The following is a 57,671-nucleotide window of genomic DNA, read 5'->3' as shown; positions in this document are numbered from 1 at the left end:
TCAACACCACGCTGATATAACATTTGTTCCTTAATATTGGCAGGTTTAAATACTACAGTAGAAGTATCTTTACTACTGTTTTCAGTATCATTTACAGTTGTTTTTTGAGTACAGGCCAACATTAATAAAGCAGGCAAAAATAAAAAGAAGAGCTTTTTCATAAGATCAGTTTTTTAATATAATATCTTGTTTTTTTAATAAGCAGAATTTATTTATTAAATGTAATGATAGATACAATTAATGCTGATTATAAGAATAGTAAAGTCGTTTCATTTTATAAAATGGAACGAAAATAGGCAAAGGCTATAAACAAAAATGCCAGATCATAGGATCTGGCATTTCTTATATCTGTTGAAAATACTTAAAATATAAATTCTAGTCTGTTTTTTCGATTATCATTTTACAATCAGCTTTTTAGAAACATTAAAGTCATTAGAACTAATTGTAACAACATAAATTCCTGAAGCTAAATTATGATTGATTTTTGCAGATGTATTAAGTTGGTTTACTATAACTTTTCTCCCATTTATATCCGTAACCGTTATTGTTGCTACATCACCAGCTTTTAACTCCGGAAGCACAATATTAAATTCTTTGTTTACAGAAGGATTTGGATAAATACTTACCAGATTATTTTCGACTGCTATTTCTGTATCATTGATTTTTTTCGCTGTAGAAGTACTCTGAAATTGCCATTGTGCGCTTTCCCAATTGTTTTGACCTCCTGCATATTGCGCAGCACCATTCAGGTTTTCGATATGGATCATGCTTCCGGTTTGCCATCTGTTTTTAATTCGAACAAAAGTACCATCCACATTTTCGCTTAACCATTGTGCGCTCATCCAGTCAGATCCTGCAGTACTACATTGTACGGCTCCCGTTAGGTTTTCAATGTGCATTATATCACCCGTTCCTACATTTTTTAATCTAAAATAAGTGCCGTCAACAGCTATTTTTTCCCATTTGTAATTGTTATTAGCAACAGTTGCGCCGTAACCTACATTGGCACCGGCATCATACAAATAATTATTTGTCCACTTGTTTTTAATAGTAAAGTAGTTTCCTGTGGCTGTACTGACAGTAATTGTCGCCGTGCTTGTTTTATTTCCGCTTGCAGTGGTTACCGTAATTATTGCTGTTCCGTTTGAAATTGCCGTTACCAAACCAGAAGCATTAACCGTTGCAACGCCCGTATTGTTTGAAGCATAGCTAACAGATTTATTAGTTGCGTTTGACGGAAGAATTGTTGGTGTTAATTGCTGCGTCGCTCCAACAGATAATGATGCCGATGCCAGACTAAGACTCACACTTGTCACAGCCACATTTGATGATGTTACTGTTATTGCAGAAGTGGCAATTTTTGCACCATCCTGAGTGGTCACCGTAATCGTTGCCGTTCCGGAAGCAATTGCAGTAACCAAACCTGAACCATTTACGGTTGCTACTCCAGTATTATTAGAACTGTAAATCACTGTTTTGTTTGTTGCATTTGCCGGAGCAACTGTTGGGGTTAATTGTTGTGTCGTGCCAACGCTTAAAGTCGCCGTTGTTGGCGAAACCGTAACGCCCGTTACTGCAACAGTCGAAGTCGAACAGCTTGTACTTTGTGTCCACGAAAATGTACCAATAGCACTAAGTTCCTGATCAGTTGTTGCATTACCGCCTCTATTAGAATAATTCATATTACAATAAGTTCCGTTTCCAGCCGGAGAACCGGCTATAAGTACAAAATAACCTCTGCCCCAATTTCTGTTTAGGGCATTATTGTTTGGAAATTCTTTTCCGGTTCCGTTAACCGTAATATCTTTAAAACTAAGATTATAAATACCATCGCCAGATCTTTTACTGATCGAAATAGCATCATTTCTGGAATCTAAAATATCAATATTGTACAACTGAACATTTTTTACCTGAGTTCCCGCATTCGTAGCACTAAAAATATCTACCGCTGCTACAGGATTGTTGTACGTATCATTAAAAGTTCCGCAGGTTGATACCGTGATATCGTGTATTTCATGCATTCCGTCGTTGTTAAATGGCGCTCCGGGAAAATTATTACTCACTCTGATTCCTGCTTCGAGATTGTCTTTTATAATCAAATTGTAAGCTTTGTTGTTTTTTCCGCCGTAAATTGCTAAACCGCAGGCACGCCAACAATTTTCGGAAGTATTGTATCTAAAAGTATTATTGATACATTCCAGTCCGTCAGCAGACCAGATTGCCTGATCGTCATCGCCATTGTTTCTAAAACTACAATGTTCTACGATTGAGTTTGCAGTTCCTTTGCAAAGATTAATTCCATCGGCATAATTATTTCTAAAACGACAATGAGATACTGTAAATCCATCTGCAATTGCCGGACCTCCAGTATTGTATTGCGCAATCCAGGCACCGCACTCAAAATGTTCTGCCCAAATATTTTTGACTATGGATGAAGAGGTAAAAACGCCGTTTATCGCTTTGTAAGAATTACTTCTGGAAGCTGAATTTGTCGTTAAATAAAGATCTGTAAACGAAATTCCTGCTGCATTGGCGCGCAATCCTCCATTTAAACTGCTGGTATTGGTAAAATTAATTTGCGTATACCACATTCCGGCGCCAACTAGTGAAGTATTGGCAATACCAAAATACAATTCGCGGTTTACATTATAAACTCCGCCAGGAATAAAGATTTTTTTACCGCCGTTTGCATCAATAAAGGTTTGAAGATCGCTTCCGTTTCCGGTATACGTTACTGAACCTGTTGGTGCTGTAATAGCGGTAGGAACCGGCTCCATTTCAGCAAAATCAAGATGAACATTCCCAGATTCTCTAACCAGTTTTAAAGTTCCCGATGCCGTAATTTTAGCCGGAAGTTTATAACGCACTTCGTCAAATCGCATTCTTGGGTTTTGATTCGTGATTCCGTTATTGTTAGGATTTCCGTTGCTCCACAAATATTCCCACGACCAGGTTGAAGTTAAGGTTAGCGTGGTAATTTTTGTATTTCCGTTGTAAACGCCCAAAGTAGCCGATTGTCCGTCGGGAACGCTGTAGCGAATGACAAGTCCATCAGCAGCTTCTGTAAGTGTCCATTGCACGGTAGAGTTAGTCGCAGACATATTCACACATTGCTGGTCTGTAGCTTCAGATTGAAGATCTGCCTGAATATATGACTTTGAAGTAGTTGCAGCGCCATTAGACAATTGCCCCGCGTTTGCTTCGTACCTTTTATACGGCGCATCATAATAACCGCGCTGTGCATATAAATTTGAAGTTAAGAGAATGAAAAAAATCCATACGATATGGAAATATTTTTCTCTTTTAAAAGAAATAAAATGTAATTGATTGTTCATAATTTGTGGTTTTAAATTAGTAAGGTAGTTCCTAAAAAAAGAACATAACGAAACTAGATTTAAAAAAGAGATTATAAAAAATATATGTTAAAAATCAAGACTCTTAGTCTATTTAAAACCAATCAAAACACTAGAAATCAATATATTAAATTTTAAAGTGAAATAAAAAATCAAGAATATGTATAGACGAGAAGTTTGTAATTAATATGATAAAATAAGAAAGAGCAAATTTTTAAAATTATTGGCACTGTCAAAAACAAAATTTTACTACTACTATTTTTATATCTTTGGTTCTGATTTCAATCTGGAAATACAGATTATTTAGGCGCTATTATAATCCTAAATTGGAATTATTTCCATAAAAAAAACAAAGATTTTTTCTTCAAATAATACCACCAACCGATCTGAAATTATGACTAAAAGCCTTCAGAACATTTTCTATATAAGCCTGTTCATTTTCTTTGTTACCCATATTTCTCATGCACAAAAATCCAAACAAGAACTGCTTAAATTAATTGAGCAGGCAGATTTATCTCCTGAACAAAAGGGCGATTACTTATGCCAGCTTAGTTCATGTTATAAAAAAACTGATACCATAAAAGCGTATCACTATGCCAATCAAGCATTAAAACTGGCCCGTGAAGAAAACGACATAAAAAGCCAGGCCATTGCTTATGAAGCACTTTCTGACGTTGCCCGATATCTGGATAATGTTTCGCTGCAAATTAAATATGCCGATTCCAGTTCTACTTTAGCCACAGCATCAAAAGACGCAAAGGCCATCGCATACGCCAATTATGCCATTGCCTATAAAAATGAATTTATTGGAAATAAGGAAAAATATATTGAGTACATGCTAAAGTCATTGGCGTATTTTGAAAAAAACAAAATACGATACGACAAACTGGTTAACGGATATGAAAATCTGGGCGCTTATTATATCGATCACAACGATCTTGTATTCTCTAAGAAATACAATAAAAAGGCTTTAGATTTGGCTTACGAAAGTAAAAACCAGATTAATATTGCCAATGGTTTAACCAGTTGGGCGCTATTTTTGGTAAGAGATGCAGAGCAAAAAACACCTGCCGATCCGGATTTACTCAAAACTGCAGAAAACAATTACCTAAAAGCGATTGCCATATTCGAAAATGAAAAAAGAAAAGGAAATATTATTGGCTCTTACGGCAGAACCTGCTTAAATCTTACGAGCCTTTACTTATATCATTTTTTTGAAACCGAACCCGAAAAAACTTTAGCACATTTACAAAAAACAGAAGCCGTTTGTCTCGAATTAAACGAGCCCATGCAGCTTATGGTTATGTACGGCCAGCAAGCGCAATTTTATACGAACTTAAATGATATACCTAATATTGAAAAGGTATTGAAAAAAGTATCCGATATTATTGAAAAACATCCCAAGATAAACCCACGATATTTTGCCCTGCTTTATAAAAACTATATGGATCTGGCAGAGATCAAAAATGATTTTGCTTCTTATAAAAAATACTTCAATCTGTATGATAAAGCGGTTGCAGTTATGATGGAAAAAGAAAACAGAGCCAGAGATTACAACGCTTCCGTTCGTTTTGAAACAGAGAAAAAATCACAGCAAATTCAATTGCTTACAGACAATCTTGAATCCAGGAAAAAGATAAACTATTTGTATACGGCACTTGTTGTTCTGGTGTTTTTTATGCTTCTTTTTATGTTGCGTTCGTATCATTTTAGACAAAGATCTTATATAAAAACCAATCTTTTACTTCAAAAAGCGAATGAAGAAGCTACTCTTTTATCCAAAATAAAAGAAGAAGAAGCGATGATTGCTTTACTGGAATCTGAATTGACGGAGAAAGAACTTCAAATTGCCATTCAGGAAAAGAAATTAAATGAACAGGAAAAAATAAAACTTCAGCAGGAATTAATGACGAATAACCTGCAGTTGGAAAAGAAAAATGAGATTTTAAAAGACATTCAGAATAAATTATCAACGATGAAATCTGAGAAATCATCAGATATAAAAACAATCTCAAAAACGATTGACAAAAGCATGGAGGTTGATGATGAATTTGAGTTATTAAAAACAAGTCTGGCGAATACGAATCCTGTCTTTTTTTCGACTTTACAGGAAAAAGCTTCAGGCACGCTAACAAAACTGGATTTTAAATATTGCGGTTACATAAAGTTAGGAATGAGTACCAAAGAAATTGCCAATCACATGAATATTGAAACGCAAAGCATGCGAATGGCCCGATACCGAATTAAACAAAAACTAAATCTGGACCGCGAAACTGATTTAGATACTTATATTACTTCTGTCCAGTAAAATCAGCACTTACAGCGTTTTTTCATCTGTAAAATAATCTTCTTGTAGATACAAAATAGATACTCTATTGACAGTTGTAGATGGTTAGTATATACAAGATTTTATTTTTTTCATCGGTACATGATTAGTTTTGAACTTGAATTTAAAACTAAAAATCATGAACAAAAAGACGCTTTCAATTATTTCGTACATTACTATTATCGGCTGGGTTATTGCTTACGTAAACTACAATAAATTAACGGTTAAAGATTCTCTAACAAGATTTCACCTTAAACAAGGTTTAGGAATTGCTATTGTAGGAATTATAATTTCTGTTGCTTTAACAATTATTGCCACTGTAGTACCAACGTTGGCAAGCATTTTAAGTCTGGTAAATCTTGTAGTTTTAGTATTATGGATTATGGGAATCATCAATGCTAATAATGAGCAGGAAATTCCGGTTCCTGTAGTGGGAAAATTATTTACTGATAAATTTGATTTCATTAAATAATAATTCAGGCTGCGAGCTAATAAGTGTAGTCCCTACGGGACAAAAATGGCACGAATAATTGATTCTACCAATATATAATCTCTCCGAGATATTTTTTATTACTCCGTTAGGAGTTAATAATAGTAGAATTAACGAAAACTAGCAAGTTGAATTAAGTACTAAAATGCCAGTATGAAACCTACGTCTAATACTGGCTTTTATTGAATTAAAATTGCATCAAAAAATCAAATCATGAAAAAATTCTATTATTTACTGCTCCTGATTTCACTTTCAAATTTGGCAGGTGGTCAGGTTATTGATAATAATATTCAGGGATATTATCAGGCAAAATCGGATTCTAATATGTATTCTTTTTTTGAATTTGATGGCAACGGAAAAGTAAATATTACCGGAATTGGAACTGGTGATTATTTTACCAAAGGCGATTCGCTGATTGTATATCCTGATAAAAGCATTTTTAAATTTAAAATAAAAAATAAAACCCTTGTTGGTGCTTCAAACTGGGTCGAAAATGAAACATGGATTCGAAAAGATACCATTGTCGCAAATAATCGAAAAAACGAAGCTTTGTCTAAAAAGAAAGCCGCTTTATTGCATGAATATTATAAGATATCAAGTGAAAAAATGGCAATCGAAATGATGATGGACGACACGGCAGCCAAAGCAAAAAAAGAAAAAATCAGCCAACTATGCAATGAGGGATTAAGTAAGGCCTGTATGGATTATTTCGGAATCCTGCTTATTGAAGATCAGGGTATGGATGCTTTGCTAAATCCTGAAAAAAACACAAAACCAAAAAAGCTGAATCCTGAAATTGTTTCCCTTGGAAATAAAATAATTTCGCAGGAGGAACCTGAGGGTTACACTCTTCTGGGAACTTATTATTATATCTTAGGTCAAAAGGAAAAAGCTGTAGAACAATGGAATAAAGGCGCTGATAAAGGAAGCCAAAAGTCTGCAATGGCTTTAATTCAAATTGAAATGGAATAAATACAGAATTAACATGATAAGTTTTATTACCGCTTTATTGCTTGTATTAACTCGTTGGGTATGATACCTTAAAAATTTAATTAAACACATAGAAACATAGATTTTATGAGTTTGAAAAAAGTAAATCAAAAATAATTACTGCCATATTGCTATCAGTAATAAATTTATTGTGAATCATTATTAAGTATACGCCATATAAAAGAGAAATAATTATAAAAAAGAAAATCAAAATGAAAACAAAAAATATACTGATAGCATTTTTACTTTTAATCGTTTTGCAGTCGTGCAAAATGGAAAATACGCCAGAAGAATATTTCGATATATCTGCCTTAAACACCAATTTATTTATGGAATTTGGTTCTAAGGATTTTGAAAGAATGGAAGAAAATAAAAACGCCAATCAGCTTATTGCTTTTGACGAAAAAGGAACGTTTCCGGCAAAATCCTATGAAGATCATATTTTGAGATTTAAGGTTGCTTATCTCAATCAATCTATAAAAAAGATAGAAGACCTAAAACCTACAGACGAAACCAAACCCATGATTGATGCTTCGCTTGATCTTTTTAATTTCGTGAAGAAAAAATATGAAAATGATTATGTAAAAATTGCCCGTTTAATGGACAAAAAAGCGCCAAAAGAAACGGTAGACAAAGCGATTGCCGATATGGAGGCTAACACATTTCCTGTTTTTGAGGCAAAATATAAAAAACTGTGGGATCTTGCTTTGCCTTATGCAAAAGAACACGGAATTGATGTGAAGACGTTTTAATTTTTTTGAATTTGTTTTTTAGACAGCCCGTTTCTCTCGAAATGGGCTTTTTTTTATTCTGTTATTTTTTTAAAATACTTTTTCGACGCTAATTAAAAGTCTTTCAGGTATTTATAAAATATTTAAAATGATTATATTTATTTCTTAATCTACATTAATCGACGCCCCGCTCCTGTCTCAATAAATTTGTATCAGAAATCAAAACAAACAAATAAATAATCATTAATCTAAAACGAAAAAAAGATGAGCACATTTACAGTAAAAGACGGAACAGAGATTTATTACAAAGATTGGGGAAACGGACAACCAATTGTTTTTCACCATGGCTGGCCTTTATCAAGCGATGACTGGGATGCCCAAATGATGTTTTTCCTTAAACAGGGATATCGCGTAATTGCACACGATCGCCGCGGACATGGCCGTTCTGGTCAAAGTTCTGAAGGAAACAATATGGAAACATACGCATCTGATATCGCTGAATTGACCGCAGCCCTTGATTTAAAAAATGCTATTCACGTGGGTCACTCAACCGGCGGTGGCGAAGTAATACGATATGCTGCAAAATACGGAAAAGAACGTGTTGCAAAAGCAGTAATAATTAGCGCTGTTACACCAATAATGATACAATCTGAAACAAATCCGGAAGGTGTTCCATTGTCTGTTTTTGACGAGATAAGACAAGGCACGGGATTCAACAGAGCACAATATTTTTATGATTTTCCGATACCTTTTTACGGCTGGAACCGCGAAGGAAAACAGGTTCAGGAAGGTATTAAACACAATTGGTGGCGTCAGGGAATGATGGGGTCTGTATTGGCACATTACGAAGGTATAAAAGCTTTCTCTGAATCAGATTTTACAGAAGATCTTAAAAGCCTGGATATTCCGGTTTTGGTTTTGCACGGAGAAGACGATCAGATCGTACCTTATGAGCAGGCACCAAGAGCTGCTAAACTTTTGAAAAACGGGAAACTAATTTCATATCCGGGATTTCCTCACGGTATGCCAACAACAGAAGCAGAAACCATTAATAAAGACATTCTTGAATTTATCAAATTATAAGAAATCAATAATATAAAACTGAGTATAAAAGCCTTCGAAATCGCCTGATTTGAAGGTTTTTATTTTTTTTGCCTGAATTAATAAAAAATGCGTTTTACGAAAAAATTTTCGAATCAAATTCATATAGAACACATTAAGAAATTGTAAACTTTCTAATTTTATTCTGCTTCTTTTTATTCTTTTATTCTATATTTGTTGTTTAACTTTACAACCACTTCCTTAAACAAAATTATAATTTAGGGTTTTTGCCCGTTTTTTTTCTAAATTTATTTTTAGTTACATGCCCTTTTAATACATATAAATGAAGAAAGATTTAAGGATATTATTGGTCGATGATCATAGCGTCGTTCGACATGGAGTTTCGGTATTATTGAAAAAAAACTTTGATGGTGTAACTATAACACATGCTGAAAGTGTTGAAGATTTACGCACTAAATTGAGCGAAAAACAGGATTTACTTTTTCTGGATATCAACCTTCCGGGAGGAAACAGCACCAAAATGGTAGAAGAAATCAGATCCAGCCATCCTGATCTGTTAATTATGATGTTTTCGGCTTATGATGAGTCCCGTTATGCTTTACGTTACATACACGCGGGAGCAAATGGTTTTTTAAATAAATACAGCAAAGACGAAGAAATTATTAAAGCTGTAAAATCAATTCTTGAAACCGGAAAATACATCAGTGATGTTGTGAAGGAAATCATCTTAGAGAATGCTTTATTAAAAAAACCAATCAATCCTTTAGAAAAACTATCCGACAGAGAAATTGAAGTGGCTGAACTTTTGGTAAACGGAGATGGAAATCTCGAAATTTCGAATAAATTAAACATTCAAATGTCGACCGTAAGTACTTTTAAAACGCGAATTTTTGATAAACTCGGCATCAACAATATCGTAAAACTAATTGAAATTTTAAATGTGTATAAAAATTAATTTTCCTTTTAATTTTAAAACATAATTACTTCCCAATTTTCTTTTTTCAAAATCTGAAAATTTATTCTTTTCAGTTCCATATCTCATTTTTTTTTCGAAAAAATCTTACTTCTGCCTTCAATTTAATTTTTGAAGTTTCTTTTGTTTGTCCTGCATTTACGCTGTTTTCTTACCAAATATTTTGAAATTTTTCTCACTTGAAAAGAAATTATTACTACTTAACTTATAGAATAAAATCAGAAAGAGAATGTAGAATTAATTCTACAAGCCATTTAAAATTTTGCTACAAATTTTTAAGTATTTAAAGATGACTTTTGCACGCTCTTTTATTCTAAAATATTACTACACTATTTTATTAAAAAGTAAAATAGAAAGAGCAGTATAGTTGCTACATATTATATAATTAGGGCAGTTACAAAACCAAACCAAAAACTATTTATATATAATTATCGAATTAATAAACCGTAATTAAAAAAATTACGTATTTGATTGAAATACAAAAGCGCTTAAATATAAATACTAAGAATCGTATGCAAAATAAATACTTTTTGAAAACTTACTTTTTACTTTTTATTCTTTTCATTTCTCTTGGGGCATTTTCTCAGGACAGTCGTTATGCAGGAATTGAAATTGGAAGTAAGGGAATCAAAATTTCGGTTATAGATGTAAATAATATCAAAAAAGGAGATTATGATATACTGGGCTACTGGACAGAAAATGTTGGTATAGCCAGAAGTATCGCAATTGATGGTAATCTTGCTGTAGAGGATGTAGAAAAGGCCGGATCTGTGGTTTTAGAAAATCTTCTGAAAATTAAAAGCAAATATGGTGTTACTGATGAAAATATTTATGTTGTAGCTTCTTCCGGAGTTGCACTCGCTGCCAATAAGCAAACCTTAATTGATAAAATAAAAGCAGTAACCAATAAAGATCTTGATTTTATTACTGCCGAAACAGAAGGCAAAATGCTTTTAAAAGGTTCTATTCCGCCATCTGATTATCAGGATGCTATTGTTTTGGATATAGGCGGTGGTAATACGAAAGGCGGATATGTTGATGTACTTAACGGCAACAAATTCGAATTTTTTCCTTTAAAATTAGATTACGGGACTATCACTCTTACAGAAGCAATTAATAAAACAATTGTAATTCCGAGAGAAACAAATGATATGCAGGTATACAAAGAAAAATCTTTTGAATACTCGCCTGTTTTGAGAGAAAAAATCAAGGAAATGCTTAAAACTAAACCGCTATCACTTCAAAAAAAGAAGATATATCTGTCCGGTGGGGCTGTTTGGGCATTTGTAACTTTATACTACAATAATAATAGCGACGATCATTTTCTGCCATTAAAAATGGAAGATATTATAAATTATGATGCCATTTTAAAAAACAATTTTGTGAAGTACGAAAATTTAGCCAAAACCAGCAAAGAAGCAGATAAAGTCATAAACACTTATAGCCAGAAACATTTAATTTCAGGAAACAATATTTTAATTGCCTGCCTGGAAAGTATTCCGGATTTGAAATCAAAGAAAATCTATTTTGCCAAAGAAGGACAAATTGCATGGCTGGTTTCATATGTTGTTGACCGCTCCAAGAAAATAAAAAATAATTTTTAGTCTCATAAAAAACGGCTTCAAAAAATAAATTTAATCTCTGTTTAATTGTCATCAAACTATTAGACGCTATTAACAAATACAAACAATAATTTAAAACAATTTAATATGTCAGATTTTTTACAACAATTTGGGGATGAAGTTAAAAAAAACATTCCAGGTTATATTGCAGTTGCAGTAACCGAAATTAAAAGTGGTATTTCTTATTTTAGTGACTCTGCTGTTGCGAGTTTCGATCCTGAGTTGGCTTCGGCTTTTAACTTAGAAGTAGTAAAAGCAAAATTAAATGCCATAAGTGCTTTAGGATTAGACCAGGGAATTGATGATATCATGATTACCTTAACCAATCAAATTCACATTATTGATATTTCAGAAAACAATGAATATTTTATTTATTTGGCTGTAGATTCTAATAAAGCAAATTTAGGAATGACAAAAGCTCTTTTGAACAAATTTAAAAAAGATATTACTGAAAAAATGTAATCGATTTTAAATCAGAAATCTTCATAAAATCGTTTTCTGTTAGATCTGATTTTTATTATGATGTGAAAAATCCGGATATAAATCAAAATAAAAAAGCTCGTTGAAAGATAATTTCAACGAGCTTTTTTTTTATAATGACTGTATAAAAATTTAACCGCAAAGTTCGCAAGGTTCTTTTATTTTGGGAGTTGCAAAACAAAAGTTCGCAAAGCATTATGTTGACTTAGCTTTGCGAACTTTATATTCCGAAGGATATCTAAATAAAAATCTTTTTGAACTTTGCGTAAATCTTTGCTAACTCTGCGTTTAAAAAAACAGTCCGAATAAAAATTTAACCACAGAGGTCACGACGTTTTTTACTTTGCGAACTTAGTAAAAACGCAAAGTTCACAAAGCTGTGTGAATCAGCTTTGTGAACTTTGCGTAAATCTTTGCGAACTCTGCGGTTAAAAAACAGTCATTATAAAAAAACTACTTAGCAGTAGTTGTAAAAATCGAGTTGACAATTTTCTTCTTGATAGTTTCACTTTCTTTTGTTACAATAAAAACCAAACGATAAGCCAAAAGAAAACCTACAAATCCTAAACCCGTTAAAAATACCCAATTGGTTTCATAACCATAATCGGTTACAATTGTCATACCTGTTTTGGTACTCAAAATGTGGGCAACACTATAACTCATGGTAAAAGCCGCCATAAATTTACCTTCCTGTTTTTTAAGAGATCTGTTTTTTACAAACGAATTTGCAAAAGGAAAAGTAAGCATAATCCCGATAGTCATAAAAACCATCATGGCTACAAGGGCAAAAATGCTGTGTTCTATTAATAAAAATAAGTAACTCACCGACATAGCCAGTACGCCATAGGCCACCATTAAAAGTTTATTGATGTTTTTAGATTCTACATAACTCACAATCGAAAGTTCAAAAAGCAATATTAGTACTCCGTTTAGTGCCAAAAACAAACCGCTTTCTACACTTGAAAAATTAAATACTTCCTTGTAATAAAGGGAAAGTGTTGTAAACATTTGAAAAAACAGAATACCCGTTATTAACGTAACAACCAAATGAATTAAAAATGGTTTGTCCTGTAAAATCGAATTTCCTTCTTTTAAATATTTAAAACTATTAAGTTTAAAAGGCAACTTTTTTTCTTTTACATAAATAGCAAATAATAAAATACTCAAAATACAGGTTAAGCCATCAATGTAAAATAAAAACGTGTAGTCTAAAACAGTGATAATGATTCCGCCAATCAGCGGGCCAAACATAAAACCGAGATTTACAGAAGATCGAATTAACGATAAGGCTTTTGTTCTTTCACTTTTGGTAGCATAAGTATCTAGTGAAACCAACATTGCCGGTCGATACATGTCTGAAACTGTGGTTAGTAACAAAACTCCAAAGCAAAAACTATAAAATGTGGTTAAAAACTGCAGCAAAATAAAGATAAGTCCGCTGGTGAATAAGCTAAAAACCATGACTTTATAAAAGCCAATTTTATCAGATAATTTTCCGCTAATCCAGGTTCCGATAAAAGAACCTACACCAAAAAACACCATCACCCACCCGATCTGACTATAGGTAAAATGAAGTTGTTCCATCATGTATTTAGAAAGAAACGGCACAACCATCGCACCTATTCTGTTAATAAAAGTTGTAATGGCTAAAACTTTAACCTCTACAGAAAACTGACTGAAATTTTTTAAATAATTTTTAAGTAATGTTGTAATCATAAAATATAGATTTGGGTAATAAGTAATAATAGATTTTATAGGCAGGTGATTTCAAAAACTCTTTTATTCGTCGTATGTTAATTTCATTTCGTAATAATAATAGTTGGAGATAAAATTTTTCCGTACAAAACCAAAACTCTCATAAAGCTGGTGGGCTGCAAAATTTTCGGTATCTGTATTTAAGGAAATATGATCGACTTTTGTTTTTTTAGCAAAATCAATACATTTCATTATAATTTCTTTGCCAATATATTTTCTTCTAAAATTTGGTTTGACATATAAATAAGAAATATGCCAATTGTATTTTATTTTTGAAAGAGGATTTACTTTGTAATAAAGCAGTATAAATGCAACAGGAATTCCATCTTCTTTTTTGACAAAAACTTTAGCTTTATTTCGGTCTAATTTGTACTTAATAAACAACACCGCATTTTCTAAATTTAATAGTTTTTCATCTATTAATTTTGACTCAAAAATGATGTCTTTTACCGACTCAAAATTATTGGAATCTATTTCTGAAATATCATGCAAATTCATCATAATAAAAGTTTAAGAAAAATCCAGCAAAAACCCTCATTTACAATGAATTATTAAGTAATTTATCTTGTTTTTTTAACGTTGTAAATGTACTTTTTTTTAATGAAAAAAGCATCATTTTTCAGCCTTAAAATTGGATTTTTTTCGGGCAAAATATTCGCTTTTTTCCTGTCAGATTTTACACCAGAATGTGTAAATAAAAAAAGCCAAAAACAGCACACTTTTGGTGTTACTGTTTTTGGCAAAAAAACTAAGTAAATCACAAAATTATAGTCAATTTTATCTTTACCGTTTATAAAAAAATAAGAGTTTAAACCGTTTTTGCAATTCCCCTAATATTATTTTTTGCTTTGATTTCATCACGTGCCGCGTTGAAATTTGTGGCATTAAAAGCTGCTTTTGTCAATTGTACATCGGCCTCTTTTTCTTCTTCTAATGATTGTTTCAGCAGAACATTTAAATTATCTTCTCCCAAGGTTTTGGCAAATGCAGCCAGAGTTCCGTATGCTGCAATTTCATAATGTTTGATTTTTTGCAGTGATGCAATAATTCCCGCATCACGAACAGGGCCCTCTTCGGTTTCATTTATTACTCTTTTGCCTTCTCTAATCAGGTTTTCTATCGCATCAGATTTTACGTCTGATACTTCTTCTTCCATAATTTCAAACCGTCCTTCAAGTCTTGCCAGCTGATTTTTTGTAATCTCAAGATGCTCTTTAATCATTGTTTGAAGATATTCTGACGTCGTATTCTCTATTATTTTCGGCAATTCTTCAGTCAGTTTTTTCTCTGCCAGATAAATTTCCTTAATAGATTCTGTAAATAAATCCCTAAGGTCTTTCGCACAATAATTCGCATTTAGAATTTCAGCCAAATCATCTTTTGAAACTGCTGGCTCACTATTTTTTCTGACAAATTCATTTTTGTCATTTATCGCTTTTGTATTTTTTCCTGTATTTTTCATAATTCAAAATTTTATGAATAATTCCAAATTTAGGGAGTCAACAAAACATAATTTTACAAAAATTCCCTTAATGTTTACACTATTTAAACACAAGAAAATGAGATTATTACAAAATCTACAAGGAGTTAGAATTTATTTTGAAGCAAGAACAGCAATCTTCAATGCTTCAACAGCATTTTCAACAGTAATAGTAAGTTTATGGTCTTTATTTTCTATCTTTTTAATAATATCCGAAAGAATTAATTGTACACATTTTCCGTATACATCTCCTTTATTTTGATTGATTTCAAAAGTACCCGAAATCATTTCCTCGACTTCATAACCGATTCCGCCACAGTAAATTAAATCTTTATTATCTGCAGATAAATCTTCAGAATCTCCCCAGCCTTCAGGTCTTGAAACATCTCCGAGATTATTTATCGACTCGGATTTTTCAATTTTCCAGCCCGGAATACTTTCCAGCTGCTGCTTACTTTGCTGATTGACCATTGCCTTTATTTTTCCTTTTAATGGTATCCAGCCTTCAATTTCTATGCGTGCCAAATCGTACACCAAATTTATGGTCGTTTGTTCAAAAAATCCGGGACCGGAAAAGGCGTGATAATAATTTGCAATAAGCCCATCATTATACAATACAAGAGCAGCCACTCTATCCCGCTGCGATTCATTACGAGGATGAGAACAGCCATAAACTTCACTATAATGCTCATCGCTTAAAGCATTAATAATATCAAAAAAATGTACGCCGTGTTCTACAAAAATACCACCCGAAGCTGCTTCGTCCCAAAACCAATGATCGATAGGCAAAGCGGCATCCTGAGCATAATTATTGACAACCGCATGTCTCAGTTTGCCCAATGCACCACTTTTTCCTATTTTCATAAAGCTTTGAATGATAGAATTATAGCGAATCATATGATCCACTGTAATGACCATACCGGTTTCTTTTTGAACTTTTAAAATTTCTTCTGCACCTTCTTCACTTAGGGCTACCGGTTTTTCCAGCAAAACATGTTTTCCCGCTTTCATGGCTTCACAAGCCATTTCAACATGCAGGTTGGGCGGCGTAACAATACTTACAATCTCTATATCCGGATCGTTAATCAGGAGTTTCCAATTGTGATAAACTTTGCAGTTTTCCACATGCTGCGAGTGATGACCGGAATCGGCAACAGCCACAACTTCAATATTTTCTAATTTGCTCCACCAATGATGAAGGAATTTCCCAAATCCTCCATAACCAATTATTCCAACTTTATATTTTTTCATATCATCTTAATAAACAATTACTTATTTAAATTAAAAACGTCTCAAAATAGAATTTGAGACGTTTGTTTAATTTATTTTTTTTCTTCGTTATTTAATTTATCATCTAATTCCGGCTCTTCTTTACCTTTAAATTTTTTAGTGTCGGCATCATAATTTTCATCGTTTGTCAGAACTTCATCATGTTCTTTATATTGATGTTTTCTAGTGTCACTTCGATTATCAAATCCACTTTTATCAGAGTGATTTGAATTTTGATTGTTCGTTTTCATATCTAGTAAATTTTAATTTTTCTAAAATTACTTGATATAGAAGCTTTTATCCTTATACAATCCTTGCTAAAACTTATAAAAATATCACTAAGAATAAAAAGGAAATCAATCTGTTAATTACCTAAATTTGAATCGGAAGTAAATCGAACCTTCTATTCTTACAATTTTTTACAAAAAAATATCTTCATATAAATGGTTACTGATTATAAAAAAATTGATTTGTTTGGAAAAACGCTAATGCAAAAAGTAGCCATAAAAACACCATTTCAATTTGATTTTCCTGTTTCAGATTACGCTTGTTTTTTATTTTCGCTTGAAGGTGATATTCAATTTCATGTAGACGACAAACAAATTGATATTCCCAGAAATTATTCGGTACTTTTAAATTGTTTAAATACAGGAAAAAAGATAACCAACTCAAATTCAAACAGTTCAAATGAAATAGTTGTCATTAGTTTTCATACTGATATTTTAAAAAAAATCTATGATCGCGAACTTCCTTTCGTGCTTCAAAAACCAAAAAATAATGTTACCAATCAGTCAAACGAAAAAATAAATAATGACTTTTTGATTCGGAAATATATTGAAGGGCTTTTGTTTTATTTCGAAAATCCATCTTTGGTAAATGATGAAATTTTGATTTTAAAATTAAAAGAAATCATACTTTTATTATCGCAGACACAAAATGCAGAAACGATTCAGGTTATATTGTCCCAACTTTTTTCGCCAACTATTTATACTTTTAAACAAATTATAGAAGCCAATTTGTTTTTGCAGGTTAGCATTGAAGATTTGGCACAGAAAACCAATCTTAGTATTTCTTCTTTTAAAAGAGAGTTTACAAAATTGTACAACGCGTCTCCGGCAAATTATATCAAAACAAAAAGGCTTGAAAATGCAGCAGAATTGCTCTCGTTTTCTGATAAACGCATAACCGATATTGCTTTTGATTGTGGTTTTAATAATCTGGCCAATTTCACCAAAAGTTTTCACGACAAATACAAAATGTCCCCTACAAATTATCGATTGAATTTAAATAAAAATCAATAGAAAAAAGTTTATTTCAGTTGAACTGAATTGCCAAATAATTGAGCTTTTTTACAAAATAATTCCACTTTTTGTATTGCAAATTTGCATTGTCAATAATGACATAGAATTTTAAATATAATTAAGATGGGACTATCAAATTTAGGGATTTTTCATACCCTTATTGGTGTTGCTGCAATTGTGGCCGCACTTATATCATTCATAAAATATGGTAAAATAGATTTAAGCAAACTTACCGGAAAAATCTATTTTTATACCACTTTGATTACTTCATTAACTGCTTTGGGCTTATCAAAACATGGCGGTTTTAACCCGGGACATGTGTTATCGTTACTTGTTGTAATTTTAATTTTGGCGGCCTATTTTCTTTATTCCCGAAAAAAAGAAAGTGGCAGGGCACGCTATTTTGAAAACTTCGCTCTTTCTTTTAGTTTTTTACTGTCTATGCTTCCTACTGTAAATGAAACGTTTACCCGAATTCCGGTTGGGCATCCTTTGGCAAAAGACATCAATGATCCTTTGATTGGGAAAACATTACTCCTTCTTTTAGTCTTATTTATTGCAGGATCTGTCTATCAATTTATAACTCAAAAGAAAACGAATAAAGTTACAACCAACTTATAATCATCTTATAAACTGTAAATTATATAATTACATAGTATAATAACTGTAAAATACAGCGGGGCATCTTTTCTAATTTTATAAAAAAGGAAAAGAGGTTCTTATCCGTAAACTGTAACTACAATAATTAAAAAATTATATTATGAATTTAGATGAATTAGAAAACAACCGTCAGGACGACCAGAATTTTCAAGATGATAAAATAAATAAGGGAATGGAAATTGAATCTCCTTCAACAGATCACTCGATAACAGAGTATGCAGAGCCGGATTACGGGAATGATTTAAGTACCGAAGAAATAAACCAGCAAAATCCTCAGGAATTGGATAACGAAGAATTCGACAACGGCGGAAATACCGAATTTGATAATGAAGAGGAATTTGATGATGAAACGCCGGATGATTTGGATGAAGACGATGAAGAGTTCACCGATCCTAATCGAAACAAATAATATGAAACCGTCTGTAAATCAGGCGGTTTTTTTGTGACTTTTTTGTGTTTTCTTCGAAAATTCCCCAGCACTTTTGTACCGATAATCTTTTGCTTAAATTTGCCAATTGCCAACATCAGGAAAAAAAATAAACTTATAGGTTTTTTTCTACTAAAAGGCTGTAAAAATCAAGTGAAAAAAGAGGACGTGAATACAATCGAAAATGAAGAAAGAAGCTGGACTATTTGTCCGGAATGTCAGGGACGAGGCAAAAAAAGTCAAAGGCTTAGCAAAAAAGTACGACTGCTTTACCAAACAGCACTTGATGAATTTGAAAAAACAAACGGCGAAGGAACTCCTCCTATTCGCCCTAAAGCACACTTATATACCTGTTTAAATTGTTCCGGATCCGGATTACTTCCTGCTGTTAATCCTCCGGCGGCAGATCAGGCAAATTATCCTCATGTTGCTATTATTGGCGGCGGAATTGGCGGCGTTGCTCTGGCTGTCGCCTGCCTGCACCGGGGAATTCCTTTTACTCTTTATGAGCGTGACAGCAACTTCAATGCGCGATCTCAGGGTTACGGACTTACACTGCAACAAGCCAGTAAAGCGATTGAAGGATTGGGTATTTTCTCGTTGAAAGATGGCGTGATTTCTACAAAACATTTGGTTCATACTACTGAAGGAAAAGTGATTGGCGAATGGGGAATCAGAAAATGGATAGATACAGATAAAAAAATGCCTCCCAAACGTACCAATATTCATATTGCGCGACAAGCTTTGCGTTTAGCGCTATTGGAGCAATTAGGCGGAGATAAGGCTGTACATTGGGGACATCAATTGATAAATTTTAAAGAATCTGGTGATAAACGCGTTGCGCTTAATTTTCAGGTAGATGGTGAAATAAAGACTACCAAAGCAGATCTTGTAGTTGGAGCTGATGGAATTCGAAGTTCGGTTCGCAAATTGTTGATTGGTGAAGAAAGTGCGCCTTTGCGTTATCTTGATTGTATTGTAATATTGGGAATTTGTCCTTTAAGTTCTCTCCAAGGTATAAATAGTTCTTTATTAGATTCTGCTACAGTATTTCAAACTGCTAATGGAAATGAACGAATTTATATCATGCCTTATACAGCAGATTCTGTAATGTGGCAGCTTAGTTTTCCGATGACAGAAGATGAGGCTAAGGCTTTAAGTGCCAAAGGACCTCAGGCACTTAAGGAAGAAGCTTGCCGACGAACGCAATGGCACGATCCTATTCCGCAAATTATGGCGGCAACACTTCCAGCGCAGATTTCCGGTTATCCTGTGTATGACAGGGAATTACTCACAAAGGAATTGTTGGAAAATGGCGAACAGGTCACGCTAATTGGAGATGCGGCTCACCCCATGAGTCCTTTTAAAGGGCAAGGTGCAAATCAGGCGTTGCTAGATGCGCTTACACTCGCTCGTGGAATCACAAAAGGATGCAACCCCAGATCACAATGGCGAAAAGTGGGAATAAGAAAAAGTGTTTTAAATGAATTTGAATCTGCCATGTTAGAACGCAGTGCTACGAAAGTAAAAGATTCTGCCGAAGCCGCTCAATTTCTTCATTCTGAAATTGTACTTTTTGAAGGGGATGAACCAAGAGGACGCTGTTTAAAGAAAAAAAATAGCGAAGACTAGTTACTATTTCTGATCTTTGTAATTGATTATTAAATGTTTGAATAAACGAAACGCAACAAATAATAAAAAATGCAATGAAATTTAATTATGCCGATTTTGAAGTAGTAAAGACTATTGCGCTGACATTTCCTAATACCGAAGAAAGTGTTTCGCATGAAGGAACTCCCTCTGTAAAAGTGCGGGGAAAATTAATGTGCCGACTTCATGACAGCGGAGAATTTATTCCGATAAGGCTTGATTTTGACATTCGGGATAAGTATTTAGACAGTCATCCTGAAATTTTTCACTTGCCGGACCATTTTAAAGCTTATCCTTACATCTGCATGTGGATACACAACTACAACCAAAAATTACTGACTGAAATACTTGAATTGAGCTGGAAAGGACTTTCTACAAAAAAACAAGTGAAAGAATACGAGGAAAAGAATAAGTTATGAAAATAAAAAAATCCCATTTCATAAGAAACAGGATTTTGATTTTATGTTCGATTTCTTTTTTAAATAAGAAACTGAAAACTAGATATATCGGTTAATAATATTCTCGAAAAGTTCTTGTTTTCCGCTTTGCAATTCGAATTCACCATTTTCGAGGGCAATATCGTACAAATCTTTAAAATTTAATTTTCCTTCTTCAAATTCTTTTCCTTTTCCGCTGTCAAATGAGCTGTAACGCTGTTGTCGTAGATTCTCATAAGGCGAAGATGTTATAATTTTATCTGCCGCAAGCAAAGCTCTGGCAAAAACATCGGCTCCGCCAATATGTGCCAGAAAAATATCTTCTACATCTGTTGAATTCCTTCTTATTTTAGCATCAAAATTTACTCCGCCACCTTGTAAACCACCTGCTTTTAAGAAAACCAGCATAGCTTCTGTAACCTCTTGTATATTATTTGGAAATTGTGCCGTGTCCCAGCCATTTTGGTAGTCTCCTCTATTGGCATCGATACTGCCTAACATGCCCGACATTGCTGCTACCTCCAACTCATGCTGAAAAGTATGTTGTGCCAATGTTGCATGGTTGACTTCGACATTTATTTTGAAGTCCTTATCCAGACCATATTCTTTTAAAAAACCAATTGCAGTTGCACAATCAAAATCATATTGATGCTTAGAGGGTTCCATTGGTTTTGGCTCGATTAAAAAGTTTCCTTTAAACCCTTGCTGTCTGGCATAATCTCTTGCTTTGGATAAAAATTCTCCCATATGATCCAGTTCGCGTTTCATATCGGTATTAAGCAAACTTAGATATCCTTCACGCGCTCCCCAAAAAACATAATTTTCGCCATCTAAAGCAATTGTAGCATCCAAAGCTAATTTTACCTGAGCGGCTGCTCTCGCAACAACTTTAAAATCAGGATTTGTTGCGGCTCCGTTCATGTATCGCGGATTAGAAGAGCAATTGGCTGTTCCCCATAAAACTTTGATTCCAGAAACTGCCTTTTTTTCTTTCAGATATTCAGTCATTGTCAATAATCGCAACTCTGATTGTGTAAAATTTTGTCCTTCCTGTACCAAATCGTAATCGTGAAAACAGAAATAATCAAAACCCATTTTACTTATAAATTCAAATGCTGCATCGGCCCTGTTCTTTGCCGCCTGAATAGGTTCTCTGAATTCATTCCACGAAAAATTGTGAGTGGCCTGACCAAAAAGGTCTGCGCCGTTTCCGCCAAAGCTATGCCAATAAGCAACTGCAAACTTAAAATGCTCTCGCATTGTTTTGCCCGCCACAATTTGCTCGGGATTATAATATCTAAATGCCAAAGGATTGTCTGAATCCTTTCCTTCAAAATTAATTTGACCAATTCCTTTGTAATATTCTTTGTCTCCTAAAACTATCATCTCCCCTTCTCTTTTTATAATTTCAAACAATTTATCGTACTAATAGGGCAAATATATAGTCAAAAAGACTATTAGATAAGCCAAAATTCTTTCAAAAAACCTAACTTTAACACTTATCTGCTATTATTCCGCTTAAATAATTCAATCGGGAAATCAAACTTGCATCACTTTCTTATCTGTTTATAACCGAAAAACCCCTTTACCAAATTGATAAAAGGGGTTCTTTTTAAGCTAAAAAACTAAATATGTCGATTAATTCTTAATGAATTTCTGTGTGTATTTTGCTTTGTCTGTTATGATATTGATGATATACATTCCTTTTACAAAACCACTTACGTCAATTTGGTTGTTGCTCACTTTTGTATTGATGGATTTTCCCGAAATATCATAAACCATTATACTCAAAACTTCATCTTCTGTTATAATATTCAAAATATCTGAAACAGGATTAGGATAAATGCCTAATTCGAGTTTTTTAAAGTCGCCAACTCCTAAATTAATTGTCGAATTAACCGTAATCGTTTTTTCCACTATTTTACCATTAGAATTGAAACTTATTACAACTGTTGTTTCTCCGGAAATTTTAGGTGTCAGGAGTAACTCATCGTTTGTATTTATTTCTGCTGAAACAACAGCTGTGTTACTATTTGATTTTAGTGTTTTTACAATAGCTTCAGACAAATTATCTGCATCTGAAACAACTGTTTTTAAATTAATTACTGTAGGATCACTTATTGAAATTTCAGATGGTAAAGCAGTACTGACGATTGGTGCAGCATTATCAGGAAAAACCGCTACGGCAGGAAACCAGTAATAATCATCCAAAGTTTTGGTATTAATTAAAGTCCCTCTATTATCAAATGTGTGAATCCAGTTTTTTTGAAAATGTGCTCCGAATCCGTTTTCTGTTGTATTTAAAATTAACTGCCCAGAAACCGGATCAATACGCAATGCCGCACCATAAGGAATTTGCTTGTAAGTTGTTGTTTGACCCGGAATTGACGCGAAATTTTCATTGAATGTTTTTTCTGTCACATCAAACTTCACGATTTGTGTTCCCGAAGTAAAACCGTTAATAGAATTAATCCAATACAAAGCATTTTGCTGGTTGCTGTAAGTAAAACTTCCTGCATTCCAAACGCCCCACGCTCCTATGTATTTAGTCGTTGGAATTGCATATTGTGTTGTTGCAAAAGTCAGCTCATCAATATTAATTAATTTTTGATCCTGAATTCCCCAAATGCTTCCGTCTTTTGCCTGAGCAATAGAATGAAAAACACCAGCAATTGTTTTAATTACCGTATTGTTTTTTGGATCGATCACTAAAATTCCTGTATTTTGCTTTACGGCAAAAGTATACTGAGAGGTACGAATCATAATTCCTATCTGTCCACCGCCTGTACCTGCTATCAAACTTCCTACTTTCATGTTGGCAATATCAAACAGATAAATTCCATTTGATGCGCCAATATATCCAGTGGTTTCATTAACCCCAACAAACGAACGTCCGTCACCGCCAATAACATCAAAACCGGCAATTTTTTGCATCGTTTTTGCATCGGCCACAACTAATCTTCCTCCCGGAGTATAATTAGTATCTCCGCCATCTTTGGCTTGTTTTGAAATGAAATAAAATTTATCTCCGTAAATTGTTCCATATTGGGTTGTTGCACCAAAAGCCTGATTATTATTAGCCGTACTATAAACCCTGTAATTGATAGTACCATCATTATTTATAAAATTTACAGATCCGTTGGTATGACCAAACCACTCCTCGTTGACCATAAAAAATCCGTTGGTAAAATCTGTTACTTGTGCGTTTGTAAAAAAGGCAAAAAACAACAGTAGTAAAAAGTAATTTTTCTTCATTATATTTAATTTAAAATTCTATTAGTTAAGGTATAAATCATAAGCTCCGGCAACTTCTGTAGAAACTTCTCCCAGCCAGCCTGCTTCCTGATTGACTGCTGTATAAACTTTGATGAAATCGATACCGGGAAGTTTTACATAGTTTCCGTTTTTATCTACAGCCCAGGAAATGTCGATATTAGAGGCTTCATCGTTATTTGGGGCATTGTCTGCATAGCCGAAATCAAGAGATTTGCCTAGCCACTCATTTTCCGCACCGCTTTGATTGTAAAAATTGTTTTCGATTTTTGTTCCTTTAAGACTATATGATGCGTCAGAAATCCATAATGGATAATAACTTTGATTGTGAAATGAATTTTGTGTTTTGTGTCCGGAGTTACCTAAATTATCCTGCCATTTGATATATTCTACATCAGCTTGCCAAAATTCATCTCCTGCAACAGGAGCTTTATTAACTTCTGGTTTAAAGTAGGTTATGCTATAATTTTTTATAGTAGTGTTTTTAAAATATTCGCTTCCTGCTATTTCGTACCATTCGTCTTCATCGGGTTTTCCGTTTTTATTTTTGTCGTAGGCCACTAAAATAATTCCCGGTTCGCAAGATCCTGAACGGGCTTCGCTGGCTTCATTTCCCCAAAAAGCATTTCCTAAAATCTTAAAATCACGACCGTTCCTATTCGGAATCGTATGATCAAAACCAAATACAACATAACCGCCAAAACCACCTAGCGAAACCATGGTGGAATTTGACCCAACAAGCGATTTTTTTGCTGTGCTGATCAGATTGGTTTCTGTATTTCCGCTTACATATTCCGGAATTTCGTTTGTAAACTGACCTATCGCAGGGCGAAAATCAAATACATTGGATATGTATTTGCTATAATTTCCGGTTTCTTTGGTGACATTAATAATAGATTGATAAGTTTTTATAACTCCATTTGTTTCAACTTTTAAAGTCAGCGGATAATTTTTTAAATACGGACTGATAAAATCCAGCTGTGAACTCTGAGAAATTACAGAGTCATTGATACTCCAGATAAATTGTGAATTTTCGGGCAGATCTGTAATGATATTCAGAACTTTAAAACGGTTTATTGTGTAGGATTCTTTAAGTATTTCGGTTGGATTTTCATCTCCTAAATCTTCTTCTTTATCGGTTCCACACGCTATAAATTCAAGTAAGAGAATCAACAGCAGTGCGATTTTTAAAATTTTAAAATGAATTTTTCCATTTTCATAAAAGTTAGAATTACTATTCTCCTTCATAATTTTGATGCATTAGTTTTAATGGATGTAAGGGGCAATTATTTATTTTTGATGTGTTGCATTATAAAAAAAGTCTCCATTTCAAAATTTGAAATGGGACTTTTTATTTATTCCTGATGCTTAAAAATTTAGACCGATCATAAAAAGAATCTGTTAAAACAACTGCTTAAATTAATCTACACGTTTTACAGAAAGCTTGTCTAAACAGAAATAAGCCGCCGTATTCATTCCGTAAAGAGGATCTGAATCTGTTGAAGCCATTTGAAAAACAAGGTATTGAACGTCGCCCAAAGCCTGAAGTTTGCTGGTAGCAACAGTAATCCAGCCAGTTGGCATAACCAAAGATGATCCTGTATAATCTGCCAGACTCTGAGTTACGGGATTTGTAATTACTCCGTTTTCATCAACACCATAAATCAATAATTCAAAATGATCTCCGGAAGCAAAAGGCTGAGCAAATCCATCGCCATACAAACAGCCGTAATAAGGCCATGGATGCATATTGATTTTTAAACCTTCAACCGTATATATTCCTGTATTTCCAATTTTAATCCAGTTAGAAAAACCGCTTTCGCTAAAGGTGCTTCCCTCAGGATTTTGAGGATCTAAATAGCTTGACCAATAAGCCACAATATAAGGATCTCCGGATGTTCCCGGAGTTCCCGGCGTAGTTGTAGAAGAAGTTCCAAAACCGCTTCCGGCCATAGTTCCCCATTGGTGAGGCACCCAGCCATCAGATCCGCCAGAACCTGAACCAGAGCCATAATTTGTAATATCATTTACATTTGATACAATAAAACCATCCCAATAATTATAACCTGAAGATGTCGCTGTGTGCGAAAATGTAAAAATATCCACACTCAGGTTGGTGTTAGAAACATAAGTGTTTTGCCAGTACTTTCCTCCGGTTGTCGTAATACCGCTGCTTAATAAAGCACTTGTCAGATTAAGAGTTGTCGTGGTTCCTATTGAAGGATCTGTAACTGCTATTTTTGCTGTTTTTGATGACGTTTTTACTGCCGAATTACTTTCGCTGCCTAAAACATCATCGTCGCTACTACAGGACGAAAATCCCAACATCAAACCGAATGTCAAAAAATAAACTACTTTTTTCATGATTTATAAAATTTATGGATTAATATTCACTCTTAATTATCTCAATTTCAACAGTATTATAAATTACTGCTTTGGAAAATTCAAATCCGATACCTCCTGAAAAACGCTCGTTAATAAATCTGCAGCTCCCAATGCTGTAAATGTTGGCACATAAACTTTTACAAAATCAACTCCCGGTAAATGCACTTTTTTTCCGTCCTTATCTACTGCCCAGCTAATATCTATCGACGGGTCTTTAATACCGCCGTAACCCCATTCAAAAGTTCCAACATTATAGGTTGTTCCGGCACCGTCGCTTACATCTTTAACCGGTATTGCTATTTTTGTTCCTTTTAAGGTATAAGTATCTGCTGCCCAAGCCGGATAATAATTAACTCGCCTGCGATTATTGGTTTTTGTAATTGTACCGGATCCGTTTAGGTTGTCTGTCCACGGAAGATAAGCTGTATCGTATTGCCACGCTGCCGTTCCCGTTACCGGAGTCGCCGTGGCATTAGGTTTATGATACGTTAGTTCGTAATTTTTAACTGTTGTAGCTTTATAATATTCGCTTCCTGCTATTTCGTACCATTCGTTTTCATCGGCAATTCCGTTTTTATTGGCATCATAAGCCACGGCTATACTTACGGGAGAATATTTAAGGGTAGCAGTTCCTGTTGCCATCTGAACAGTAAAATCACGTTTACCATAAGCGTTTACAACTGTGTGATCAAACGAGGTGATAATATATCCTCCAAATGTTCCCAAATAAACAGAACCGCCTTCTTTTATCGTTGCCTGTGTTTTCTCCAAAGCCTCCTCTTTTGTAGTATAAGTGGCTACACTAAAGCTTGGTGCAGGTAAAAAATCTACAAGCGTTAATGCTTTTGCAGTATAGGCTTTTCCGGTTTCTGAAACCGTAATTTTAGTCGAAGCCTGTTTTACAATTTTGTCTACTGTTACCTTAAGATCTATCGCATAATCACCTGCTTTTGGTGTAATAAATAGCAAATTTTTGCTGTCGCCGATGATGGAATCTTTTGCGACGCCCTCTTTATCCGAAACTTTAACTGACCATTGGTAATTGACTGTTTTTCCGTCACCATTTACTATTGCTAGTTCCGGACTTATTTCTGTAACATTGTATTGTTCTCCTGTAAAACCTGAAGCCAGTTTTAGCACAATTTCCGGGTCTTTAACAGGTACTTCTACAACCTCTTCCGGCTTAGGATCGTCGTTACTGCAGGCGTAAAAAGAAACAAAAACAATTAGCAGTAAACTATATTTTAAATACTTTTTCATGGTCTTACTTATTTGCTTTTTTTAGATTGTATTTTTTTAATAAATGAAGATCTCCCGCTCCCGCAAATACAGTTGCCATTGACGATTGCTGCTGGCAAAGTCCCATTGGCTCGCTCACACAGTTAACCACTTTAATAAAATTAATTCCCGGCAAATTGGCTTTATTTCCGTCTTTATCTACTGCCCAATCAATATCTATATTCGGGTTTATTGCATTTGCATATCCCCATTCCGGAGGAGTAGAATTCCACAGCGTTGTCTGGCCAGCGCGCGCGGTTTCAAAATCTACATCGAGTTTCATGCCTTCATAAGTAACGGTAGTCTGCGTTGCCCATAAAGGATAAAATTCCTTTTTTGCTTTGGGTCTTGCCAGATAATAAGTTTCGTTTTGATTGTTTTCGCAGAACAAATGCTCATAATCTAAGAAAAGAGCACTTGATGTAACCAAAGGTTCTCCTGCAGCTTTTTTATGGTAGGTAACTTTAAAATTCTTAATTGTATTGGCTTTTGAGTGCTGACTTCCAATAATTTCATACCATTCGTCTGCATCGGGTTTTCCGTTTTTATTTTTATCATAAGCCACATAAATCAATCCCGGTGCCGGCGGATTTGCTTTAGATGATGTTGGATTCGATACATCTCCTCCATATATTCTAAAATCTTCGGTTCCCGCAACATTAACAACAGTATGGTCAAAACCAACAATTATGGAACCTCCAAAACCGCCCAAATCTATTGGATAACCTACACTGGTTTCGTTGATTCTTCCCAAAGCTGTTTTCATTACATCTTCTTTAGAATTGCCCTCTTTATACAAATCGTTGGCGAACATGCCCGGCGCCGGGTCAAAATCAAAAATGCTTGTTATGTAAGGATTATAATTTGAAGTTTCGTTTGTAACTTGTACAGTTGTAGTTTTGCTTCCTTTTTTTTCGGCGGCTGTAACATTCACCGTAAATTCATAAGCACCGGCATAAATCGCTGTAAATCTTAAATCTTTTGTATTTCCAACAATAGAATCTGTTACCTGATTAACAGGATTTTTTGTCATGATCCACTCGTATTTAGCCGTATTTCCGGCATCAGAAGCTGGAATATCTAAAACCGTAAATGTTGGAATTTCATATTTTTCCTGAAGCGTAATTTCAATTACATTGGCATTTTCATCCGGTTTATCGTTATCACTGCTGCATCCGATAAACGAGAACGCGAAGACAAGCAATAAAAAATGGGTAACATTTTTTTTCATAATTTCTGATATAATAATTTTGGTTTGATACTGTTTGATTTATCGTGTAGGGATACTTTCTCCTAAAAGATGAAGGTCTGTTGCGCCCATGATTTCTGTTGAAGTTTCTCCCAGCCATCCCGCCTGTTGATTCAGACCATTGTACACTTTTACAAAGTCAATTCCGGGAAGTTCTGTTTTGTTTCCGTTTTTATCGATGGCCCAGTTAATGTCTATTCCGGAATCGTCATCGACATTGGGTGCATTATCCGCGTATCCGTATAAAAAAGCATATTGCACAAAGTAACTTCCGGTTCCGCTTTCATCTACGGCGTTATCAGGTAATCTCGTTCCTTTAAAAGTGATTGTTTCCTGATCTTTTAGCCATTTCGGCCAATAATCTAATGAATGATTGTAAGCGTTGTTTTGCGCCAAATAACCGCTTTTACCCTGATTGTCTGTCCAATAGATGTATTCCATATCTGTAAAAAGCACGGTTCCGGTTCCACCGCCCGGAACTGGTGTTTTGTTTGGATCCGGTCTGTGATAGGTTAATTGATAATTATGAATTGTTTTAGCCATTTTGTGGCCTCCACCTTCAATTTCAAACCATTCATCATCCGGAAGTCCGTTTTTATTTTTATCATATGCAACCATAATAACGCCGGCTTCACTGCTTCCGCCACGCAATTCTGCATTCGCATTCGGATTGGCATCTGCCCAAAAAGCATTGCCTAAAACTCTAAAATCACGCTTTCCTTTTACGTTTACAATTGTGTGATCAAACCCGAAAACGACATAACCGCCAAATGCGCCAAGCGAAACAAGATCTCCGTTTTTCTTTGCGAGATACGAATTGGCCCTTGTTAATATTCTCTCGGCGTTGTCGCCATCATTTGCCACAGGAAGATCATTGACAAATTGCCCCGGAGCCGGTTTAAATTCGAATACTTTTGCGATGTAGCTTTTTAATTCTTTAGTTTCTGCGCTTACAAAAACCTTTACTGTTTCGGTTTTTGTATTTCCTTTGTCATTGATGGTCACTTTAAATTCATAAGTTCCAACCTCTGTGGCAGCAAATAAGGCTTCTTTTGAAGTACTATTGGCCAAAGAATAATTTTCTGAAGAAACATTTACCGCCGTCCAACTGTAAGTGGCATCTGCGCCAACAGTTACTTTTGAGCTTAATGAAACTATCGCAAAACGGGTGGCATTATATTCATTGTTTTCAACTTGTTCTTCATCTGGCTGTGTGTTATCGCTGTCAGAACAATTGGTTAACATTACTGTTGCAAAGAAGAAAAGCAGTAATAACTTTAAATGTTTTAAAGAGCTGTAATACATATTTCTGGTTTTATTTTTTGGTTATAAAAGCAATATGTGCGGGAATATTTCCTGCTGTTGTTTTCCATTTTAATTTTCCCTCTGGGGTAAAACAATAGATATATCCGGTTACTACATAATTTTGGGCATCGGTGATGTAGATTTCTTTGGTTTCAGGATTTACCTGAAGTCCATACGGAATCATGATTTGCTTATCTGTACCGTCAGTAATAATTTTATCGCTTATAATTTTCTTGGTTTTGGTGTCTAATATCCCATAAGTAATTTTGTTGCTATTGGTGAGATAACTCCACTGAACGCTGTAGAAATAAAGTAAATCGTCGACAAGGCACATTCCTAAAACCGGAAGATCCAACTGCATTTTTTTCTCATCGCTCTGGGTATCAATTACAAAAAGATTAGATGGTGTATTGTAATAATCCCCTCTTGAACTCACATAAATATCTCCCCTGCTGTCTATTTGCATGCCGTAGAGATTAATACCCACGTCAATTTTCTTTATTTCGGTAAAAGTTTCAAGATCAATTACAGAAACTGTTCTGTCGTAATTAGGAACTCGGTAACCTCCGGAATTGGCAACATAAAGTTTACCATTATGCACCACCATTTGTTCGGGCTGGTATCCTACTGTAACTTTTCTTTTTATTTCTAATGATGTAGTATCAATTTCGGCAACAAAACCAATTTCGGCATTAGGGTCAATAGCTACGGGACCTGAATAAGAGCTTACATACGCTTTGTCTTTATAAAAAGTTACGTAACGGCAATTTGGAATATCAATTTTTTTGATGCGTTTTGCCGTCCATTTGTCTATGACTTCTACTTTATTAGAAACATTTATTACCGCATAAACCTTGTTGCCGTAGATTTGAATATCGTTTCCAACATCGCCTAATTCTTTTACAACTGTCGGGTTTCGTTCTGAATAAATATCGGTTGTATAGTTTCCTGTTCTATAATTAAAAACATCTATACTTGCCCTGTTCATTCCCATATTTCCCTCGTTTAAAAGATAGAAACCTTCTATATTTCCATCGCTTCTTGGTGCGGCAACACTTACATCCGAAGATGGAAAAATGGTTTCTTCTTCCCTACAGGAAACAAAAGCAAGGGCTATAAATAAAGGAAGTACTAATTTTGCGGTTATCTTTTTCATAGCTCAATACTGATTATAAATTTTAGTGTACGACCCGGCATTGGATAATTGTAAATCACTTCATATTGTTGATTGAGTGCATTATTGAGTTCTAGCGTTCCTTTTAATTTGTAATTATGAATTGCAAATGCTTTTTGTACCGATAAATCATGTGTGTACCAAGGCTGTACTTCGTTGATTCTAATATTGTTTACATTACCATTATATCTTTTTCCAACATAGATAAAACTATAGTTGAAATTCCACGATTCATAATTGGCATTTAGTATTCCCGAACCGCTATGCCAGGGTGTGTACGGAATCTGATCGCCGTAAGAAGACAATTCCAAACCTCCAAATTTGGTATAATCGCGACTTTCAGAATACGTATAAGTTAGATTTGCAGCAAGGTTCAATTTGTTAATATGCATGCCCATATTAATAACAGATTCTATTCCGTGGCCTTTTACCTGCCCCATATTGGTCATCATCCATCGGAACAAATTTCCGGTTGGAGCGGCAATTATTTTGTCTTTGGTATTGGTGTAATATCCATCGACCTGAATAGAAAATTTGTCGAAAAAACTTTCTCTAAGAGGTAAATTATAAGTAAACCCAACATCATACTGGTTCATATATTCAGGCCTTAAAGTGCTTGAACCAACCATTGTATAATATAAATCATTGAAAGTGGGCATTCTGAAAATACGTTTTGCAAATGCTCTTAAATTGAAATCATAATCTTTGAATGGCGTATATCCAAGAAATAATGCAGGAGTAAATTCTGTTTTATCGGGCGCTTTTGCATTGTAGCGTACTTCCTCGTGTACGTGCGTACCAACAACGCTTCCTAAAACTTTAAACCCGCCGACTCTGTAAGAACTTGCGAGAGAAAATAATGCTGTATAACGTTCCGGATACGAAAACAAGGTTTTAATTCCTTTTCTGGTGGCATTTAATCTGTTGTATTGAAAATCTGTAGAAAGCGAAATATCCCAGGTTGGCAAAATGCTGTACATATTTACCGCCGAGAAATAATATTCCTGCTGGTAATAACTATCGTCTGACTGTGCTCCTTCGGTTACGGTTTCACCAAGCACATTTGTGGTATCTCTGGCTACATAATGGGTATAATCGTAGGCGTATTTTGCCTTTGCCTGAAATTTATATTTATCGGTAAAGTCTTTTATAAAAGTTCCCTGAGAGAAAAAATTCTTATCGTATTGCCTGAAACCGTCTGAGAACTTATTTTCGACAATGGCGCCGGGAGCACCTCTTTCAGAATCATAATAATACACTTTTGCATCCCAGGAACCGTTTTTTATTTTTCCGTAAAGACCGGATTCAAATCTTAGTGCTTCTATATCACTGTTATGTCGGGTTGTGGTTGTATCGTAGGCTAAAGTTCCGTCGAGATTATTTCTTTTATATCTGAATTTATATTGCCCATTCGATTTTATGTATTCAGAACTTACGCTCATGCTTACTTTGTCGCTCAATTTTTGTTCCCATCTAAAAGACGGATCAAAATAATTGATAGACATTGTTTTGAAACGTACTAATACATTTGTTTTTTTTGCATCTGAAAAAACAGGTCGTTTCGTTCTTAAATAAATAGTTGAAGCTGCCGCAAAGTCTTTTGCCGACTGAAATATTTCACTTTTTTGACCATTGTACATGGTTAGGGATTCCATGTCGTCCAGAGAGTATTTTCCCAGATCTGTAACTCCGTTTTGGGCATTGCCTAATTGAATTCCATCGTAAAAAACACCCACATGATGTGTGCCCATGTTGCGAACGTCAACGGTTTTTAGACCGCCAAGACCGCCATAATCTTTAATTTGGGTTCCGGCAAAATAACGAAGTGCATCGGCAACATTATGACTGGCGAGATTTTCAAGCAATATTCCCGAAAGGCTTTGTACAGGAATAACTTCCTGATAAGGTTTTCCTTTTAATATTACTTCTTTTAAAACGCGCAAGCTATCGTTTGATACTTGAGAATGAAGTACAACAGGAGATAACAGAACAAGGAATAAAAGTATTTTTTTTGTATTATACATCACTTATTTAATTAAATAAACTTCTGGATGTAATAATCAAAAAAGCAATAACAAGGAATCCCGCCATACAAATGACAGGTTTGTTTATTGTTCTTCAACTTTATTCCACGAAAGTCTTAAACTATGTGATTGTGGCAGGTCTCCTGACTTGTTCCATCTTTAAAACAGCCTTCTCATTCGCCGCGGCGAACAATGGCATTGGTGTCGTTTAAAGACTTATATAGAACTTACAGTAGCGGGTCTGTTCAGGATTTACACCTGATTCCCTTTTAACTATTTTTTTTAAGAAAAATAGACCAAAATCTGGCGCAAAGATATAATTATCTTTATAAAAATAAGTATGAATGTATTAATTTACATTTTGTCCTACATATTGGCAAAACTGAATATTTTATCAAGTTCGATAATTGAAGTGCCTTTAGGCAGCACTTTTGGTGATTTTGCTAATTTTTTTGCCAGCAAATCAGTTGGCAGGGGTTTGAACTTTTTAAATAAGCCAATTGCATTAACTGCTTTTAATATTTTTGCCATGGCATATTCTCCAAAACGATCTGAATTTGCTCTTAAAAGCAGTCCCGGCCTAAAAATAATATATTGTTCAAAATTGAGTTCTGCAATGCTGTCTTCAAGTTCTCCTTTTATTTTAGAATAAAAAACTTTACTCTTCGAAGTAGCTCCGTAAGCAGATAACAAAACAAAAGAGGAAACGTTATTTTCTCTGGCTGATTTTGCAAATGTGGCAGGAATATCAAAATCGATTTTCTTTTGATTTTCCTTCGATCCTGCTGCTTTGAGTGTTGTTCCTAAACAAGAAAAAATGACATCGCCCACAATCAAATCCTTGTAATTGTCTATGTTGGAGAAGTCAATAATTTGTTCAACGAGTTTTGGATGTTTTTTTCCTGTTGCTCTTCTTACAAAAATGGTAACCAATTCGTAATTTTTATCTGCCAAAAGTTCATCAACCAGAAATTCTCCTGTTGAACCTGTTGCGCCAATAACCAATGCTTTCATAATTTTAATTTTTAAATGATAATTTGTAATAAAATACTAAGGCAGACTAATTTTCGTCAATATTAAAATCAACAGTGTAAAGTTTCATTGGTTGCGCTTTCCCTCTTAAAAGTATTTCTCCCTGATGCGCATAAGTTACAGGTAAATCTTTTGGCAACACTTCTTTTATGGCTTCAGAAATAACAAAATCATGATTAAAATCATTGCATTTACATTGAATTCTTGACGTTGTATTAAGAAGATCTCCATGATAAACAATTTCTTTTTTTACTTTTCCTACCCAGGTTGTTACGGCATTTCCGATGTGCATTCCAGCCTTAAACTTCGGAATCCTATTATAGGTTTTTAAATAATATTCATTCTTCTTTTCAATAGATTGTTTAAGAAGATAAAAACAATACAAACACCGCTGATCTTTTATACCTGTTGCCGTTTTCCAGGTTAAAATAATTTCGTCTCCGGCGTATTGATAAACCTCTGCACGCGAAGCGAGAATGGCATCAGTAAAATCATTGAACAAATCCTGCAGTAATTTGCTGTACAGAATATCTCCCAACTCTTCTGCCATTGTGGTGGATGATTTGACATCGACAAACATAAAAATTCGTTCTTCCTGCATCGGGCGATGATAACGTCCGGTAAAATAATTATAAAAAAACCGACTGCTAAGCAAACTGCTTATTTCTAAAAACAAAATCAGTAATATGGAAGCTGCCAATGAAAAAAGAAAATCTCCAACCAAACGTTCTTCTACATATTTATTTATCGCTTTCTGATAAGAGAAATGACCAAACATTTCTTCGAATATAACAACAATAAAAAGTAAAAACACTACTATTATCACGCTATAAATAAGCGCTTTTAAAACCATCGATACAATAAAAGAATATTTATTGAGATTGATAAAAGACTTTTCGAAAGTGATGATGAAAAACCCAATCAGACAACCAATAATGGTGCCCGGCAACAATTGTAAATATCCATAATCTAAACCTGCATCAGTAAATTGGGCGTATAACAAACCTAACGCTCCGCCAACAGCAATTGCCTTAAAAATCAGACTGTATTTTTTATAGAAAGGTATCTTTGGTAATTCCATACACTTAAAGATTCAGAAAAAGCATGATGCCTTAATCAAAAGTAATACAGAATGTTAAGTTTAAAAAATTAAATTGAAATAAAACGATAACAGAGATATTTCTGTTACCGCTTATAACATTGAATTTAAATCGTTACCGGATGTTTGTAGACTTCCCAGTCGGTATAACCATGGTTGCCTAATCCGTAATGCAAATCACGAATGGGCTGCGTTAATTCCCAATTGTTGTGCAAACGTTCTACTAAATCCGGATTAGAGATAAACGGTTCGCCAAATCCGGCAATATCAATTGTTCCCGCATTGATGAGTTCTTCAGATAAGGCTCTGGTCATGTTTCCCGCAAGAATAATTACGCCATCATACCAGGAACGAAAACGTTCTATAAAACCTTCAGGTAAAGCATGGCTTCCTTTTGATAATTGGTCCATTAAATGAATATACACTATATTTCTTTTCTTTAGTTCTTTCGCTAAATAGTGATACGTCGCTTCAATTTCATCGTAATGTGGCAAATCTCCCAAACCTCCGTAAGGCGTTTAATCTGATGCCTGTTTTTTGGCTGCCAACGGCTTCAATAACAGCATCAGCAATTTCGAGTAAAAATCTCGAACGGTTTTCTATGCTTCCGCCATATTCATCGGTACGATTGTTTACAAAAGGATTTAAAAATTGCTCTACTAAATAGCCGTTTGCGCCGTGAATTTCTACTCCGTCAAAACCGGCTTCTATTGCATTTTTGGCTGCAGCCGAAAAATCTTTAACCACATTTTTTACTTCTGCAGCAGAAAGTGCTTTTGGTTTTGATGCCGGAACAAATCCTTCTACTCCATTTTCATTATAACCCCAGGCCGAAGTATTTTGTGCCTGAATATCTGACGGACCAACGGGAGCGATTCCATTTGGTTGATTTGAAGTGTGGGAAACCCTGCCCACGTGCCACAATTGAGAAAAAATGGTACTTCCCTTTTCATGCACGGCTTTTGTTACTTTTTTCCAGCCTTCAACCTGCTCTTTTGTATATAATCCGGGAATGTAAAGCACTCCTTTTGCGGTATCAGAAATCGCAGTTCCTTCTGTAATAATTAAACCTGCACCGGCGCGCTGTTGATAGTATATCGCATTATTTTCGTTTGGAATTCCGTCTTCATTTCTTGCTCTGGTCATTGGTGCCATTGCAATACGATTTTTTAATTCTAAAAAGCCAATCTTTGCCGGCTTAAATATATCTGTTATCATAATCTATTTTAACTTGAAATTATTTTATTTGTATTTAACTTGTTGGTTGTAATCATTTTAAACACATAGAATCATAGATTTTTAGCTAAAAAAGGCGTTTCACTTGTATCAACAAACATAGCTATGTGTTAGAAACTAGTTTCTTTTTGTATTGTTTTACAGATGTGACCTATGTTTCTATGTGTTTAATTAAGCTTTTATAAATTACCACAAAGGGTTGTTTTTATTATTTTTTAATCAACCAGCTTTCAACTGCTCTCGAAAAATCGGCTACATCAATTGGATGTCTGCTTGTGATAAGGTTTCCGTCAGTTACAACTGTTTCTTCTAAAACGATTCCGCCTGCATTTTTTAAGTCAGATTGAATGTTCCAGTAGCCTGTTAATTTTCTTCCTTTCAAAATATCGGCAGAAGCCAAAACCACCGGAGCGTGACAAATAGCTGCAATTAATTTTCCTGATTTATTAAAGTCCTGAATAAATTTTATCACATCTTTATCATAGCGAAGATTATCCGGATTCCAGGCTCCACCGGGAATAAATACAGCATCATAATCACTTACTTTGATTTGATCTGCCGTGCGGTCAAATTTTATCCAGCCTACTGGCTGTAAGTACTGAATAGCCATCACATGTGTTTTTGACATTTCAGGAAATGCAAGTCCGTATCTTTCAGGAGCCGGATTGAATTTTGGAGAAACAATCTCTACCTCTGCTCCCAATTCTTTAAAATACCAAACCGGACCTGTCAATTCAATTTCCTCAAAACCGTCTGCTACAAGAACAGCAATTTTTTTTCCTTTAAGAACCGTTTTGTCTTTTACGGGAGTAAAAAAGAAAGCTTTTAAGGCTTCGTTTCCCGGTGCATTCAATAATTTTGTTACGGGCATATTTACCACTGCCGATTGAGTAGATAATTGATTTACAACTTCTAACTCGTTAGAATAATTTGTTTTCATTTCTTTAGTTTTTACTGTTACCTGAGCTTCTGCGTTTGATAGTGCAAATAGACTTACTATACTTGCTACAATGATTTGTTTACTTGTTTTCATTTTTCTTTAGATTTAATTGTTACTTGTTATGTTTAAAATTGTTATTCACGAATAAGCGGTGCAAATTCGATAAGGTTGTGAATTCCGTCCTGAAAAGGCTGCTTTTTTATACTCGTATTCAAATAATCAAGTACAGGTTGAATGGGCGGAAAATTGAGATGATACTGAAATGCATCATTACTTCTAAATTTTTCGAAAGTCACAAACTGGGTTTTATCACTATCCAGCTGAGATAGCTGATAGGTTACTACGCCGGGTTCACTTCGAAATTTTGGCATTGCAATGTGATAAACATCTTTAAAATTTTCCTCTGTGCCTGCCTTTGCATCGACAAAAAGCATAATGGTTAATTGCTTATCTTCTGCTTTGCTGGGTCTTCGCCATTCCTGCTTAGAAATAGGTTCCAGATCTTTTACGCTGATTATCTTTTCAGGCTTTGCCAATGCAGATTTTTGTAATTGAACTATTGCTTTTGACTCTGAATTTCTTCTGAATTTATTCAGTTTGCTTTGATTTGTCCAACGCTCGAATAACCAAATGACTGATTGATTATCTTGCTCAAAATAAGCTTCTGACATAATATTACTATCATCTGAAAGCGATTTTAGAACATAGTCTCTTATAGCTTTTTCAAATTTTTGCAGATATTCTTTCTTTACCTCGTAACGAGTCATTTTCGCCACTATAACACTTTCTTCTGTTTTAGTTGAAGTTTGTGCATTTGCAAACGCACTTGCTAACATAAACAGCGTTGTAAAAATTACTAACGCTCTTTGATAAATAGAGAGATTTGTTTTTGCTGTCATAATTTTAATGTTTAAGGATTATTATTTTTAAAGAATACTTGCTGATAATGATCTTAATTATAAACCAAAATTACTACCACAGGCAGCCTCGCGCCAATGAGGCAAATCACTAAAAATGTGTGATCGAAATCACTTTGAATAATTTCAGATTAATGATTTTTCTTTTTGAAAATAAAAACACCCAAATAATGAAACAATAAACCCACAGCCCATGCTAAAGTTTGCCATAATGGCCATAAATAAGTTCTGCTGGTAAAAAACCATATTGCCCAAATGATCGGAATTGTTAATACAAATACCAATAAGTGAATTCTGAAACCTTTTGTTGGATTGATTTGAGCAACTGTGTGCCCGTTTGCTAAATTTTTCATGATCTTTAATTTTTATAGTGGATTATTTTATTTAAGTTGTTTTCCTAATTGTTCGGCTTTTTTAAGCCACTTATTTCGCTGGCTTTCTGTTGATTTTCTCATAAAACCAAAAGTTGAAAATTTGACAGGATCAAATCCGACATAGCCAAAAACAATGTCTTTTAGAATTTGATATTGTGATGCACGATAAATGAGGTAAAACCACCATTTTGGTGTATCCATAGTAACGAGAAGTCTTAAACTTTTTCCTTTTAAGAGTTTTTCGGGGAATATTTTTCCTGAGTGATGTTTGAATGCGAAGTCCGGAAGTAGAATTCTGTCTATAAATCCTTTGGTAATGGCAGGCATAAAGCCCCACCAATTGGGATACGACAAAACAACGTGATCTGCCCATAAAATAAGTTCCTGTGACTGGATTAAATCTTTTTCGAGCTGTAAAGTTTCTCCGTTTTTATATCCATTAGAAAGATTTACATTAAAATCTAATTTAGAGATATAAATCGTTTTGCAGTTTGCTCCTGTAGTTTCTACTCCTTTTCTGTAAGCATCAAGCAAAGCATTACAAAAAGAATTTTCAGAAGGGTGTCCAAGTATTAATAAGATATTCGTTTTCATAGCAGCATCATTTAATTTGACACTGCAAAGATTTTAAATAATCAAAAGGTACGCCTGACACAAATGTGTCAAAAACTATTTATGGGCCAATTTTTGACGAATTCTCGTAAGTGATTGTCTTTCAATTCCTAAAAAACTGCAAAGATGCGATACGGATATTCTGTTAAACAAATCGGAATGGCATTTTATAAAATCGAGATAACGCTCTTCGGCAGTTTGAAATATGAAACTTTCAATACGGGCCTGCTGGCGCTTTAAAATTTCTTCGGCAACTAATCTTCCATATTTTTCAAAGCCCGATAAGTTTTCATAGATCCATTGCAAATTTTCATAGGAAATGCAAACCATAGTAGTTGGTTCTAAGCATTGAATCGAATATTTACTTGGCTGCTGTGTTATAAAAGCAGGATAATGCGTTGCGTAATCGCCTTTGGCATAAAAACCTACGGTGATTTCATTTCCATCATTGTCGATAAAAGAAGAGCGCACTAAACCGCTGGCAATAAAACCAATTGCTTTTTGAACTTTGTTGATAGGAACAAAAAAATCTTTTTTATTTAATTCTTCAATTGTAAGTTTTGAAGCAAACAGAAAAAGCTCTTCATCAGTAATATGAGGACAAATTTCCGTAACTGATTTTAGAAGTATTTCTGTTCCTGATTCCATTTTGATGATTTATTTAGATAAAGTTTTATCTACGAATGTTGGTATAATCGACTTAATGTTTCGCGGCTTACTCCGAGATATTCAGCAATTAGTTTTTTAGGGATTTTTTGCAACAGACTTGGATATGATTTGGCAAACTCTTCATAACGCTGTTGCGGATTACTGGATAAAAGCAATTTAATTCTTTGTTGTAATGCGACATATCCATTTGTGAGTTTTATTCTGAAGAAATGTTCCATCTGATGAAGATCAGCCGCTAATTTTTCTCTTGAGTCAAGTGTTAAACAAATCACTTCACCTTCTTCAAGACATTCAATGTACATTTCTGCTTTTTGCTGTTTAAAAAAAGCATAATAATCAGACATCCACCAGTTTTCCTGGGCAAACTGAACAATATATTCCTTACCATGATTATCCAGATAAAAAACTTTATAGATGCCGGATATAGCCAAAAAATCATATTTTACTTCATCTCCTTCATGAATTAAATATTGGTGTTTACGTACTTTTTTTACAGAAAAAAAAGATTTGATATATTCAAATTCTTCATCATTAATGGGTATTATTGCTTCTATATGTTTCCGTAATTGCTCCATAATTTTTGATAAAATTCCTTAACAAAAATAAAGAAAAATTAGCTTATAAGGACGTAAACATAAATCCATTACTTTTAAAAATTAAACTGAATTAAGAGATTTTTAAAATGCAAAAAAAAACTCCATACTAAATGGAGTTTTATAAAACGTAATGTGTTTTGTTTCAAGTAGCAAAATGCTATTTTTTTGGAGTTTCTCTGTCTCCCGGAGCCGGATCTCCATCTTCATTACCTTCATTGCTTCGGGTTGTACCTCTTGTTCCGGAATTTAATGATGTGCTGTCTCCTGCTTTTATAGCATCAGAATCTGTTGTGGTAGAAGTTCCTGAAGCAGAATTTGTTTTACAAGAAAAAGTGAGTGCCATTAAAAGAACAAACACTAATAATTTGAATTTGAATATAGTTTTCATAATGTAATTTTTTAATTTATATAAAGCTTTCTCAAATTTACTTAGATGTAAGTTTTATTTGTTTCAATATTTTAACTTTTTGTTACACAATTAAATACAAATCAACATATTACATATTTTTATTTAATTATGTAAATTGGTAATAGCAAAAAGAAATAAAAATGGATAAGATAGAAAATAGCAATTTTAAAAGACTTGTTGGTATATGGAAAACCAGTGGAAATATAAAATCAGGTCATGAAAATCTGGAATTAAACGGTATTGACAGTTACGAATTAATACTTGATGGAAATTATATTTTGCATAAAGCAAAAGTAAAAATGGGGAACGATCTTAGTGAAACATTTGAAATCTTTAAGTTAGAAAACCCAATGGATAAGGCTAAAACACAATATTTTGATTCAAAAGGTGAAGACAGAATAATGACAAGTTCGTTAGTAAAAAATGAATTTAATATCGAAGGAAAAAATTTGAAGTTTACAGGAAATATCAATGATCAAAGCACTTTAATAAAAGGTAATTGGTACGCTCAGACTCAAGATGGAAACTGGAATGACTTTATTGAACTGAAACTAGAAAAGCAAAAAAGTAAATAGACTGCAGATCAAAACAGGTATTTTTACTTTAGATCAAAAGCATCAAATAACTTATTTTTGAAATTACTAAAAATTAAACAACCAATTTCAAACATAAACCACCAAAAAACCATGCCCTGGACAATTCTTGAAAAATTATGGGAACGTACTTTGCATCCCTCCAGCCATACTCCTGCAAATACTACCCAAACCTGGGACAGTGAAATTAAAACTTTATATCAATTGGGTATTAGTATAGAAGATGTTTTGCAGTTTTTGTATTTTGAAAAACCTGATTTTGAAACTTTTAAAACATGGGTTACGAATAGGCTAAAAAATGAAAATACTAATGTTGAAGATTTTGAAGATAAAGTGCTTTCAGAACAAGATCTTCAATTTTGGAATAAAAACGGTTATGTTGTTCTAAAAAATGCTATTTCAAAACAAGATTGTAAAGATACCCAACAAGCCATTTGGGATTTCTTAAAAATGGATCCCAATGATAAACAAAGCTGGTATAATCGACACGAATATCAAAAGGGACTAATGCTTAATTTTTCGAATCATGAAACTTTAAACAAAAACAGAATTTCTCCAAGAATAAAAAAAGCTTACGAGCAGCTTTATAAAACAAACAAAATATACAAAACGATAGACAAAGTAAGCTTTAATCCTCCCGAAACGGAAGAGTTTCGTTTTTTAGGAAGTCCGCTTCATTGGGATACCAGCTTAAAGCAGCCCATAAAATTTGGATTGCAGGGACTACTCTATCTCAGTGATTGTGGTATTAATGATGGTGCTTTTCATTGTGTTCCGGGATTTCATAATAGTATAAATGATTGGTTAAATGATCTTTTACCAAATGAAAATCCAAGAGAAAAAGCTTTAACCTTAAAAGCGAAACCGATAATTGGTGAAGCCGGCGATTTTATAATCTGGAATAATGCGCTGCCGCATTGTGCAACGCCAAACAAGGGCGAAAAGCCAAGAATGGTTCAGTATCTTACCTATTTACCAGATGCTTATGATACTTCTGGAGAATGGGTGTAGCTATTTTAAAAAGTTTTTTTATTTCGGCACAAATAATTACTACATCTTTTTAATCAAAAACAAATGACATTTTAAACAAAGTAAAATGACATTTTGAACAAACTCAGTACTTGAACTTACCAATAACTTTGTCTTATAATAATCAACTAAATATTATAAGAAATGGAAAGTAATAATTATCAGGGAGCGATGCAAAATCGGGTTGGATCCGGATTTAATGCACAATCAACTACAAATGATGTAATTAAAGGAATTGATCTTACAGGTAAAATTGCTATTGTAACCGGTGGAAATACAGGTATTGGTTTAGAAACTGCCAAAACTCTTGCCTTTGCCGGAGCAACAGTAATAGTTCCTGCCAGAGATATTGAAAAAGCAAAAAAGAATTTACAGAATGTTCCTAATATAGAATTGGCTGAAATGGATTTGATGAATCCTGATTCTATCGATGCATTTGCACAAAATTTTTTGCAGTCAGGAAGACCTTTCCATTTACTTATTAATAATGCAGGCATTATGTGGGTTCCTTTTCGCAGAGACAATCGCGGTATCGAATCGCAATTGGCTACAAATTATTTAGCTCAGTTTCAGCTTACAGCGAGATTGTGGCCTGCATTAAAAAAAGCCAATTCGGCACGGGTAATAAATGTATCATCGCAGGGACATCAGTTTGCTCCTTTCGATTTTGATGATCCTAATTTCCTATACAGGGAATACGAGACTTTACAGGCATACGGGCAATCCAAAACAGCCTGCAATTTATTTGCTCTTGAGCTGGATAATCGTGGTAAAGAATTTGGTGTAAGGTCTTATTCTCTGCATCCGGGATCTATTAATGGAACTGAACTTGCCAGGGAAGCATCATTAGAATTATTTCAAAAAATGGGTTTCTGTGATGCAAATGGTGCTATTTTGCCAGAGATTTTAGCCAACTTAAAAAAGATTCCGCAAGGGGCCGCAACAACTGTGTGGTGTGCCACAACTTCTCTTCTGGATACTGTTGGAGGTGTTTACTGCGAAGATGTTGAGGTTGCTCCAATAGCCACAGAAACTTCAATGTCTTCGGGTGTCAAACTATATTCGCTTGATGAAGATAATGCCAAACGTTTGTGGCTGCTTAGTGAAAAAATGAGCGGAATTGCATTTAAAGTTAACTAATGAACTTAAAATACGACTTTAAGCCGTTGGGCGTAATGTCTAAATATTTTAATTAAACACATAGAAACATAGATTATATGTTTTTGAAAAAAGCAATTCAAAAAGAAACTCGTTTCTCACACATAGCCCGATAACTATCGGGATGTATTAATGAAAGTGAAACGCCTTTTTTGAGTTCAATAATTCTATGGTTCTATGTGTTAAAAATAATTGCATCCAACGGGTTAATTTTAGTAAATTTGGTAATGTGTTCGCCAAAAAATTATTGATTTAACCTCATCTATTTTTATAAAACAAATTATCGCAGACAAATGGAATTTGAGGCAAAATATATAACTCCGGATATTAAGCTTTCTTCTTATGAAGACAAGTTTTTTAAATCAGATATCATATTCGATGAGCATATGCTGGTATGGTTTATTTCCGGTGAAACAAAAATTGTTCAGGCAGATACTATTCATATTTTTAAAAAAGGAGATATTTTTCTTATTCCCAGAAATCAGCTGGCCACTATTATCAATTATCCAAAAGATGGTGAGCCGCACAAAACGGTGGTAATGCATTTAACGACTTCCAGACTTAAAGATTTTTATGCCAATCTCGATATTAAGCCCAAAACTTCCATCTCTCCAAAGATAAACTATTACAATAATCATCCGTTATTAGAAAGCTGTCTTACTTCGTTGATTCCGTATTTTGATATGAAGGAACTTCCGGAAGATATTGCTTCACTCAAAATAACCGAAGCGATCACTATTTTGAGAACTATTGATAAGGAAATAGATACTATTCTCGCTAATTTTGAGGAACCCGGAAAAATTGACTTGGTACATTTTATGGAACGCAATTTTATGTTTAATATGCCATTAGACAGATTAGGATATTTAACCGGCCGCAGTTTATCGACATTTAACAGAGATTTTAGAAAGTATTTTAATACTACGCCTCAAAAATGGCTCACGGCAAAAAGATTAGAATTGGCCCATTATGAGCTGACAAAAAACAAGAAAAAAGCAATAGATGTTTGCTATGAAGTTGGCTTTGAAAACCTTTCTCATTTTTCTTTTGCCTTCAAAAAACAATTTGGTTATACTGCTACAGAATTACTTACTGCCAACCTCAACGTATTGACTAAAAATGGAGATTTGATCGTGTAAAACAAATTTGTGTTTATCTCTTTCATATCAGTACATCACGCGATTCTCGTCTCCTAAAACAATGTTTAACAATACTTTATAATCTCTTTTTTTTTCAAAATATTATATTATATTCGACAATAAACTCCAAATATTCCAAATTTTAATTATCTTTAAATTCTCCCCAATTTTATAAATCGTTTCCTTGCTAATACAATTATGACCAACCAAAAACCAAAAGATATGAAGTGGTTCAACAATTTAACGCTTGAAAAAATTAGAGGAAAATTTTCAAAATCTATTACTAACAGCGAAGAATCTGTTCATTTTGAAAAAGGAAAAGAACTTTATGCTGCAAACCAGTTTCAGGAAGCTATCATTCATCTAGAAAACGCTATTAGCTCCGGTTCTTATCATGAAGCTTATAAATTAAAAGCAAATTGCCTGCAAAAAATGGACTATCATTACAATGCGATCGAAGATTTTGACAAGGCAATTGAAGCGAATCCTTTGGACTTTTCGAGCTATTATTGTCGGGCGGTTTCAAAAAAAGCTATTCTTGATTTTACCGGACAAATTGAAGATCTACATAATGCGATTTATTACTATAAAAAGAATACCATTTTAGAAAATTCGATATTAAGATCGTTTGAAAGTGATCTTTTATTTGCTAAAATGAGCATCGACGGACTAACAAAAAACGCTGCGGAAATTGCCAAAATTCCTTCTTTGGAAATTAAATCACTTATCACAGATTCATTACATCTTATCAAACAGGTAAAGTTAAAAAATGCCACCCTGAAATAGCTATAAAAAAATACGCCCTGAAATTCAGGGCGTATTTTTTATTTTTTCTTTTTCGATTTTGACTTCGATTTTTTAGCTTTCTTTTTAGCAATCTTTTTCGCTTTTGCTTTATCTTTTGCTTTTTTCGCTTTTGCTTTCTTTTTCGCCTTCGCTTTTTGTTTTGCTTTTTTAGCTTTGTCTTTCTTTTTATCCAGTTTCGCTTTTTCTTTTTTCTTAGCTACTTGTTTTTTCTTTTTCTCTTTTTCTTTTTCCTTTTCTTTCATCTTTTTATTCTTCTTTTTAGTATTAGATTTATCTCCCTCTTCTGAAGCAATTTCTTCAGTTTCTGTTGAAACTTCAGTAGAAACCGCTTCTTCATTTTGTTCTGCTGTTTCTGTTGTTGAAACTGTTGGTGTTTTAGCAACTTTGGCAGCGGGTTTCTTTTTTGTATTTGCAGGTTTGGTTTCAGTTTCTTCAGCAATTATTTCATTTCCTGCTTCAACATTAGTAGTGTTTTCATCAGTAGAAATCAAATTGCTGTTTTCTGTTTGCTCCTGGGTGTTTGTAATGTCTTTTTCTTTCATGCGGCATGTATTATTTTAGGATTTTACGTGGTTTTTAGCATTAAAGTTATTTTTACTTTATTTTAATGTTATCAAATTATTAACAAATATACTGTTAATACACATCGTGCAATGTTAAGCTTTTAGTTTGAGTGAAAGCTTAACATTGAAAACCTTAAATAATTGATAATCTGAATATTTATATTTTATTACAAACTTATTTTTCGACCTTAAAGGCAATCTAAACTAAAAGAGATATAAATATATATTATAACAAATATTATATGATATAAATAAATTTTTAGTAAAATAAGTGGTGAATCTGAAAAAGCTAAAAAAGCAAAAAACCACTTAAAAATTTTAAATGGTTTTCAATTAATTGATCGTATCATTTTCGTTTTGCACCGCGGGCATTAATTTTCGGATGCTTTTGTTGATGATGCTTCGTGTAGATTTTTTCTTGATTTCATAATCTCTGGTGCATTTTTCCAATTCGCCAAATAAGATTTGGAATTTGTCATAAAGCAAGTCCAATTCTTCCATTGCTTTTCTTGTTTTTGCATCTTCCGTCTCTCCTATTTTGTCTCCGGCAATTTTTGACATGTACTCAAATTTACGGAATGCGGCCAATAAAATTCGATGTTCTGCAGAGCTTATTCCTTGCATAGTAATTCTGGATATTGAATGGAAATTTTAATTTACGGAGTAACCAATAACGGATCGGCATCGGTATAAATTTTTGAAAGCGGTAATGTTTGCGATTTTACCATTTTTGTTTTGCCTGTGTTTCCTGATATTGCATTTATTGCTGTATTTAATAAAATTTCAGAACGGTTTCCTAAAGCAAAAACCTCAGGATTTTCAAGTTCGTCTGTATTAATTGAAGGATTTATTCCCGCAGCATAACCTCCTTCGTGCTTTGCATTAAATAATTTATAGATTGAAGGATATAAAACCCAGCCTTTTTTACCCGAAATCCTGTCATCTTCTACAGGAAATCCCGCAACATCTTTACCAACGGTTTTCTCGCCTATCGTTATTACATTTATAAACGGACTTAAATTGTTTATGATTATTTCTGAAGCCGATGCAGTATGTTTTCCGCATAAAATATATACTTTCTGAATATTGGGATGCGTGTTTTTAAGCGCTTCAAAACTTATATTTTTTTCATTACTTTCTAATGCCTGCTGAAAAGACTGTTTTACAACACCACCATTTTTATTTCCTTCAAACTCTATAAACAAATCGCCTGATTTTATGTTGGGAGCCAAAATAATACTTAATGCTGTTGCCGAAGCTATATCTCCTCCGCCGTTGTAGCGTAGGTCTAAAACCAGTTCTGTTATTTCTTTGTTTTTTAGTTCCTGAAATGTCTGCAGGAATAATTGTGCCATTCCAACATCAAAATGCGGAATTTCGACATAACCAATCTTAGTGTTTCCATTTGTAATAACTTGGCTTAAAAGTGGCTGTGTAAACGAAAAACCCTGAGAAATAGCAACTTGTTTTTCATTGTAAAATCCCAATTGGGCTGAGTATGAAATTAATTTCAAGTTTAATTGCGTTGCTGCTGCCATATTTTTGTAGAGGCTGTCATAATTATTTAAGGTTAATTCGACACCGTCAATACTTGTTATTAATTGTCCTCTCGCCAAACCATTATTTTTGGCCGGAGAATCATACAATGCGTATAAAATTACGCCGAAAACCTTGCCTTGATATTCCATAAACGAAATATCAAATCCAAATTTTTGCCGCAGGCTTTTTGGTGCGGTTTCCGGTAAAGCGGGATGCATTGCATACGAAAAAACATCATCGGCTTTTAATAACCTTGCAAAATACTCTTTGGGATTTACTGATAAATCGCCCTGATTTGGCATAGCGTCATTCCAACGGTAATATTTTTTCATTTGCCCGTACATCCATTCATTGGTGTATTCATTTGTTCCTTCTGTGTAAACCTGCTCGGGGTCATCTGAAGAGCAGGAAGAAAGAATGATAACTTCTATCAAAAGAATAATGCCATAAAAAAGATAGCTTAACGCTTTATTTTTCATTTTAAAATCTATAAATATGAATTCAATTTTTATTATTCCCGATATTATTTTCTTTATTTAAAAACAAAATAATCAACCAAATTTAAATTTCCGTCCACGCTGGCAAAAGCACCGTTTGCATCTGGTTTTTCATCTAAAACTATTAGTTTAGATTTGTTAACAGACATGGTTAAAATAACGATCACTTTTTTTCCGGGAACATACGATTCTGTTGTTCCATGTTTTACCAATTCCATTAAAATTGTTGGAGGCGAACTATACTGAAATTCAATAAAAGAACTAAATTGATCTTTGTTGATATTCTCAACTTTACCAATTGTCTGGCCGTTAATTTTACGCAGGATTCCGTCAAGGTTTCCTTCATATCCGCTTTTAGAATATAAATTTTGAGTAGGAAATATAAATTTATAACCCGTATTTCCTGTTTTACTTAATACACCTGGCTTTATTGCTGAAATGTTCTCTATCCAGATGTTTTCTTTTGCGAAAAACGAAATTGTATCAATGGTTTTTTTGGCAGTAAAATTATAGCTGTGTAAAACCTTTTTTGTTGTTTTTTCGGTTATTTCAAAAGTTTTTGATTTATCCCCAAAATAAACAAACTGATACTCTGTCTCAATTTTTTTTGTGAAAGCTGTTTTTTTATCTTTCTCTTTCCCTATTTCAATAAGTTTTCCGTTTACATTTATTTGTATAGAATCATTCAGGGCGCTATAACCTGTTATTACGACTTTTCCGGGTAAATTGGTTTCTGTACCATAATACGGAATCAATTCGTCGTTGGTACAAGATTCAAAAAATGCAATTATGATAGAGAAAATTAGTACTCTTGTCAAGATATTCTTCATATTGAGTTTTATTTATTGTAAAGGTTTTAAGTATCGGAAATGATAAAAATTCCGAATTTATTTTTTGATGAACTTTAATTTTTTAGAAACACCATTGTTAGAAACGGCAAGGAAATAAAAGCCTTTTGGCAAATCGCTAACTGATAAATTTTCTGGTTTGTATGGAGATTCTTTAACTAAAATTCCGTTTGCATTATAGATTTTTAATGCTGTTTCCTCGTTTTGATATTGTTCTGCCAATTGTAATTGTAAACTTTCCTGCACCGGATTTTGGTTTATTCTGCAAATCTGAGATTCTAATTCAACATCATCAACACCCAAAAGTGTTTCGGCAGTAACAGAGATTTTATCAATTTCGTAACCAATAAAAGGAAAACCAAGTTTAGTTCCTAATGCTATGTAAACTGCTGTTTCTCCGGTAAATTCAGAAATATCAACTGTGTAATCTTTAAATTCTGCTTCTTCAGTTGATGTTCTTTCTAAGGTTATTGTACTTATAAGTGTAAATGTAGTAGGATCTGGCGAAGTAGAACCATATATAAAAAGATCTTGATTACTATCAAAAATACTAGGTTGTGCATGTAGAGTTAAGGATAGTTTTCCAGAATAAAAGGAAGCATCTATGGCAGGTGATATTGCAAAATTATCTTCTGTAGTGGGTAAATATCCTAATGTATCAAAATCTATATTATATGTACCTAAAACATCAACATTACCGCCTACAATAGCACCTGTATTTGGATCAACCTGAATGTTTTTTCTTGTAAACCAATTGCTGCCATTTCCATCTCTGTCTAATAAAGTCCAGTCAGAAGCATCGGCATCATCAAAATCATCTTCCCATATTGTAAATTGAGCAGATGCTATTGTTGTCATCATTATAAATAATACTAAAAGTAGATTTTTTTTCATTTTTTTAAATTTTAAATTTTATTTTAAAACATGGGCAGATACAGATCTGCCCATGTAGTTTTAATAATTAACCTCTGTATAAATTAAAAATTAGTAAACTTTGTCCAAGTGTTAGTCCAAAGAGCCTCAGTTTTAAATGCACCTGTATTACCTGTTAAATTAAGCGCGCCATCATTAAAGAAAGGCTGTGTAAGACCCCATTTTGGAGCTGGATTTGCAGTTGAAATACTTGTACCCAAACCTGAGAAAGTTGTTCCTGCTGGCAGCGCTACATTATCAAACCCGTGGATTGATACTCTTAAATAAGAAGAATTAGCCTGAGTTGATGGAGCTTCATATCTAACTCCTGTGTTGTATCCTGTAACAGTTGCATCAGTCAAACTTATTTGTCCTAATCTGCGTACGTGAATAGCATTTTCGTATAAGTCAGCAACTGTAGTTGAGCTTACACCAATGATAGATAATTGATTAAGAACCGGACGTGTAATAAGCGTTGTAGCAGTACCTAAAGCATTATTATCTAACTCAATACCGTTAGAATCAGGATTTCCGCTGCTTAAACTGTGGCTTGAGTTACTATCGGCAATTGCAATCGCTTTTGTAATTGTTCCTGTATAACCAAGATCAAAATCGAAGTTATCATCATCCGGTGCAAAAGAAACTAAATGTGTAGCACTTACTGTTCCTCCAAAAAATTCGAATGAATCATCTCTTCCGTAAGATACCTGAATGTGGTTAACTGTTGTACCAGAACCCACTCCACCAAATGTTAATCCGTTGATTTCTATATCAGGAGATGTAGTTATAATACGTCCGGCAAATTCGATACGAACATATTTTAAAGTTCCCGCATTATGAGCGTTATTTGAACCTCCGTAGTAGAAATCAGGAAGATTAGGCTGATCTCCCAATCCTTCGATAATGTTATTATCTAATCCGTTATTTACAACAGCATCACCTAAGATAACAACACCTCCAAAATCTCCGGGAGTAGCTGTAGTAGCAGCGCCATCTAATAAATTGTAACTTGTAAAAATAATTGGAGCAGTTGCTGTTCCTTGTGCATCAATTTTACCTGTTTTAGTAATTACAAGAACTCCTGTAGCAACTCCTACCGCTAAAGGTTTTGCCTTAATGAATGTACCTGCCTGAATGGTTAATGTAGCACCAGATTTTACACGAACTACACCTTCAATTTCCCAAACTTTATCGCTTGTCCAGGTAGTGTTTGTTGTAATATCACCACTAACAGTTTGTACTGTTCCAGGATATCCACTGTAATCGGCACCAGCAGCTTTCATAGAAAAAGAAGAATCAGCAGTTGAATCATCATTTTGGCAAGAGCTCACAGCCAGAGCAATCATTGCACATAGAAAAAATTTTTTCATAATAATTTATTTAATTCTATATTTGCTGCAATTACAAACTAGGCCTTTGGAGAGAGCAGCAAAATATCTTTCCTCAGGTCTTTCTCTTTTTTGGTAAAGTTGTTTTCTATAAACGATCCCGCTTTACCATCGGCGTTTATACCTAATATTCCGTCTTTTACTCATAGGATTTTTTTAACGCAGTAAAAGGTTTGCTTTCCATTCTTCTAAAATTTATATCAAATTATTTAGAGAACATCTTAAAGTACTTTATTCCATTTTTGCTTCATGCACTAAACAAAAAAGAAATCTAATACTTACAACTAAATACATTAGCGTTTCAAAAATCAAAATATCATCCCCTGATTTTATTGTTAACGGTTTCTTAATATGCATAACAATCACCGCCATAAAGCAGCAAAATCCTATACCTGATTATGAAATTTTTAAAATGAATAATTAATGGATACACTTATAGTCCTGCCATTTTTAGCTTTAAATAATTCCTGATCAATATCCTGATCATATTTATCCGTCGCTCCGGCTCCTAGTCCAAATCCGGCTCTTGGGTTAGAACCTATAGGGACATCCTGTATTTTACTGTAACTATTAAGGTTGTTGTAGGTTTCTATACTGGAATCAAACAGGTTTTTTAGGCTGCATTTTAATTCCAGGTTTCTTTCTTTAAAGAATTTATAACTCACCTGCGCATCTGTTATACCATAAGGTTTACGAATTTCCTCGGCACCGTAATCAAATCCAACCAATATATATTGATCGCCAACCGCACTATGCTTAATACTAAAACCTAAACGCTCACCCACATAGTCTAAACCAAAATTATAACTGTACGGCGACTGCCCGTACAACGGTCTGTTTGCTTCATATAGAATACCGGATCCGTCTAATCTTTGATACGATCTTACCTTGGTGGAATTGACAGTAGCGTTACCGTTAATAAACAAGTTTTTTAGGGTTTGACCTTCGCCTAAAAAGGAAAGACTTTTATAAAATTCTATTTCAAAACCCCAAAGTTTAGCATCATAAGAGTTTATGTTATAAACATTTCTCTCTGCAGAGGTACTTAATGCCCCAACACTTTCAATAGGATTATCGATATCTTTATGATACACACCAAAGGACAAAATTTCGCCACCGGAAGGAAACCATTCCATTTTAAAATCATAATTATTGGCTACACTTGAAACAATTCCACCGGTATAATTATAAATAAAATAAGAACGAATAGGATCAAAATAGGGGATGCTTAAACGTTCTGCAAACTGAGGACGCAATACAGACCTGTTATATCCTAAGCGAACATTCATTTTATTAGTAGGGCTAATAATTAAGCTGGCTGAGGGTAAAAATTGCCATAACTTATCATCTTTTTGTTCCTGATCAAAACTACCGGCATCTATAGACTGACTTTCAATTTGTGTGTAAAGGTAACTTTCTGCCCTGGCGCCCCAGACAAAGCGTACAAAACGGCCCATTTTATTGTCAAGCATTAAAAACGGCGAATGCACTTTGACATCTCCAACATATTGATTACCATATTTAAAACCGCCAAACCAGCCATAACCACCGTAGTAATAATTGGATCCGTCCAGAAATTGTGTCAGCGAACCATAAAGATCAGCGCGGTCAGTTTGTTGTCCGAAGGTTTCTAATTTGACTGATACCTGCTGGTTGGTTGCTTTTTTATAAGTTCCGAAGTAACCGGCTTTGACATCGTTTGTAAAAGAATCACTAAAATTAAAAGAGTATTTAAAATTAATGGCCGCATTATAATCAATCTCATCGTTCGTAAAATTACTCCTCCTAATATTTTGAGTAGCATTATAAACATCGTAATAAACCAGTATGTCGTCTCCCACTTTTTTTCTTTGAATATTTAGAAATGTAGCGTCTTTGGTATCTTTGGTTACATTTCCGTAAGCTCCGTACCAGTTGATTTCAAGCTTATTAAACTTGTGATTTCCTTCAATTTTATTCTGAATAAAAGTCGTATAAACCGGATAATTAGTCTCTGCCGTTCTGGCCAATGTAGTTCTATCTAGTATATCATCAATCGGAACTCCGTTATCCCAGCCTGTAATTTGGGTTAATTGACTGTTGTAAATGTGCATTACAGTATTACGGGTTGTGATTTTATGATTATCAAGCTGAATTGCCGCATTAAACATCCCGCCCAAAGTCGAATTAAAATTATAAGTGGCACCGGAATTCTTAAACCCATATTTATTAAAGGTAGAATATGCCGCAGTTTCGTTTTCTGCCGAAAACTCTGAATTGCTTTTGTATTTTCCTCTTTCCGTATGCTCTATATCTAATTTTTCCTGTGTATTCTTAAAAATTAAAGACCCTGTAAATCCCCATTTGTTATTATCTTGTAATTTATAATTTCGTCCAATACCAAATTGAAGTGTAGTACCCGGGGCAGCATAGGTTTTATAAGTAGTAAAATTATCCTGTGTAAATTGTTTTGATTCCCTAATAGAAATACTCGGGTCTGCTTCATTACTATTTGTATTTACAGCTGTAAGATTATCAGCACTAGGAAAATCACGTCTCCCGTCATCAAATCCCCAATAGTCATAATCCCCTTCCTGCTTGGTAAGTCGTTCTTTAAACGTGCTTCTGCTATTGTATGAAGTACTGATAGAAAAATTGGTGAAATTTTCTTTTGGAATATCTTTTGTTTTTATCTCCACATAACCTCCGGCAAAATTCGCGTACATATCCGGAGTGGCAGATTTGCTCACTACAATACTTTCTACAATCGAAGTTGGAATAATATCAAAAGAAAAGTTTTGCTGATAGGCATCTGTACTTGGCAGGGCAATTCCGTCCATAACAGCCTGGTTCCATCTTTCGCCCATAGAGCGCACCACCACATATTTATCGCCCACAGTTGTAACTCCCGTGATACGTTTTAATGAACTTGCCACGTCTCTGTCCGGCGTTCTGGCAATTTGTTCGGCAGAAATACCATCAGAGAATTGAGGCGCTTTTTTTTGCTGCAGCAACATTCCTTCAACCGAAGCTGTAGCTTTTTTATAATCCTGAATAATCACGACTTCTTTCAATGATTGTGTATCTTCTTTTAGTGATACAACCAATGGCGTTTCCTGATCTTCAAGCACTTTGACATCCGTAATTTTTTGTGTTTGAAACGAAATAGCGCTTATCTCGATGGTATAATCTCCCGGTTCCAATTCCAGAATATAATTACCGTCGATATCAGACTGTACGCCATAATTAAGACCCGCAACTTTAATATTTACGCCCGGCAGCGAAAGTCCGTTTACATCAACGACTTTACCCGTTACTTTTCCCTTCTTTTTTTTTTTGCCCGTATCTTTACTGTTTACGGCTATATTATTTTGATTTCTTCTGAAATTTAAATTGGTCATACTTTGCAAATCCGTCAAAATTTCATCGATAGAAACATTGTCTTTTTTTAATGTAACCAATGGCAAACTCAAATCGAGATCTTTTTGATAGATAAACTGATACGGAGTCTGGGATTTTAAATTATCTATTATTTTTTGAGGCGTAGAATTTTTAAAATCAACCGAAACGGTACCGGTTTGCGAATACATAGTGTGCGTTCCTAAAAGGAAACCGAAAAACAAAATCCAAATGGCAAACTGCCTGGAAAAATCATTGTTCATAATTGATAATTGTTAGTTTATTAGAATTAATTTTTATATGATATTTTGGGTTAATATTTTAAAATATTGCAATACTTGTCTTGTAGCGCAAAGTTGATTTTGGCTAAAATGGTATTCTAAAATGTTTGTAATTTATATTTAGTGACTAATGAGATAAGTCTTATTTCCTGTAGACTGAATCTTGATTTCCAATGCAAATGCAATAGTCTGCAGCATTTCATAAAAACCTTGTCTCGTATCCAGCGTTCCCTGCATTTTTAAGTTTCGTAAATCTTCATCGAGATAAGTCACTTCAAAATGATGATCTGTTTGCAACTTAGTAATCACCTCTTGCAGTGTCAAATCATCAACGTACATCAGCACTTTTTTCCATTCTGGTTCCAAAACTTTTGTTTTTTCCTTAAACACCATCGAAGTTCCGGAGCCATAAACCGCTTTGTCTCCACGTAAGAGGAAAATCGTATTTTCTTCCGTTTCTACTTTTACTTTTCCACTTCTCACATTAACTTCCGGCTGATGGTGATTGTAGGCTTTAATATTAAAAGAAGTACCCAAAACAGTAGTTTTTATAGGTCCGGAGCTAATAACAAAAGGACGCGAAGGATCGCGCTTTACTTCAAAAAAAGCTTCTCCTTTTAAAGTAATCGTTCTTTCTTTTCCTGTAAATTCCTTGGGATATTCAATTTCTGTATTTTCATTCAGCCAGACGCGTGAACCATCAGGCAAATTCAACAACCGAATATCTCTATTGAATGTTTTTGTCGAAGCAATTTCAATTTTCGTCTGAGGCATCAAACTATAAACGCCAATTCCAAGAACAAATACGGCACAGGCAACTGCCGTCCAATTATAAAAGTTTTTGTATTTATCAACAGTAACATTTCGAATATTCTTCCACATCCGGGATGAAGTTTCACCAGGAAGAATTCCTCTGTTTGGTATTGCATTCCATTCGTCTTTTAATCTTTTTGACTTCATTACAATTTAAATGTTTGTTGTTGAAAATTAAACTTAATCTTATCGATACAACTACATTAGATTTCCAATGAATCAAATATCATAGGGCAACATTACTATTAACGTTTTCTTAATGTAAAAGAAGATTTGCAATAACATTATTTAATGCCCGAAAACTGCAGAATATTACAGAATCAGGTTTTGCTGACTCATAAAAAACAACGCAAACCAATACAATTCATGATTTTGCACCGAGTTCTTTTTAAGAAACTGCAATGTCTTTGATATCTGATTTGCAACCGCACTTGGTGACATATTCATTTCGATAGCAATCTCTTTATAACTTAGGTCTTCAAACTTGTGGAGGTTGAAAATTTTTCTTCTTTTTTCAGGAATTTGATCCAGTAATAATTGTATTTGTTCCAGCTTTAAATCAATATCATCGTCTGATTCTGAGGGAGAATCCAACTCTTTAATCAACTGTTCGTTTTCTACAGAAAAAATCCTGTTTTGTTTTTTATACCATTTCGAAATCTCTTGTTTCGAACTTTTAAATAAAATGGCTTCCAGACTAACTTCTGGGTCTAATTTTGTGCGATATTTCCAAAGATGAATAAAGACGTTTTGAGTAACATCTTCTGAATCTGCCAGTTGTGCAGTATATTTTTTGACAAAACAAAATACTTTAAAATGATATAAATCGTAGATTTCTCTAAAACAGGAATCATCTCCCTCTCGTAACCTTAATACCAAATTAGAACTCATGACGCAATTTTAATTGTTAAAGAAGACCCTTACAAATGTAAGATAAACGGTTATTGATATTTTTTCGATTTATTCATTTAATAATTTATTAATATTCGCAAATTCTTTTTTGATTTCTGGTGATATATCAATTCCAGTCTGCTTTTGTAAACTCCAAACAATAAAAGATTTTGTAATATTGAGGTTTAATAGCAGCAATTCTGAAAGATGAAAATTCACATTTTTGGCGCCTCCGGAAGCGGCGTAACAACAACTGG

General features: G+C 34.1%; 55 protein-coding genes and 1 riboswitch (2 of these 56 cut by a window edge). Of the genes, 19 read left to right on the top strand and 36 right to left on the bottom strand.

All coding sequences use genetic code 11. The features are described from left to right. Window positions 1-161: the start of a DUF1254 domain-containing protein gene (locus tag SD960_RS00515; protein WP_318800232.1), read on the bottom strand. Its footprint begins 1,288 nt before the window's first position; the window shows 161 of its 1,449 coding nt (coding positions 1-161); its start codon is at window positions 159-161; its stop codon lies beyond the left edge, outside the window. Between the two features lie 234 nt (window positions 162-395). Next, the gene (locus SD960_RS00510; protein ID WP_318800231.1) at window positions 396-3,335 is read right to left on the bottom strand and encodes an Ig-like domain-containing protein; all 2,940 of its coding nucleotides are present in this window, start codon (window positions 3,333-3,335) and stop codon (window positions 396-398) included. A 412-nt stretch (window positions 3,336-3,747) separates the two neighbouring features. Between SD960_RS00510 and SD960_RS00505 the strand changes: the two genes are divergently transcribed. The 8 genes from SD960_RS00505 (at window position 3,748) to SD960_RS00470 (ending at window position 12,009) form a co-directional block, all read left to right on the top strand. Then, window positions 3,748-5,661 carry a hypothetical protein gene (locus SD960_RS00505; RefSeq protein ID WP_318800230.1) on the top strand — a complete coding sequence of 638 codons (1,914 nt, stop codon included), beginning with the start codon at window positions 3,748-3,750 and terminating at the stop codon, window positions 5,659-5,661. Window positions 5,662-5,818: 157 nt separating this feature from the next. Further along, window positions 5,819-6,151: a DUF4870 domain-containing protein gene (locus SD960_RS00500; protein ID WP_318800229.1), complete on the top strand. Its 333-nt coding sequence runs from the start codon at window positions 5,819-5,821 to the stop codon at window positions 6,149-6,151. A gap of 231 nt (window positions 6,152-6,382) precedes the next feature. Continuing rightward, complete coding sequence (locus SD960_RS00495) at window positions 6,383-7,141, top strand: hypothetical protein (protein ID WP_318800228.1); 759 nt, start codon at window positions 6,383-6,385, stop codon at window positions 7,139-7,141. A gap of 230 nt (window positions 7,142-7,371) precedes the next feature. Continuing rightward, entirely contained in the window at window positions 7,372-7,911 is a 540-nt protein-coding gene (locus tag SD960_RS00490; protein WP_318800227.1) for a hypothetical protein, read from the top strand. A gap of 243 nt (window positions 7,912-8,154) precedes the next feature. Then, window positions 8,155-8,973, top strand: a complete 819-nt coding sequence (locus SD960_RS00485; RefSeq protein ID WP_318800226.1) for an alpha/beta hydrolase — start codon at window positions 8,155-8,157, stop codon at window positions 8,971-8,973. Window positions 8,974-9,274: 301 nt separating this feature from the next. Next, entirely contained in the window at window positions 9,275-9,907 is a 633-nt protein-coding gene (locus SD960_RS00480) for a response regulator transcription factor (RefSeq protein WP_318800225.1), read from the top strand. A gap of 548 nt (window positions 9,908-10,455) precedes the next feature. Continuing rightward, window positions 10,456-11,529 (top strand): exopolyphosphatase, encoded by a 1,074-nt coding sequence (locus tag SD960_RS00475; RefSeq protein ID WP_318800224.1) that lies wholly within the window; start codon window positions 10,456-10,458, stop codon window positions 11,527-11,529. Between the two features lie 105 nt (window positions 11,530-11,634). After that, window positions 11,635-12,009, top strand: a complete 375-nt coding sequence (locus tag SD960_RS00470) for a hypothetical protein (RefSeq protein WP_318800222.1) — start codon at window positions 11,635-11,637, stop codon at window positions 12,007-12,009. Window positions 12,010-12,480: 471 nt separating this feature from the next. On the opposite strand, the gene SD960_RS00465 is transcribed toward SD960_RS00470, so the two are convergent. The 5 genes from SD960_RS00465 to SD960_RS00445 all read right to left on the bottom strand — a co-directional run bounded on the left by SD960_RS00465 (window position 12,481) and on the right by SD960_RS00445 (window position 16,782). Continuing rightward, on the bottom strand, window positions 12,481-13,743 hold the full coding sequence (locus tag SD960_RS00465) for an MFS transporter (RefSeq protein WP_318800221.1): 1,263 nt from the start codon (window positions 13,741-13,743) through the stop codon (window positions 12,481-12,483). A 63-nt stretch (window positions 13,744-13,806) separates the two neighbouring features. Beyond that, window positions 13,807-14,283 (bottom strand): GNAT family N-acetyltransferase, encoded by a 477-nt coding sequence (locus tag SD960_RS00460; RefSeq protein ID WP_318800220.1) that lies wholly within the window; start codon window positions 14,281-14,283, stop codon window positions 13,807-13,809. 307 nt (window positions 14,284-14,590) lie between these two features. After that, window positions 14,591-15,244, bottom strand: a complete 654-nt coding sequence (locus SD960_RS00455; RefSeq protein ID WP_318800219.1) for a ferritin-like domain-containing protein — start codon at window positions 15,242-15,244, stop codon at window positions 14,591-14,593. Between the two features lie 132 nt (window positions 15,245-15,376). Next, entirely contained in the window at window positions 15,377-16,513 is a 1,137-nt protein-coding gene (locus tag SD960_RS00450; protein WP_318800217.1) for a Gfo/Idh/MocA family oxidoreductase, read from the bottom strand. A gap of 71 nt (window positions 16,514-16,584) precedes the next feature. Continuing rightward, a complete protein-coding gene (locus SD960_RS00445; protein WP_318800216.1) occupies window positions 16,585-16,782 on the bottom strand; it encodes a hypothetical protein in 198 nt (65 codons plus the stop codon). A 192-nt stretch (window positions 16,783-16,974) separates the two neighbouring features. On the opposite strand from SD960_RS00445, the gene SD960_RS00440 reads away from it, so the two are divergent. The 5 genes from SD960_RS00440 (at window position 16,975) to SD960_RS00420 (ending at window position 20,988) form a co-directional block, all read left to right on the top strand. Further along, window positions 16,975-17,832, top strand: a complete 858-nt coding sequence (locus SD960_RS00440; protein ID WP_318800215.1) for an AraC family transcriptional regulator — start codon at window positions 16,975-16,977, stop codon at window positions 17,830-17,832. Between the two features lie 123 nt (window positions 17,833-17,955). After that, window positions 17,956-18,453 carry a hypothetical protein gene (locus SD960_RS00435; protein WP_318800213.1) on the top strand — a complete coding sequence of 166 codons (498 nt, stop codon included), beginning with the start codon at window positions 17,956-17,958 and terminating at the stop codon, window positions 18,451-18,453. Window positions 18,454-18,592: 139 nt separating this feature from the next. Next, the gene (locus SD960_RS00430; protein ID WP_318800211.1) at window positions 18,593-18,901 is read left to right on the top strand and encodes a hypothetical protein; all 309 of its coding nucleotides are present in this window, start codon (window positions 18,593-18,595) and stop codon (window positions 18,899-18,901) included. A 171-nt stretch (window positions 18,902-19,072) separates the two neighbouring features. After that, the gene (locus SD960_RS00425; RefSeq protein ID WP_413230371.1) at window positions 19,073-20,551 is read left to right on the top strand and encodes an FAD-dependent oxidoreductase; all 1,479 of its coding nucleotides are present in this window, start codon (window positions 19,073-19,075) and stop codon (window positions 20,549-20,551) included. Window positions 20,552-20,625: 74 nt separating this feature from the next. Continuing rightward, window positions 20,626-20,988, top strand: coding sequence for a hypothetical protein (locus SD960_RS00420; protein WP_318800209.1), 363 nt, complete (start codon window positions 20,626-20,628; stop codon window positions 20,986-20,988). Between the two features lie 78 nt (window positions 20,989-21,066). Here the strand turns inward: SD960_RS00420 and xylA are convergent, their stop codons facing one another. The 20 genes from xylA to SD960_RS00320 all read right to left on the bottom strand — a co-directional run bounded on the left by xylA (window position 21,067) and on the right by SD960_RS00320 (window position 41,557). After that, window positions 21,067-22,392, bottom strand: coding sequence for a xylose isomerase (xylA, locus tag SD960_RS00415; protein ID WP_318800208.1), 1,326 nt, complete (start codon window positions 22,390-22,392; stop codon window positions 21,067-21,069). A gap of 252 nt (window positions 22,393-22,644) precedes the next feature. Continuing rightward, window positions 22,645-24,261 carry a DUF5074 domain-containing protein gene (locus SD960_RS00410; RefSeq protein ID WP_318800207.1) on the bottom strand — a complete coding sequence of 539 codons (1,617 nt, stop codon included), beginning with the start codon at window positions 24,259-24,261 and terminating at the stop codon, window positions 22,645-22,647. Window positions 24,262-24,282: 21 nt separating this feature from the next. After that, window positions 24,283-25,527 carry a cell surface protein gene (locus SD960_RS00405; RefSeq protein WP_318800205.1) on the bottom strand — a complete coding sequence of 415 codons (1,245 nt, stop codon included), beginning with the start codon at window positions 25,525-25,527 and terminating at the stop codon, window positions 24,283-24,285. 171 nt (window positions 25,528-25,698) lie between these two features. Beyond that, window positions 25,699-26,643 (bottom strand): DUF4465 domain-containing protein, encoded by a 945-nt coding sequence (locus tag SD960_RS00400; RefSeq protein ID WP_318800203.1) that lies wholly within the window; start codon window positions 26,641-26,643, stop codon window positions 25,699-25,701. Between the two features lie 63 nt (window positions 26,644-26,706). Next, window positions 26,707-27,924, bottom strand: a complete 1,218-nt coding sequence (locus SD960_RS00395; RefSeq protein ID WP_318800201.1) for a hypothetical protein — start codon at window positions 27,922-27,924, stop codon at window positions 26,707-26,709. A gap of 4 nt (window positions 27,925-27,928) precedes the next feature. Next, the gene (locus SD960_RS00390) at window positions 27,929-29,173 is read right to left on the bottom strand and encodes a hypothetical protein (RefSeq protein WP_318800200.1); all 1,245 of its coding nucleotides are present in this window, start codon (window positions 29,171-29,173) and stop codon (window positions 27,929-27,931) included. A gap of 39 nt (window positions 29,174-29,212) precedes the next feature. Then, window positions 29,213-30,496 carry a PKD domain-containing protein gene (locus SD960_RS00385; RefSeq protein WP_318800199.1) on the bottom strand — a complete coding sequence of 428 codons (1,284 nt, stop codon included), beginning with the start codon at window positions 30,494-30,496 and terminating at the stop codon, window positions 29,213-29,215. 10 nt (window positions 30,497-30,506) lie between these two features. After that, a complete protein-coding gene (locus SD960_RS00380; protein WP_318800197.1) occupies window positions 30,507-31,652 on the bottom strand; it encodes a DUF5074 domain-containing protein in 1,146 nt (381 codons plus the stop codon). Further along, on the bottom strand, window positions 31,649-33,694 hold the full coding sequence (locus SD960_RS00375; protein WP_318800196.1) for a TonB-dependent receptor: 2,046 nt from the start codon (window positions 33,692-33,694) through the stop codon (window positions 31,649-31,651). The genes SD960_RS00380 and SD960_RS00375 overlap by 4 nt, the downstream gene beginning before the upstream one ends. Before the next feature lie 115 nt (window positions 33,695-33,809). Continuing rightward, a riboswitch (cobalamin riboswitch) is annotated at window positions 33,810-34,010 on the bottom strand. A gap of 50 nt (window positions 34,011-34,060) precedes the next feature. Further along, on the bottom strand, window positions 34,061-34,708 hold the full coding sequence (locus SD960_RS00370) for an NAD(P)H-binding protein (protein ID WP_318800195.1): 648 nt from the start codon (window positions 34,706-34,708) through the stop codon (window positions 34,061-34,063). 46 nt (window positions 34,709-34,754) lie between these two features. Beyond that, window positions 34,755-35,807: an adenylate/guanylate cyclase domain-containing protein gene (locus SD960_RS00365; protein WP_318800193.1), complete on the bottom strand. Its 1,053-nt coding sequence runs from the start codon at window positions 35,805-35,807 to the stop codon at window positions 34,755-34,757. Window positions 35,808-35,932: 125 nt separating this feature from the next. Next, window positions 35,933-36,328 (bottom strand): hypothetical protein, encoded by a 396-nt coding sequence (locus SD960_RS00360; RefSeq protein WP_318800192.1) that lies wholly within the window; start codon window positions 36,326-36,328, stop codon window positions 35,933-35,935. Then, on the bottom strand, window positions 36,303-37,043 hold the full coding sequence (locus SD960_RS00355) for an alkene reductase (RefSeq protein WP_318800191.1): 741 nt from the start codon (window positions 37,041-37,043) through the stop codon (window positions 36,303-36,305). The genes SD960_RS00360 and SD960_RS00355 overlap by 26 nt, the downstream gene beginning before the upstream one ends. Before the next feature lie 226 nt (window positions 37,044-37,269). After that, a complete protein-coding gene (locus tag SD960_RS00350) occupies window positions 37,270-38,094 on the bottom strand; it encodes a type 1 glutamine amidotransferase domain-containing protein (RefSeq protein ID WP_318800190.1) in 825 nt (274 codons plus the stop codon). Between the two features lie 41 nt (window positions 38,095-38,135). Then, complete coding sequence (locus SD960_RS00345) at window positions 38,136-38,900, bottom strand: antibiotic biosynthesis monooxygenase family protein (protein ID WP_318800189.1); 765 nt, start codon at window positions 38,898-38,900, stop codon at window positions 38,136-38,138. Window positions 38,901-39,049: 149 nt separating this feature from the next. Further along, window positions 39,050-39,271 (bottom strand): 2TM domain-containing protein, encoded by a 222-nt coding sequence (locus SD960_RS00340; protein ID WP_318800188.1) that lies wholly within the window; start codon window positions 39,269-39,271, stop codon window positions 39,050-39,052. 27 nt (window positions 39,272-39,298) lie between these two features. Further along, complete coding sequence (locus SD960_RS00335) at window positions 39,299-39,886, bottom strand: NAD(P)H-dependent oxidoreductase (RefSeq protein WP_318800186.1); 588 nt, start codon at window positions 39,884-39,886, stop codon at window positions 39,299-39,301. A 75-nt stretch (window positions 39,887-39,961) separates the two neighbouring features. Then, a complete protein-coding gene (locus SD960_RS00330) occupies window positions 39,962-40,552 on the bottom strand; it encodes a Crp/Fnr family transcriptional regulator (protein WP_318800185.1) in 591 nt (196 codons plus the stop codon). Between the two features lie 29 nt (window positions 40,553-40,581). Next, window positions 40,582-41,148 (bottom strand): Crp/Fnr family transcriptional regulator, encoded by a 567-nt coding sequence (locus SD960_RS00325; protein WP_318800184.1) that lies wholly within the window; start codon window positions 41,146-41,148, stop codon window positions 40,582-40,584. A 178-nt stretch (window positions 41,149-41,326) separates the two neighbouring features. Further along, on the bottom strand, window positions 41,327-41,557 hold the full coding sequence (locus tag SD960_RS00320) for a hypothetical protein (protein ID WP_073393992.1): 231 nt from the start codon (window positions 41,555-41,557) through the stop codon (window positions 41,327-41,329). A 161-nt stretch (window positions 41,558-41,718) separates the two neighbouring features. On the opposite strand from SD960_RS00320, the gene SD960_RS00315 reads away from it, so the two are divergent. The 5 genes from SD960_RS00315 (at window position 41,719) to SD960_RS00295 (ending at window position 46,283) form a co-directional block, all read left to right on the top strand. Continuing rightward, a complete protein-coding gene (locus tag SD960_RS00315; protein ID WP_318800182.1) occupies window positions 41,719-42,153 on the top strand; it encodes a hypothetical protein in 435 nt (144 codons plus the stop codon). Window positions 42,154-42,210: 57 nt separating this feature from the next. After that, window positions 42,211-43,182 carry a phytanoyl-CoA dioxygenase family protein gene (locus tag SD960_RS00310; RefSeq protein ID WP_318800180.1) on the top strand — a complete coding sequence of 324 codons (972 nt, stop codon included), beginning with the start codon at window positions 42,211-42,213 and terminating at the stop codon, window positions 43,180-43,182. 162 nt (window positions 43,183-43,344) lie between these two features. Further along, entirely contained in the window at window positions 43,345-44,340 is a 996-nt protein-coding gene (locus SD960_RS00305; RefSeq protein ID WP_318800178.1) for an SDR family NAD(P)-dependent oxidoreductase, read from the top strand. A 311-nt stretch (window positions 44,341-44,651) separates the two neighbouring features. Further along, window positions 44,652-45,497 carry a helix-turn-helix domain-containing protein gene (locus SD960_RS00300; RefSeq protein WP_318800177.1) on the top strand — a complete coding sequence of 282 codons (846 nt, stop codon included), beginning with the start codon at window positions 44,652-44,654 and terminating at the stop codon, window positions 45,495-45,497. A 222-nt stretch (window positions 45,498-45,719) separates the two neighbouring features. Continuing rightward, window positions 45,720-46,283 (top strand): hypothetical protein, encoded by a 564-nt coding sequence (locus SD960_RS00295; RefSeq protein ID WP_318800175.1) that lies wholly within the window; start codon window positions 45,720-45,722, stop codon window positions 46,281-46,283. Between the two features lie 38 nt (window positions 46,284-46,321). Here the strand turns inward: SD960_RS00295 and SD960_RS00290 are convergent, their stop codons facing one another. From SD960_RS00290 to SD960_RS00250, 9 genes are all read right to left on the bottom strand, one after another. Further along, on the bottom strand, window positions 46,322-46,846 hold the full coding sequence (locus tag SD960_RS00290) for a hypothetical protein (RefSeq protein WP_318800174.1): 525 nt from the start codon (window positions 46,844-46,846) through the stop codon (window positions 46,322-46,324). Window positions 46,847-47,200: 354 nt separating this feature from the next. Next, window positions 47,201-47,491 (bottom strand): hypothetical protein, encoded by a 291-nt coding sequence (locus tag SD960_RS00285; protein WP_318800173.1) that lies wholly within the window; start codon window positions 47,489-47,491, stop codon window positions 47,201-47,203. 32 nt (window positions 47,492-47,523) lie between these two features. Continuing rightward, window positions 47,524-48,885: a S41 family peptidase gene (locus tag SD960_RS00280; protein ID WP_318800171.1), complete on the bottom strand. Its 1,362-nt coding sequence runs from the start codon at window positions 48,883-48,885 to the stop codon at window positions 47,524-47,526. Window positions 48,886-48,938: 53 nt separating this feature from the next. Further along, window positions 48,939-49,733 (bottom strand): hypothetical protein, encoded by a 795-nt coding sequence (locus tag SD960_RS00275; protein WP_318800170.1) that lies wholly within the window; start codon window positions 49,731-49,733, stop codon window positions 48,939-48,941. 57 nt (window positions 49,734-49,790) lie between these two features. Further along, window positions 49,791-50,645: a T9SS-dependent choice-of-anchor J family protein gene (locus tag SD960_RS00270; protein ID WP_318800169.1), complete on the bottom strand. Its 855-nt coding sequence runs from the start codon at window positions 50,643-50,645 to the stop codon at window positions 49,791-49,793. A gap of 83 nt (window positions 50,646-50,728) precedes the next feature. After that, window positions 50,729-52,033: a hypothetical protein gene (locus SD960_RS00265; protein WP_318800168.1), complete on the bottom strand. Its 1,305-nt coding sequence runs from the start codon at window positions 52,031-52,033 to the stop codon at window positions 50,729-50,731. Between the two features lie 425 nt (window positions 52,034-52,458). Continuing rightward, a complete protein-coding gene (locus tag SD960_RS00260; RefSeq protein WP_318800167.1) occupies window positions 52,459-55,692 on the bottom strand; it encodes a TonB-dependent receptor in 3,234 nt (1,077 codons plus the stop codon). A 138-nt stretch (window positions 55,693-55,830) separates the two neighbouring features. Next, the gene (locus tag SD960_RS00255; protein WP_318800166.1) at window positions 55,831-56,670 is read right to left on the bottom strand and encodes a FecR family protein; all 840 of its coding nucleotides are present in this window, start codon (window positions 56,668-56,670) and stop codon (window positions 55,831-55,833) included. 165 nt (window positions 56,671-56,835) lie between these two features. Further along, window positions 56,836-57,414 (bottom strand): RNA polymerase sigma factor, encoded by a 579-nt coding sequence (locus tag SD960_RS00250; protein ID WP_318800165.1) that lies wholly within the window; start codon window positions 57,412-57,414, stop codon window positions 56,836-56,838. 207 nt (window positions 57,415-57,621) lie between these two features. Between SD960_RS00250 and SD960_RS00245 the strand changes: the two genes are divergently transcribed. Continuing rightward, on the top strand, window positions 57,622-57,671 hold the start of the coding sequence (locus SD960_RS00245) for an AAA family ATPase (RefSeq protein ID WP_318800164.1). It continues 505 nt past the right edge of the window; the window shows 50 of its 555 coding nt (coding positions 1-50); the start codon lies at window positions 57,622-57,624; its stop codon lies beyond the right edge, outside the window.

This window comes from Flavobacterium sp. MMLR14_040 (assembly GCF_033657265.1).
Classification (GTDB): Bacteria; Bacteroidota; Bacteroidia; order Flavobacteriales; family Flavobacteriaceae; genus Flavobacterium.
Note: the sequence above shows the minus strand (reverse complement) of the source record. Positions and strands in the feature narration are given on the sequence as shown.

What these genes read in the sequence shown, in the direction of transcription:
- SD960_RS00340 (WP_318800188.1), bottom strand. Translation starts at nt 39,271, where the DNA reads ATGAAAAATTTAGCAAACGGGCACACAGTTGCTCAAATCAATCCAACA.
- SD960_RS00325 (WP_318800184.1), bottom strand. Translation starts at nt 41,148, where the DNA reads ATGGAGCAATTACGGAAACATATAGAAGCAATAATACCCATTAATGAT.
- SD960_RS00280 (WP_318800171.1), bottom strand. Translation starts at nt 48,885, where the DNA reads ATGAAAAATAAAGCGTTAAGCTATCTTTTTTATGGCATTATTCTTTTG.
- SD960_RS00435 (WP_318800213.1), top strand. Translation starts at nt 17,956, where the DNA reads ATGGGACTATCAAATTTAGGGATTTTTCATACCCTTATTGGTGTTGCT.
- SD960_RS00250 (WP_318800165.1), bottom strand. Translation starts at nt 57,414, where the DNA reads ATGAGTTCTAATTTGGTATTAAGGTTACGAGAGGGAGATGATTCCTGT.
- SD960_RS00375 (WP_318800196.1), bottom strand. Translation starts at nt 33,694, where the DNA reads ATGTATAATACAAAAAAAATACTTTTATTCCTTGTTCTGTTATCTCCT.
- SD960_RS00370 (WP_318800195.1), bottom strand. Translation starts at nt 34,708, where the DNA reads ATGAAAGCATTGGTTATTGGCGCAACAGGTTCAACAGGAGAATTTCTG.
- SD960_RS00510 (WP_318800231.1), bottom strand. Translation starts at nt 3,335, where the DNA reads ATGAACAATCAATTACATTTTATTTCTTTTAAAAGAGAAAAATATTTC.
- SD960_RS00445 (WP_318800216.1), bottom strand. Translation starts at nt 16,782, where the DNA reads ATGAAAACGAACAATCAAAATTCAAATCACTCTGATAAAAGTGGATTT.
- SD960_RS00380 (WP_318800197.1), bottom strand. Translation starts at nt 31,652, where the DNA reads ATGAAAAAGATAACCGCAAAATTAGTACTTCCTTTATTTATAGCCCTT.
- SD960_RS00405 (WP_318800205.1), bottom strand. Translation starts at nt 25,527, where the DNA reads ATGAAGGAGAATAGTAATTCTAACTTTTATGAAAATGGAAAAATTCAT.
- SD960_RS00285 (WP_318800173.1), bottom strand. Translation starts at nt 47,491, where the DNA reads ATGCAAGGAATAAGCTCTGCAGAACATCGAATTTTATTGGCCGCATTC.
- SD960_RS00505 (WP_318800230.1), top strand. Translation starts at nt 3,748, where the DNA reads ATGACTAAAAGCCTTCAGAACATTTTCTATATAAGCCTGTTCATTTTC.
- SD960_RS00490 (WP_318800227.1), top strand. Translation starts at nt 7,372, where the DNA reads ATGAAAACAAAAAATATACTGATAGCATTTTTACTTTTAATCGTTTTG.
- xylA (WP_318800208.1), bottom strand. Translation starts at nt 22,392, where the DNA reads ATGATAGTTTTAGGAGACAAAGAATATTACAAAGGAATTGGTCAAATT.
- SD960_RS00470 (WP_318800222.1), top strand. Translation starts at nt 11,635, where the DNA reads ATGTCAGATTTTTTACAACAATTTGGGGATGAAGTTAAAAAAAACATT.
- SD960_RS00295 (WP_318800175.1), top strand. Translation starts at nt 45,720, where the DNA reads ATGAAGTGGTTCAACAATTTAACGCTTGAAAAAATTAGAGGAAAATTT.
- SD960_RS00455 (WP_318800219.1), bottom strand. Translation starts at nt 15,244, where the DNA reads ATGAAAAATACAGGAAAAAATACAAAAGCGATAAATGACAAAAATGAA.
- SD960_RS00480 (WP_318800225.1), top strand. Translation starts at nt 9,275, where the DNA reads ATGAAGAAAGATTTAAGGATATTATTGGTCGATGATCATAGCGTCGTT.
- SD960_RS00255 (WP_318800166.1), bottom strand. Translation starts at nt 56,670, where the DNA reads ATGAAGTCAAAAAGATTAAAAGACGAATGGAATGCAATACCAAACAGA.
- SD960_RS00305 (WP_318800178.1), top strand. Translation starts at nt 43,345, where the DNA reads ATGGAAAGTAATAATTATCAGGGAGCGATGCAAAATCGGGTTGGATCC.
- SD960_RS00450 (WP_318800217.1), bottom strand. Translation starts at nt 16,513, where the DNA reads ATGAAAAAATATAAAGTTGGAATAATTGGTTATGGAGGATTTGGGAAA.
- SD960_RS00315 (WP_318800182.1), top strand. Translation starts at nt 41,719, where the DNA reads ATGGATAAGATAGAAAATAGCAATTTTAAAAGACTTGTTGGTATATGG.
- SD960_RS00300 (WP_318800177.1), top strand. Translation starts at nt 44,652, where the DNA reads ATGGAATTTGAGGCAAAATATATAACTCCGGATATTAAGCTTTCTTCT.
- SD960_RS00335 (WP_318800186.1), bottom strand. Translation starts at nt 39,886, where the DNA reads ATGAAAACGAATATCTTATTAATACTTGGACACCCTTCTGAAAATTCT.
- SD960_RS00270 (WP_318800169.1), bottom strand. Translation starts at nt 50,645, where the DNA reads ATGAAAAAAAATCTACTTTTAGTATTATTTATAATGATGACAACAATA.
- SD960_RS00400 (WP_318800203.1), bottom strand. Translation starts at nt 26,643, where the DNA reads ATGAAAAAAGTAGTTTATTTTTTGACATTCGGTTTGATGTTGGGATTT.
- SD960_RS00355 (WP_318800191.1), bottom strand. Translation starts at nt 37,043, where the DNA reads ATGATAACAGATATATTTAAGCCGGCAAAGATTGGCTTTTTAGAATTA.
- SD960_RS00465 (WP_318800221.1), bottom strand. Translation starts at nt 13,743, where the DNA reads ATGATTACAACATTACTTAAAAATTATTTAAAAAATTTCAGTCAGTTT.
- SD960_RS00420 (WP_318800209.1), top strand. Translation starts at nt 20,626, where the DNA reads ATGAAATTTAATTATGCCGATTTTGAAGTAGTAAAGACTATTGCGCTG.
- SD960_RS00350 (WP_318800190.1), bottom strand. Translation starts at nt 38,094, where the DNA reads ATGAAAACAAGTAAACAAATCATTGTAGCAAGTATAGTAAGTCTATTT.
- SD960_RS00275 (WP_318800170.1), bottom strand. Translation starts at nt 49,733, where the DNA reads ATGAAGAATATCTTGACAAGAGTACTAATTTTCTCTATCATAATTGCA.
- SD960_RS00460 (WP_318800220.1), bottom strand. Translation starts at nt 14,283, where the DNA reads ATGATGAATTTGCATGATATTTCAGAAATAGATTCCAATAATTTTGAG.
- SD960_RS00430 (WP_318800211.1), top strand. Translation starts at nt 18,593, where the DNA reads ATGAATTTAGATGAATTAGAAAACAACCGTCAGGACGACCAGAATTTT.
- SD960_RS00385 (WP_318800199.1), bottom strand. Translation starts at nt 30,496, where the DNA reads ATGTATTACAGCTCTTTAAAACATTTAAAGTTATTACTGCTTTTCTTC.
- SD960_RS00330 (WP_318800185.1), bottom strand. Translation starts at nt 40,552, where the DNA reads ATGGAATCAGGAACAGAAATACTTCTAAAATCAGTTACGGAAATTTGT.
- SD960_RS00495 (WP_318800228.1), top strand. Translation starts at nt 6,383, where the DNA reads ATGAAAAAATTCTATTATTTACTGCTCCTGATTTCACTTTCAAATTTG.
- SD960_RS00485 (WP_318800226.1), top strand. Translation starts at nt 8,155, where the DNA reads ATGAGCACATTTACAGTAAAAGACGGAACAGAGATTTATTACAAAGAT.
- SD960_RS00440 (WP_318800215.1), top strand. Translation starts at nt 16,975, where the DNA reads ATGGTTACTGATTATAAAAAAATTGATTTGTTTGGAAAAACGCTAATG.
- SD960_RS00320 (WP_073393992.1), bottom strand. Translation starts at nt 41,557, where the DNA reads ATGAAAACTATATTCAAATTCAAATTATTAGTGTTTGTTCTTTTAATG.
- SD960_RS00365 (WP_318800193.1), bottom strand. Translation starts at nt 35,807, where the DNA reads ATGGAATTACCAAAGATACCTTTCTATAAAAAATACAGTCTGATTTTT.
- SD960_RS00395 (WP_318800201.1), bottom strand. Translation starts at nt 27,924, where the DNA reads ATGAAAAAGTATTTAAAATATAGTTTACTGCTAATTGTTTTTGTTTCT.
- SD960_RS00290 (WP_318800174.1), bottom strand. Translation starts at nt 46,846, where the DNA reads ATGAAAGAAAAAGACATTACAAACACCCAGGAGCAAACAGAAAACAGC.
- SD960_RS00265 (WP_318800168.1), bottom strand. Translation starts at nt 52,033, where the DNA reads ATGAAAAAATTTTTTCTATGTGCAATGATTGCTCTGGCTGTGAGCTCT.
- SD960_RS00390 (WP_318800200.1), bottom strand. Translation starts at nt 29,173, where the DNA reads ATGAAAAAAAATGTTACCCATTTTTTATTGCTTGTCTTCGCGTTCTCG.
- SD960_RS00410 (WP_318800207.1), bottom strand. Translation starts at nt 24,261, where the DNA reads ATGAAGAAAAATTACTTTTTACTACTGTTGTTTTTTGCCTTTTTTACA.
- SD960_RS00260 (WP_318800167.1), bottom strand. Translation starts at nt 55,692, where the DNA reads ATGAACAATGATTTTTCCAGGCAGTTTGCCATTTGGATTTTGTTTTTC.
- SD960_RS00345 (WP_318800189.1), bottom strand. Translation starts at nt 38,900, where the DNA reads ATGACAGCAAAAACAAATCTCTCTATTTATCAAAGAGCGTTAGTAATT.
- SD960_RS00500 (WP_318800229.1), top strand. Translation starts at nt 5,819, where the DNA reads ATGAACAAAAAGACGCTTTCAATTATTTCGTACATTACTATTATCGGC.